55 protein-coding genes (2 of these 55 only partly in view) are annotated in these 57,086 nt (G+C 63.6%); 11 read left to right on the forward strand and 44 right to left on the reverse strand.

Annotated features, from left to right (window positions below):
- Both NIM87_RS11970 and NIM87_RS11975 read right to left on the reverse strand, forming a co-directional pair.
- Nucleotides 1-1,784 carry the 5' portion of an ABC transporter ATP-binding protein gene (locus NIM87_RS11970; RefSeq protein ID WP_254674918.1) on the reverse strand. It extends 70 nt beyond the left edge of the window, so 1,784 of the gene's 1,854 nt are visible here — the first part of the coding sequence; its start codon is at nt 1,782-1,784; its stop codon lies beyond the left edge, outside the window.
- 299 nt (nt 1,785-2,083) lie between these two features.
- Nucleotides 2,084-3,934, reverse strand: coding sequence for an ABC transporter ATP-binding protein (locus NIM87_RS11975; protein WP_254674919.1), 1,851 nt, complete (start codon nt 3,932-3,934; stop codon nt 2,084-2,086).
- Between the two features lie 328 nt (nt 3,935-4,262).
- Here NIM87_RS11975 and pepN point away from each other — a divergent pair, with 328 nt between their 5' ends.
- Nucleotides 4,263-6,899, forward strand: coding sequence for an aminopeptidase N (gene pepN, locus NIM87_RS11980; RefSeq protein WP_254674920.1), 2,637 nt, complete (start codon nt 4,263-4,265; stop codon nt 6,897-6,899).
- Nucleotides 6,900-7,136: 237 nt separating this feature from the next.
- Entirely contained in the window at nt 7,137-8,774 is a 1,638-nt protein-coding gene (locus tag NIM87_RS11985) for a sensor histidine kinase (RefSeq protein ID WP_254674921.1), read from the forward strand.
- 4 nt (nt 8,775-8,778) lie between these two features.
- On the opposite strand, the gene NIM87_RS11990 is transcribed toward NIM87_RS11985, so the two are convergent.
- The 8 genes from NIM87_RS11990 to ccmI form a co-directional block, all read right to left on the reverse strand.
- Entirely contained in the window at nt 8,779-11,658 is a 2,880-nt protein-coding gene (locus NIM87_RS11990; RefSeq protein WP_254674922.1) for a bifunctional [glutamine synthetase] adenylyltransferase/[glutamine synthetase]-adenylyl-L-tyrosine phosphorylase, read from the reverse strand.
- Between the two features lie 44 nt (nt 11,659-11,702).
- Nucleotides 11,703-13,103, reverse strand: coding sequence for a sensor histidine kinase (locus NIM87_RS11995; RefSeq protein WP_254674923.1), 1,401 nt, complete (start codon nt 13,101-13,103; stop codon nt 11,703-11,705).
- A 3-nt stretch (nt 13,104-13,106) separates the two neighbouring features.
- Nucleotides 13,107-13,778, reverse strand: a complete 672-nt coding sequence (locus NIM87_RS12000) for a response regulator transcription factor (protein ID WP_254674924.1) — start codon at nt 13,776-13,778, stop codon at nt 13,107-13,109.
- 57 nt (nt 13,779-13,835) lie between these two features.
- Entirely contained in the window at nt 13,836-15,368 is a 1,533-nt protein-coding gene (locus tag NIM87_RS12005) for a Do family serine endopeptidase (RefSeq protein ID WP_254674925.1), read from the reverse strand.
- A gap of 124 nt (nt 15,369-15,492) precedes the next feature.
- Nucleotides 15,493-15,957, reverse strand: coding sequence for a cytochrome c-type biogenesis protein (locus NIM87_RS12010; RefSeq protein WP_254674926.1), 465 nt, complete (start codon nt 15,955-15,957; stop codon nt 15,493-15,495).
- Entirely contained in the window at nt 15,954-17,927 is a 1,974-nt protein-coding gene (locus NIM87_RS12015; protein WP_254674927.1) for a heme lyase CcmF/NrfE family subunit, read from the reverse strand. The genes NIM87_RS12010 and NIM87_RS12015 overlap by 4 nt, the downstream gene beginning before the upstream one ends.
- Nucleotides 17,924-18,400: a cytochrome c maturation protein CcmE gene (ccmE, locus tag NIM87_RS12020; protein WP_254674928.1), complete on the reverse strand. Its 477-nt coding sequence runs from the start codon at nt 18,398-18,400 to the stop codon at nt 17,924-17,926. The genes NIM87_RS12015 and ccmE overlap by 4 nt, the downstream gene beginning before the upstream one ends.
- Entirely contained in the window at nt 18,397-19,476 is a 1,080-nt protein-coding gene (gene ccmI, locus NIM87_RS12025; RefSeq protein WP_254674929.1) for a c-type cytochrome biogenesis protein CcmI, read from the reverse strand. The genes ccmE and ccmI overlap by 4 nt, the downstream gene beginning before the upstream one ends.
- Before the next feature lie 138 nt (nt 19,477-19,614).
- On the opposite strand from ccmI, the gene NIM87_RS12030 reads away from it, so the two are divergent.
- Nucleotides 19,615-20,691 (forward strand): hypothetical protein, encoded by a 1,077-nt coding sequence (locus tag NIM87_RS12030; protein ID WP_254674930.1) that lies wholly within the window; start codon nt 19,615-19,617, stop codon nt 20,689-20,691.
- Nucleotides 20,688-22,664, forward strand: a complete 1,977-nt coding sequence (locus NIM87_RS12035) for an FAD-dependent oxidoreductase (RefSeq protein WP_254674931.1) — start codon at nt 20,688-20,690, stop codon at nt 22,662-22,664. Before NIM87_RS12030 ends, NIM87_RS12035 begins: the two co-directional genes overlap by 4 nt.
- A gap of 9 nt (nt 22,665-22,673) precedes the next feature.
- Here NIM87_RS12035 and NIM87_RS12040 read toward each other — a convergent pair whose 3' ends face one another.
- From NIM87_RS12040 to NIM87_RS12175, 29 genes are all read right to left on the reverse strand, one after another.
- The gene (locus NIM87_RS12040) at nt 22,674-23,891 is read right to left on the reverse strand and encodes a hypothetical protein (protein ID WP_254674932.1); all 1,218 of its coding nucleotides are present in this window, start codon (nt 23,889-23,891) and stop codon (nt 22,674-22,676) included.
- Between the two features lie 84 nt (nt 23,892-23,975).
- Nucleotides 23,976-24,449, reverse strand: a complete 474-nt coding sequence (locus NIM87_RS12045) for a hypothetical protein (RefSeq protein WP_254674933.1) — start codon at nt 24,447-24,449, stop codon at nt 23,976-23,978.
- 61 nt (nt 24,450-24,510) lie between these two features.
- Nucleotides 24,511-25,890, reverse strand: a complete 1,380-nt coding sequence (locus NIM87_RS12050) for a sensor histidine kinase (RefSeq protein WP_254674934.1) — start codon at nt 25,888-25,890, stop codon at nt 24,511-24,513.
- A 43-nt stretch (nt 25,891-25,933) separates the two neighbouring features.
- Nucleotides 25,934-26,593: a response regulator transcription factor gene (locus NIM87_RS12055; protein ID WP_254674935.1), complete on the reverse strand. Its 660-nt coding sequence runs from the start codon at nt 26,591-26,593 to the stop codon at nt 25,934-25,936.
- A 26-nt stretch (nt 26,594-26,619) separates the two neighbouring features.
- On the reverse strand, nt 26,620-26,919 hold the full coding sequence (locus NIM87_RS12060) for a hypothetical protein (RefSeq protein ID WP_254674936.1): 300 nt from the start codon (nt 26,917-26,919) through the stop codon (nt 26,620-26,622).
- A 76-nt stretch (nt 26,920-26,995) separates the two neighbouring features.
- Nucleotides 26,996-27,739 (reverse strand): glycoside hydrolase family 108 protein, encoded by a 744-nt coding sequence (locus NIM87_RS12065; protein ID WP_254674937.1) that lies wholly within the window; start codon nt 27,737-27,739, stop codon nt 26,996-26,998.
- Nucleotides 27,732-31,475: a baseplate multidomain protein megatron gene (locus NIM87_RS12070; RefSeq protein WP_254674938.1), complete on the reverse strand. Its 3,744-nt coding sequence runs from the start codon at nt 31,473-31,475 to the stop codon at nt 27,732-27,734. Before NIM87_RS12070 ends, NIM87_RS12065 begins: the two co-directional genes overlap by 8 nt.
- Nucleotides 31,476-31,542: 67 nt before the next feature.
- Nucleotides 31,543-31,971, reverse strand: coding sequence for an NlpC/P60 family protein (locus NIM87_RS12075; RefSeq protein WP_254674939.1), 429 nt, complete (start codon nt 31,969-31,971; stop codon nt 31,543-31,545).
- A complete protein-coding gene (locus NIM87_RS12080; RefSeq protein WP_254674940.1) occupies nt 31,968-32,858 on the reverse strand; it encodes a DUF2163 domain-containing protein in 891 nt (296 codons plus the stop codon). Before NIM87_RS12080 ends, NIM87_RS12075 begins: the two co-directional genes overlap by 4 nt.
- Nucleotides 32,855-33,475 (reverse strand): DUF2460 domain-containing protein, encoded by a 621-nt coding sequence (locus NIM87_RS12085; protein WP_254674941.1) that lies wholly within the window; start codon nt 33,473-33,475, stop codon nt 32,855-32,857. Before NIM87_RS12085 ends, NIM87_RS12080 begins: the two co-directional genes overlap by 4 nt.
- A gap of 86 nt (nt 33,476-33,561) precedes the next feature.
- Nucleotides 33,562-34,110: a phage tail tape measure protein gene (locus NIM87_RS12090; RefSeq protein ID WP_254674942.1), complete on the reverse strand. Its 549-nt coding sequence runs from the start codon at nt 34,108-34,110 to the stop codon at nt 33,562-33,564.
- Nucleotides 34,100-34,291: a rcc01693 family protein gene (locus NIM87_RS12095; RefSeq protein WP_254674943.1), complete on the reverse strand. Its 192-nt coding sequence runs from the start codon at nt 34,289-34,291 to the stop codon at nt 34,100-34,102. Before NIM87_RS12095 ends, NIM87_RS12090 begins: the two co-directional genes overlap by 11 nt.
- Nucleotides 34,288-34,602 carry a gene transfer agent family protein gene (locus NIM87_RS12100; RefSeq protein WP_254674944.1) on the reverse strand — a complete coding sequence of 105 codons (315 nt, stop codon included), beginning with the start codon at nt 34,600-34,602 and terminating at the stop codon, nt 34,288-34,290. Before NIM87_RS12100 ends, NIM87_RS12095 begins: the two co-directional genes overlap by 4 nt.
- Before the next feature lie 37 nt (nt 34,603-34,639).
- A complete protein-coding gene (locus tag NIM87_RS12105; protein WP_254674945.1) occupies nt 34,640-35,053 on the reverse strand; it encodes a phage major tail protein, TP901-1 family in 414 nt (137 codons plus the stop codon).
- Nucleotides 35,054-35,221: 168 nt separating this feature from the next.
- Nucleotides 35,222-35,617: a DUF3168 domain-containing protein gene (locus tag NIM87_RS12110; RefSeq protein WP_254674946.1), complete on the reverse strand. Its 396-nt coding sequence runs from the start codon at nt 35,615-35,617 to the stop codon at nt 35,222-35,224.
- Between the two features lie 3 nt (nt 35,618-35,620).
- The gene (locus tag NIM87_RS12115) at nt 35,621-35,965 is read right to left on the reverse strand and encodes a phage head closure protein (protein WP_254674947.1); all 345 of its coding nucleotides are present in this window, start codon (nt 35,963-35,965) and stop codon (nt 35,621-35,623) included.
- Nucleotides 35,962-36,528: a head-tail connector protein gene (locus NIM87_RS12120; protein ID WP_254674948.1), complete on the reverse strand. Its 567-nt coding sequence runs from the start codon at nt 36,526-36,528 to the stop codon at nt 35,962-35,964. Before NIM87_RS12120 ends, NIM87_RS12115 begins: the two co-directional genes overlap by 4 nt.
- A gap of 159 nt (nt 36,529-36,687) precedes the next feature.
- Nucleotides 36,688-37,911 (reverse strand): phage major capsid protein, encoded by a 1,224-nt coding sequence (locus NIM87_RS12125; protein ID WP_254674949.1) that lies wholly within the window; start codon nt 37,909-37,911, stop codon nt 36,688-36,690.
- A gap of 12 nt (nt 37,912-37,923) precedes the next feature.
- Complete coding sequence (locus tag NIM87_RS12130; protein ID WP_254674950.1) at nt 37,924-38,397, reverse strand: HK97 family phage prohead protease; 474 nt, start codon at nt 38,395-38,397, stop codon at nt 37,924-37,926.
- Nucleotides 38,394-38,525 carry a hypothetical protein gene (locus tag NIM87_RS18605; protein ID WP_269468037.1) on the reverse strand — a complete coding sequence of 44 codons (132 nt, stop codon included), beginning with the start codon at nt 38,523-38,525 and terminating at the stop codon, nt 38,394-38,396. The genes NIM87_RS12130 and NIM87_RS18605 overlap by 4 nt, the downstream gene beginning before the upstream one ends.
- Nucleotides 38,526-38,529: 4 nt before the next feature.
- Nucleotides 38,530-38,718 (reverse strand): hypothetical protein, encoded by a 189-nt coding sequence (locus NIM87_RS12135; RefSeq protein WP_254674951.1) that lies wholly within the window; start codon nt 38,716-38,718, stop codon nt 38,530-38,532.
- A 71-nt stretch (nt 38,719-38,789) separates the two neighbouring features.
- Nucleotides 38,790-39,128 (reverse strand): hypothetical protein, encoded by a 339-nt coding sequence (locus NIM87_RS12140; protein WP_254674952.1) that lies wholly within the window; start codon nt 39,126-39,128, stop codon nt 38,790-38,792.
- A 363-nt stretch (nt 39,129-39,491) separates the two neighbouring features.
- Nucleotides 39,492-40,661 carry a phage portal protein gene (locus NIM87_RS12145; protein ID WP_254674953.1) on the reverse strand — a complete coding sequence of 390 codons (1,170 nt, stop codon included), beginning with the start codon at nt 40,659-40,661 and terminating at the stop codon, nt 39,492-39,494.
- 252 nt (nt 40,662-40,913) lie between these two features.
- Nucleotides 40,914-42,164 carry a DNA-packaging protein gene (locus tag NIM87_RS12150; RefSeq protein WP_254674954.1) on the reverse strand — a complete coding sequence of 417 codons (1,251 nt, stop codon included), beginning with the start codon at nt 42,162-42,164 and terminating at the stop codon, nt 40,914-40,916.
- A 4-nt stretch (nt 42,165-42,168) separates the two neighbouring features.
- A complete protein-coding gene (locus NIM87_RS12155) occupies nt 42,169-42,612 on the reverse strand; it encodes a hypothetical protein (RefSeq protein ID WP_254674955.1) in 444 nt (147 codons plus the stop codon).
- Between the two features lie 143 nt (nt 42,613-42,755).
- On the reverse strand, nt 42,756-43,976 hold the full coding sequence (locus tag NIM87_RS12160) for a DUF2254 domain-containing protein (protein WP_254674956.1): 1,221 nt from the start codon (nt 43,974-43,976) through the stop codon (nt 42,756-42,758).
- Between the two features lie 82 nt (nt 43,977-44,058).
- On the reverse strand, nt 44,059-45,318 hold the full coding sequence (locus NIM87_RS12165) for an Hsp70 family protein (protein WP_254674957.1): 1,260 nt from the start codon (nt 45,316-45,318) through the stop codon (nt 44,059-44,061).
- A gap of 88 nt (nt 45,319-45,406) precedes the next feature.
- Nucleotides 45,407-46,045: a diguanylate cyclase domain-containing protein gene (locus NIM87_RS12170; protein ID WP_254674958.1), complete on the reverse strand. Its 639-nt coding sequence runs from the start codon at nt 46,043-46,045 to the stop codon at nt 45,407-45,409.
- A 75-nt stretch (nt 46,046-46,120) separates the two neighbouring features.
- Entirely contained in the window at nt 46,121-46,576 is a 456-nt protein-coding gene (locus NIM87_RS12175; RefSeq protein WP_254674959.1) for a YcgN family cysteine cluster protein, read from the reverse strand.
- Between the two features lie 135 nt (nt 46,577-46,711).
- Here NIM87_RS12175 and NIM87_RS12180 point away from each other — a divergent pair, with 135 nt between their 5' ends.
- From NIM87_RS12180 to NIM87_RS12195, 4 genes are all read left to right on the forward strand, one after another.
- Nucleotides 46,712-48,874 carry a transglycosylase domain-containing protein gene (locus NIM87_RS12180; protein WP_254674960.1) on the forward strand — a complete coding sequence of 721 codons (2,163 nt, stop codon included), beginning with the start codon at nt 46,712-46,714 and terminating at the stop codon, nt 48,872-48,874.
- Nucleotides 48,875-49,126: 252 nt separating this feature from the next.
- Nucleotides 49,127-49,702, forward strand: a complete 576-nt coding sequence (locus NIM87_RS12185; protein WP_254674961.1) for a DUF1214 domain-containing protein — start codon at nt 49,127-49,129, stop codon at nt 49,700-49,702.
- On the forward strand, nt 49,699-50,247 hold the full coding sequence (locus tag NIM87_RS12190) for a DUF1254 domain-containing protein (RefSeq protein WP_254674962.1): 549 nt from the start codon (nt 49,699-49,701) through the stop codon (nt 50,245-50,247). The genes NIM87_RS12185 and NIM87_RS12190 overlap by 4 nt, the downstream gene beginning before the upstream one ends.
- Before the next feature lies 1 nt (nt 50,248).
- The gene (locus NIM87_RS12195; RefSeq protein WP_254674963.1) at nt 50,249-50,821 is read left to right on the forward strand and encodes an NUDIX hydrolase; all 573 of its coding nucleotides are present in this window, start codon (nt 50,249-50,251) and stop codon (nt 50,819-50,821) included.
- On the opposite strand, the gene NIM87_RS12200 is transcribed toward NIM87_RS12195, so the two are convergent.
- Nucleotides 50,818-51,561, reverse strand: coding sequence for a hypothetical protein (locus NIM87_RS12200; RefSeq protein ID WP_254674964.1), 744 nt, complete (start codon nt 51,559-51,561; stop codon nt 50,818-50,820). The two genes, NIM87_RS12195 and NIM87_RS12200, sit on opposite strands and share 4 nt — an antisense overlap.
- Nucleotides 51,562-51,625: 64 nt before the next feature.
- The gene (locus NIM87_RS12205) at nt 51,626-52,318 is read right to left on the reverse strand and encodes a TetR/AcrR family transcriptional regulator (protein WP_254674965.1); all 693 of its coding nucleotides are present in this window, start codon (nt 52,316-52,318) and stop codon (nt 51,626-51,628) included.
- A gap of 72 nt (nt 52,319-52,390) precedes the next feature.
- Here NIM87_RS12205 and NIM87_RS12210 point away from each other — a divergent pair, with 72 nt between their 5' ends.
- From NIM87_RS12210 to NIM87_RS12220, 3 genes are read left to right on the forward strand one after another with little or no spacing between them, the layout of a single operon-like run.
- Nucleotides 52,391-53,287: an ABC transporter ATP-binding protein gene (locus tag NIM87_RS12210; protein ID WP_254674966.1), complete on the forward strand. Its 897-nt coding sequence runs from the start codon at nt 52,391-52,393 to the stop codon at nt 53,285-53,287.
- A complete protein-coding gene (locus tag NIM87_RS12215; RefSeq protein WP_254674967.1) occupies nt 53,284-54,009 on the forward strand; it encodes an ABC transporter permease family protein in 726 nt (241 codons plus the stop codon). The genes NIM87_RS12210 and NIM87_RS12215 overlap by 4 nt, the downstream gene beginning before the upstream one ends.
- A gap of 9 nt (nt 54,010-54,018) precedes the next feature.
- The gene (locus NIM87_RS12220; protein WP_254674968.1) at nt 54,019-54,726 is read left to right on the forward strand and encodes an ABC transporter permease; all 708 of its coding nucleotides are present in this window, start codon (nt 54,019-54,021) and stop codon (nt 54,724-54,726) included.
- Nucleotides 54,727-54,728: 2 nt separating this feature from the next.
- Here the strand turns inward: NIM87_RS12220 and chrA are convergent, their stop codons facing one another.
- From chrA to NIM87_RS12235, 3 genes are all read right to left on the reverse strand, one after another.
- Nucleotides 54,729-56,087: a chromate efflux transporter gene (chrA, locus tag NIM87_RS12225; RefSeq protein ID WP_254674969.1), complete on the reverse strand. Its 1,359-nt coding sequence runs from the start codon at nt 56,085-56,087 to the stop codon at nt 54,729-54,731.
- Nucleotides 56,088-56,110: 23 nt separating this feature from the next.
- Complete coding sequence (locus tag NIM87_RS12230; RefSeq protein ID WP_254674970.1) at nt 56,111-56,803, reverse strand: hypothetical protein; 693 nt, start codon at nt 56,801-56,803, stop codon at nt 56,111-56,113.
- A 124-nt stretch (nt 56,804-56,927) separates the two neighbouring features.
- Nucleotides 56,928-57,086, reverse strand: partial view of a hypothetical protein gene (locus NIM87_RS12235; protein ID WP_254674971.1) — the 3' portion only. Its footprint extends 24 nt past the window's final position; 159 of the gene's 183 nt are visible here — the last part of the coding sequence; the start codon falls outside the window, past its right edge; the stop codon is at nt 56,928-56,930.

The raw sequence follows: 57,086 nt of genomic DNA on the forward strand, positions 1-57,086 counted from the left end.
GCCAGCAGCTGGGCGTGGGTGCCCTCTTCGACGATCCGGCCCTGTTCGAGAACCACCAGCCGGTCCATGGCGGCAATGGTCGAGAGGCGATGGGCGATAGCCACCACCGTCTTGCCGCGCATGAGCTGGGTCAGCTGTTCCTGAATGGCCGCCTCGACTTCGGAATCAAGCGCTGAGGTCGCCTCGTCGAGCACCAGGATCGGGGCGTTCTTGAGCAGCACCCGGGCGATGGCGACGCGCTGGCGCTGTCCACCCGAGAGCTTGACCCCACGTTCACCCACATGGGCATCATAACCGGCACGGCCCTGCGGATCGGACAGACCCATGATGACGTCGTGGACATTGGCCTGTTCGGCAGCGCGGATCATCTCCTCGTCGGTAGCGTCGTGGCGACCGTATTTGAGGTTCTCCCGCACCGAGCGGTGCAAGAGCGATGTGTCCTGGCTGACAAGGCCAATGGCGGCGCGGAGGCTTTCCTGGGTGACCGACCGCACATCCTGCCCATCAATGCGGATGGCGCCGTCCTGCACATCGAACATGCGCAGGGCCAGGTTCACCAGCGTAGACTTGCCCGAGCCCGAACGTCCGACAAGGCCGATCTTCTCGCCCGGCGCGACATTGAGACTGAACCCGTCGATGACCGAGCCCTGCTTGCCGCGCCAGTAGTTGAAGCTGACATTGTCGTAGACCAGTTCGCCCGACGCCACCGCAAGCGGCGGTGCCTCGGGCGCGTCCAGCATGGTCAGGGGCTGGGCGATGGTATCCATCGAATCCCGCGTCGTGCCGACCTGACGAAAAATGTTGGAGCCGATTTCGAGAATCCAGCCGCTCATGTTCATGATCTGTAGGGCAAAGGGGATGGCGGTCGCCACCGCGGCCGCGCTCAGCGTGCCATTGTTCCAGCCCGTCAGCGCCAGCCAAGTGACCGAGACCACCAAGCCGGCGTTGAGCAGGAACAGCACGGACCACATGTAGGTGAAGACCCGCATCAGCCTGCGGAACTCGACCGCGTGATCCATCACGCTATCGGCCACATAGCGGTCCTCGTGCCCGCCGGTGGCGAAGGTCTTGAGGGTCTGGATATTGGTGTAGCTATCCACGATCCGGCCGGTCATCACCGACTTGGCCTCCGAGAGCGTCTCGGAATAGCGGGCAATGAGCGGCATGGCGATGGTGAAGAGCACGGCGTAGAGCAACAGCCAGACGCCGATCGGCACCAGCAGCACCGGATCGAGACCGGCCAGCACCACGATGGCGACGACGACGAAAACCAGCGCATACCAGGCTGCGTCGATGGTGAGGTTCACACCGATCTCGATGGCTTCGCCGGCCTGGATGATCTTGTTGGCGATACGCCCGGCAAAGTCATTCTGGAAGAAGGTCCAGCTCTGCCGGATCACATGCCAATGGCTCTGCCAGCGGATGAGATCGACCAGGTTTGGAACGATGCCGTGGTTGCGGATCAGCGTGTCCATAAGGAAGGTCAGCGGCCGGACAAGGACGATGACAAACACCATCCAGAGCAGGGTCTGGCTGTGCAGGTCAAAGATTTCGCCGGGATTGGTGGTGGCCAGCATGCCCACGACGAGACCGACAAACACCGGCATCAGCGCATCAGCGACAGAGCCGATGGATACGAGAATGATGCGCAGGATGAAAGCGGCGCGGAACTGGCCGATGAAATAGCCAACAAAGGCGGAAAGGCCCATGGGTGGCTGGCGGTTTTCGGCCAGTGCTACGGGCGAATAGAGATTGTCGAAATAGGCGACGACGCGGTTGAACATTGTTCTGCTCTTTTATTGAGCCGCGCCTGAGCGAGATATCCGGGCTCGGTCAGGTTCGGTATCGGTCCGATTGGGTGTGTCTGGCAGCCGTTGCGGCAGCGGGATGCGGGATCAGTCGGATCGTATTGGTGTCACCCATCTGGGTTCTCCTTGGGTTGTAGGTTTGTCTTCACCTCTCCCTTTGGGGGAGAGGTCGGATCGCTCTTGCGAGCCGGGTGAGGGGGCCTTCGGCAAGGCTACAAGGCCCCCTCACCCGACGCTACGCGTCGACCTCTCCCCCAAAGGGAGAGGTGAACAAGTTACTGCGCCGCTTCCTCTGCCTCGTCGAGATCGAGGAAGCCGCCGCTCTGGCGCGCCCAGAGATGGCTGTAGATGCCACCGCTGTTGACGAGTTCGGCATGGGTGCCCTGCTCGACGATCTGGCCCTTATCGAGGACCACCAGGCGATCCATCATGGCGATGGTCGAAAGGCGGTGGGCGATGGCGATCACCGTCTTGCCCTGCATCAGACGCTGCAGCTGGCTCTGGATGGCCGCCTCCACCTCGGAATCGAGGGCGGAGGTGGCTTCGTCCAGCACCAGGATCGGGGCGTTCTTGAGCAGCACCCGGGCAATGGCAATACGCTGGCGCTGCCCCCCGGACAGCTTCACGCCCCGCTCGCCGACATGGGCATCGTAGCCCTTGCGGTTCTTGGGGTCAGTGAGGCCGGGAATGAAATCGGTGGCCTCGGCCTGTTCGGCGGCGGCGATCATCATCTCCTCAGTGGCATCGGGGCGGCCATAGAGAATATTCTCGCGTACCGAGCGATGCAGCAGCGACGTATCCTGGGTGACGACGCCGATATTGGCGCGCAGGCTGTCCTGCGTGACCTCGGCGATGTCCTGCCCGTCGATCAGGATGCGGCCGTCCTGCCGGTCGTAGAAGCGCAGCAGCAGGTTGACGATGGTCGACTTGCCGGCGCCTGAACGCCCGACCAGGCCGATCTTTTCGCCGGGCTGGATATGCAGGTTCAGCCCTTCGATGACGCCCTTGGACTTGCCATAGTGGAACGAGATGTTCTCGAACTTGATGTCGCCATTGACCGTGCCGATCGGCTTGGCCTCGGGCTTGTCGGCCACGACGCGCGGCAGCGAAATGGACGAGATGCCGTCGCGCACGACGCCGATATTCTCGAACAGCGCCGACATTTCCCACATGACCCACTGGCTCATGCCCTGGAAGCGCAGCACCAATGCTGCGGCCACGGCAATGGCACCGGGGGTCATGTTGCCGCCCAGCCACTGCCAGATGCCGACGGCGAAGACCGCGAACAGCAAGGTGCAGTTCATCAGCGTGATCGAGACCTGAAGCAGCGTCACCATGCGCATCTGACGGTGCACTGTGCCCAGGAACCCATCCATGGCCTCGCGGGCATAGCCCTCTTCGCGCTTGGAATGGGAGAACAGCTTGACCGTGGCGATATTGGTATAGCTATCGACAATGCGGCCGGTCATGAGCGAGCGCGCATCGGCCTGCGCCTCGGAAATCTTGCCCAGGCGCGGGATGAAATGGCGCAGCAGGCCGAGGTAAAGCACCAGCCAGACAATGAAGGGCACAGCCAGCCAGGGATCGCTGAGGAAGGCCAGCACCACAGCGCCGGTAAAATAGACGATCACATAGACAGTGACGTCGAGCACCTTCATCACCACTTCGCGCACGGCCAGCGCCGTTTGCATCAACTTGGCACCGATGCGGCCGGCGAACTCGTCCTGGAAGTAGCTCATCGACTGGCGGATGAGATAGCGATGCGCCATCCATCTGATGCGCTGGGGGAAATTGCCCAACAAGCCCTGATGGATGATCATGGAATCGGTGACCTGCAGCAGCGGGATCACCACCATCAGCAGCACGCCCATGCCGGCGAGCTTCCAGCCTTCTTCGGCAAGGAAAGTCTCAGGATTGGCGGAGCCCAGCCAGTCGACGATGGAGCCCATGAAGCCAAAGAGCATGATTTCGAGCGCGGCAATGGCCGCGCCCAGAATGGTCATGGCCGCGAGCCAGCGCTTGGCGCCATCGCTATAGTGCAGGCAGAAGGCAAGCAGGCCCTTGGGCGGCTCGACGGGTTCGGACTGAGGATAGGGATCAACCCGTTTTTCAAACCATTGCAACATTTTGTACGACCATCTCATTGTCATTCACGGCTTCAGGACGATGGCCAATATCCTTGCGTCCTCAAGCGGGACTGAGGACCAGGCATTGATGGCCGACGGCGGGTACCCGTGCGGAAAATTCGGAACCGGCGCTCGTGCATCCCAAACGGATCAGAGGAACGTCGTGCAGGCGGCTGCTTAGCGCCTCCTCCTCAATGGGGTCTCAATTGACGCCATAAGAGTCATGCTATGCAGTCGAGAGCCGCATAGGATACACGAGAACGCAGAGTCGGCTGTCACCGGACGGCCACACCTTATAGCCAGAACACCATGACAATTGGACCGCTGCATGCGCACCGAGAGTGAACAAACCATCTACCTCAAGGACTATGCCCCGACCCCCTACCGGATCGTGTCAGTAGAGCTTGATTTCAAAATTCTCGAGGACAGCACCCGCGTGCGGACGCAGCTGACCATCGAACCGCGCGAGCAGACCGCGCCGGGCACGCCGCTGGTGCTCGACGGCGATGAACTCAAGCTCGATTCCATTGCCGTGGATGGCGCGCCGCTGGTGCTCTCAGCCTATGTCAGCGATGCCAACAGCCTGACCCTGATGGAGCCGCCGCATCGCCGCTTCGTGCTCGAGACCGAGGTCACGCTCAATCCGGCGGCCAACACCAAGCTGATGGGGCTCTACCGCTCGAGCGGCACATGGTGCACGCAGTGCGAGCCGGAAGGCTTCCGCCGCATCACCTATTATCTCGACCGCCCCGACGTTTTGGCGCCGTTCAAGGTGCGCATGAGCGCGCCGCGCGCCGTGGCGCCGGTGCTGCTGGCAAACGGCAATCTGGTGGAAAGCGGCGACGCGGGCGAGGGCATGCACTTTGCCGTCTGGGAAGACCCGTTCCTCAAACCGGCCTACCTCTTCGCACTGGTGGCGGGGGATCTGGGCTCGATCACCGACAGCTTTACGACGATGAGCGGTCGCAAGGTGGACCTCGGCATCTACTGCACCCATGGCAAGGAAGACGAATGCCTCTACGCCATGGACAGCCTCAAGCGCTCCATGGCCTGGGACGAACGCCGCTTCGGGCGCGAATATGACCTCGACGTGTTCAACATCGTTGCCGTCTCCGATTTCAATTTCGGGGCGATGGAGAACAAGGGGCTCAATATTTTCAATGACCGGCTGGTGTTCGCCAAGCCCGAGACCGCGACCGACGCCAACTACCATGGCATCGAACGGGTCATTGCGCATGAGTATTTCCACAATTGGACCGGCAACCGCATTACCTGCCGCGACTGGTTCCAGCTGTGTCTCAAGGAAGGCCTGACGGTCTTCCGGGACCAGGAATTCACCTCGGACGAGCGCAGCCGCCCGGTGCAGCGCATCCACGACGTGCAAAACCTCAGGACCAGCCAGTTCCCCGAGGATGGCGGTCCGCTGGCGCACCCGCCGCGGCCGGACCAGTACCGCGAGATCAACAACTTCTACACCACCACGGTTTACGAAAAGGGCGCGGAGATCGTGCGCATGCTGGCAACGCTTCTGGGCGAAGCCGGCTTCCGCAAGGCGACCGATCTTTATTTCGAGCGCCATGACGGGGATGCGACCACTATCGAAGCCTTCATCAAGGTGTTCGAGGATTCCAGCGGCCGTGACCTCAGCCAGTTTTCCACCTGGTACCTGCAGGCCGGCACGCCGCAGGTCAACGTCTCCGACAATTATGATGCTGCCAGCCAAACCTATACGCTGACCCTGAGCCAGAAGGTGGAGCCGACCCCTGGCGAGGCCACCAAGAAGCCGCTGGTGATCCCGGTGCGGTTCGGGCTGATCGGCCCCAATGGCAGCCCGATGGGCTGGAGCAAGGTTTCCGGCGGCACGGTTGAGGACGATCTGATCCTGCTCGACACCGAGAGCGTCACTTTGACCTTTGCCGGCGTCGCCAACAAGCCGGTGCCCTCGCTGTTCCGCGGTTTCTCGGCACCGGTCAAAGTGACCAGCAACCTTGGCCAGGAAGACTTGCTGTTCCTTGCCCGGCACGACAGCGACCCATTCAATCGCTGGGACGCCTTGCAGACGGCAGCGACGACGCTGATCGCCAATGCGGCGCTCGGAACGGCATGGAGCGCGGGCGAGGTGGATGCGCTGCGCCAAGCTCTGGTCGACACGCTGGAAAACCCTGACCTCGACCCCGCCTACAAGGCGCAGGCCATCGACATTCCGGCCGATACCGTGGTCGGGCGGCATATCGGCAAGGATGTGAACCCCGATGCGGTTGCCGCCGCCCGCAAGGACCTGGTCACGGCCCTCGTCGGCCCGGTGGCGGAAAAGCTGGAGGCGATTTATCACGGCCTTGCGGTCTCGGGACCCTATAGCCCGGACGCCGCACAGGCGGGCAGCCGCTCGCTGCGCAATGGCCTGCTCGGCCTGCTGACGACGGGATCGGACAGGGGCGCCGAACTTGCCGACCGTCAGTACAATGACGCCACCAACATGACCGAGCGCTACGCGGCCATGGCAATATCGGCGCGCAACTGGACCCCTGGCGCGCCTGCCCTGCTTGGCGATTTCCGCACTCGCTTTGCCGGCGATCCATTGGTGTTCGACAAGTGGCTCACAGCTTCCGCTCAGGCCACCGACGACGGGGTTATCGAGCGGATGCGCGCTACCCTTGCAGCACCCGACTTCCCGCGCACCAATCCGAACAGGTTGCGCTCGCTCCTGGGCAGTTTCGCGATGACCAACCCGGTGCAGTTCACTCGCGCCGATGGATTGGGCTTCCGGTTCATCACCGAGGCCATTGTGGACATCGACAAGGTCAACCCGCAGGTAGCTTCGCGCATCCTGACCGGGTTCCGCATTCTGCCCACTCTGGAGCAGTCACGCCGCACCGCCGGCATCGAGGCCCTGCAGGCGCTCAAGGACCAGCACAAACTCAGCCGCAATGTCGGGGAAATCCTCGACCGTATCCTGGCTGGATAGAGGCATTTTGGGGGGTGGCGACTGCCGCTCCCCGGTCCTTCTTTGACTGCCTGAACGAAGCCCGAATTTTTGGAAGAATTTTTCTTTTCCGCTAAGTGATTCAGCGGACTCTGCTTTTTCCATTTCGACCAAAAACGGCCCGCAAGGCGCTCTGGACAACGCAGGGCGACCTGATTCATACCTTGTTAAGGGCAAGTTTGGTTTGGGGCTAAATCCCTTTCAAGGATGGAGAATTTCATGCGGTCGTCGGGGGCATCCGGCGCCGGCGCACTTGGATTCCGCGTCGGCACAGGATTTGAAAACAAGCATCGCCGCCCGACGAGGAGCACCGCATCCTTCAAACGGTTCACCCGCACAACAGCGGCCGTCGCCGCCACCGCTTTTCTCGCCGCCAGCCTGTTTGTCATCTACGACGCCACCCGCACATTCTCCGGTGTCCGCCGCGACCTCTTGGTCATCGGGGAGATGCTGGCGGCCGACCTGGCGCTGCGCTCGCCCGAGGGTGCACGGAAAGTCATCGAGGCCTCGGAAGGCTTGTTTGGCGGGGTGATGCAGGCGAGCCTTGCCGCCCCAGCCAGCGAACCGATGGCCCCCCTGTCGCTGGAGCTGACGGCAGAACCCCATGGCACGCTTACGCTTTCAGCCACGCCGACCAGCGCCCTTGCCGGCATTGCCGGGCGCGGCGCCGCAGCATTTGCGCTGGCTGGCCTGTTTACCCTGGCGGCAACCCGACGCCGCCGAACCGGCATGCCCGATACGGCGCAACGCGACAGTTACCACCAATTGGCCGCAGCGATCCCGATGGGCCTGGCATGCTGGACCGGTACCGGTCAGTTGATTGTCTGCAATGATCAATACCGCCAACGCCTGGACCTCGACGACACCAAGCTCACCTACCATCAGGCCGTGAGCCGATTGATCGCCGGTGGCTACATGAAGCTGGTGCGCGAAGATAGCAGCCTGCGCCTGCTCGAACTGCACTGCGAAGACGGCACCTGCCTCCAGATCGACGAACGGCCCCTGGGCGATGGGGCGTTCATGACGCTGGTGTCCGACATTACCGAGACCAAGCGCACCGACGCCTTGCTGCATGCCATTCGCGACGAGCAACGCCTTCTGGCGCGGCGCTATCATGAGGAAAAGCTCAAGGCCGAGGCGGCCAGCCGCGCCAAGACCAATTTCCTCGCGCATCTCAGCCACGACGTGCGCACGCCGCTCAACCACATCATCGGCTTTGCCGACCTGATGCAGCATCAGACCTATGGCCCGCTGGGTGACCAGCGGTACGCCGATTATGTAAAGACCATCAAGGCCTCGGGAGAGCATCTGCTGGCTTCTTTCGCCGCCATTCTCGACCTGGCCGAACTGGACAATGGCAGCAAGCCGCTGCGGCAGGATCCGGTGCTGCTTGACGAAGTTCTGGGCGCCGTGGTGCAGCGCTTCCAGGGACAGGCACAGCGCGCCGGGATCACGCTTGATATTCGCCCCGGCACCGGCGCCGTGCTGCGCGGCGACCGCCTGGGGTTCATTCGCATGGTCGGCAATATCATGGACAATGCCATGCGCTTCACCAGCGCAGGCGGCAAGGTCACGCTGGCCAGCTTCGCCGCCGACGATGGCGTGGTGATCGAAGTCAGCGACACCGGCATCGGCATGAACGAGGAGCGCCTCGCCAGCCTCAGCCAGCCCTTTGCACTGGGCGATGCCAGCTTTGCGCGCGAGGGCGGCGGGCCGGGCCTCGGCATTTCGATTGCCCGCGCCATTGCCGAATTGAGCGGCGGTCGCATCGCCATCGATTCAAGTCCGACGCTCGGGACAACCGTAGCAATTTCGCTTCCCATCGATCCTGCCGCTGCCGGCCTGATCGCGGCCTGATCGGTCAGAGCGCAGCAGCCTTATCGTACCATTCGGCCACCGCGGCCTGCACCTCCTGCTGCATCTGCGCGACATCGAGCTCGAGCCGCCCGAAATCGGGATAATTGGACAGGTGCGCCAGCAGTTCCTTGAAGGCGGGCGTCCAGGCCTCTTCCTTGAAGGGGCTGACCAGGGCCGAGCTCATCACCTGCAATGCGGTGGAATAGACCCCATGGATTTCGGCCAGGCGCTGACCGGTGGGCACCAGCCCGATTTCCCCCAATCGCGCCAATACCCGCGCCGTAGTGGCCTGTGGCAGGTCGACTTGTGCGCCCGCGACCAATTGTGCTGACTGGGCAATGAATTCGAGGTCGACCAGGCCGCCGGGTGCCAGCTTCAGATCAAACGCGTGGCGCGGCTTGCGCTCCTTGGCCATGAGCGCCCGCATGGAAATAACGTCCTCTATGGTCTTGCGGATATCGCGCGGGCGGGACATGACCTCGGCTATTTCCGCGTCCACCTTGCGACCAAGCTCGCCAGTCGCCGCGATCACACGGGCACGGCTCAGCGCCAGGTGTTCCCAGGTCCAGGCATTGTCCTTGTGATAGGCGCGGAAGCCCGCGAGGCTGGTGGCCAGCGGCCCCGAATTGCCCGAGGGACGCAGGCGCATGTCTGCCTCGTAAAGCACGCCCTCCGCGGTCGGAGCGGATACGGCGGCGACAAGGCGCTGGGTCAGGCGGGCAAAATAGTGCGGGGTGGAAAGCTGGCGCTCCCCATCGGATTCGGTGTCGGGCGCATCGTAGAGCAGGATGAAATCGAGATCAGAGGTGAAGGTCATCTCACCACTGGCCATCTTGCCGAAGGCCAGCACGGCGATCTCGGCGCCGGGTATGCGGCCATGGCGAACGGCGAACTCGTCCTGCACGCGATCAAACAGCCGGTGCAACAGGGTTTCGGCCAGGGCGGTGAATTGCTCCCCTGCCCCATGGGCAGTCACGGTGCCCGACAGAAGGCCTGCCGCAACAAGGAATTTCTGTTCCTGGCCGATGATGCGGGCACGATCAATCAGGTCCTCGTAGGAGCGGGCCTCAGCAAGGAAAGCGTCCACCTTGGCGACGAGCACATGCCGGTGGGTGACATCATTGGCAAAGGCCGGGTCGATCAACCCGTCCATGACATGGGCGCGGTGGATCACCGCTTCGGCCATGCGCGGCGCCGAGGCCATGAACTGCACCAGGAGCGTGCGCAGCTGCGCGTGATTGCGAAGCAGCGCAAAAAGCTGCACGCCGCCGGGCAGTCGCGACAGGAAATCGTCGAAATGGGCCAGCGCCATGTCGGCATTGCCGGCGCGCCCCAAGGTCAGCAGAAGCGCCGGCAGCAACTCGGTCAGATGCGCGCGAGCCGCAGAGGTGCGGGTGGCGGCATAGCTGCCATAATGCCATTTGCGCACTGTCTCGATGGCCTTGTGCGCTTCGGCAAAGCCCATGGCCGTGAGGGTTTCGAGAGTGCCCGGATCGTCGTCGCTGCCGGTAAAGACCAGATTGCCGTGGTCGGACCCCAGCGTCTCGCCCTGGGTGAAGAGTTCGGCATAATAGCGCGCCACCCGCTCCAATGCGGCCCGGTAGCGCTTTTCGAAGACCCCCAAATCGGCCTCGCCCATCAACCGGCCAATCACCGCCACGTCATCGGCGCTGTCTGGCATGATATGGGTCTGTTCGTCGCGCAGCATCTGCAGGCGATTTTCAACGGCGCGCAGGAACCAGTAGGTTTCGGTCAGCTCTTCGGCGGTCGTCGGACTGATCCAATTGGCCGCGGCCAGCGCGGCCAGCGCCTCTGCCGTAGGGCGCACCCGCAGCGCCTTGTCCCGCCCGCCGGCGATCAATTGCTGGGTCTGGGCGAAGAACTCGATCTCGCGGATGCCGCCGCGCCCGAGCTTGACATTATGCCCCTCGACCCGGATGTCGCCAACCTTCTTGGAGACGTTGATCTGACGCTTCATCGCCTGGATATCAGCGATGGTGGCGAAGTCGAGATGCTTGCGCCAGACATAGGGCGCCAGCTCCTTGAGGAAGGCTTCGCCCACCGCCTTGTCACCGGCGCAGGGCCGCGACTTGATCCAGGCGGCGCGCTCCCAGTTCTGGCCGCGCACCTCATAATAGGCCAGCGCCGCATCGACCGAAATGGCCACGGGGGTTGAGCCGGGGTCGGGACGCAGGCGCAGATCAGTGCGGAACACATACCCGCCGACCAGCCGGTCCTCCATCAGGCCGACCAGCTTCTGCACCATGCGCGAATAGATTTTCGTCGCCTCGGAGGGATCGGCCAGAACCGGCTTCTGCGGATCAAAAAAGGCGACGATGTCGATGTCGGACGAATAGTTGAGCTCGCGCCCGCCATGCTTGCCGAGGGCAAAGATGGCAAGACCGCAGTTGGCGGCCGTGGCAGCTTCCGCGGGGATCGCGAGCTGACCTTTTTCAAAGGCCTGACGCATCAACAGGTCGAGAGCGGCTTCGAGCGCCGCGTCAGCCAGATCCGAGAGGGATTCAGTGGCCCGGGCGGTGGACCAGGCGCCGCCGGTCTCGGCAACGGCAGCCAATAGAGCAGTGCGGCCCTTGGCAGCACGCAGCAGGGCACCGACACCGGCCTCGTCGTCACGGCGCCCAGACTTGGCCACGTCCGCCAGCAGAGCGGCGACGGCGACGTCAGGCCCGGCGTTCAGCGCCTCGGCCAGCCAGCCGGAATGCTCGCGAGTCAGCTCGAGCAGATAGGGAGCCGCCTCCAGAAGCGGCCCCAAAAGTGGGGCGGCGATCCGCAGCGACGCGACATCAGCCTCCGGCAGCTCGGCCAGAAGTGCATCGAAATTGGGGTGGTCGACGGGCGGCAGCGGCGAAAGGATTGTGCTCATTTTTGAGGCATACCCTGCCCCCTCACACCCCGCAAGGCGTGGCGTCAGCCAGCCGGCAATTCGATCACAGCCCGTACACCGGGAGCATTGTCCTCGATGCGAAGGCTGCCGCCATGCAGCCGCGCAACAGCATTGACCAGCGACAGACCAAGGCCGGACCCAGGCTCGGAACGGCTCTTTTCGAGGCGCACAAAGCGTTCCAGGACGCGCTGGCGATCCGCTTCGGGAATGCCTGCGCCATTGTCGGCCACGATGATGCGGACGCGCCCAGCCTCGCGGCGCAGTTCGACGCTGATCCGCCCGGAGCTGCCATCTTCAGGGCGGGCGTATTTCACCGCGTTTTCGAGCAGGTTGACCATGGCTTGACCAACCAGTTCGCGATTGGCCTTGAGGGTCACGCCAGGCTCGACATTGGTGTCCACCACAATGCCCGCATCTTCGGCGACCGGACCATAGAGCTCGGCCACGTCGGCAACAATGTCGCTGACATTGATTTCGGTGAGCGCCCCCGACGGCGCACCGGCCTCGGCGCGGGCAATCATCAGCAAGGCATTGAAAGTCTGGATCAGGCGGTCGCTCTCGGCAATGACGGTTTCGAGGGCCATTTCCCGCGTTTCGGCGGTTGCCGTATCGCGCAGGGCCGCCTCGGCCTGGTTGCGCAACCGGGTCAGCGGGGTCTTGAGGTCGTGAGCGACATTGTCAGTAACTTCCTTCAAGCCCTGCAGAAGTTGCTCGATGCGGTCGAGCATGGCGTTAAGATTGGTCGCCAGGGCATCGAACTCGTCATTGCGATCGGTGACTGGCACGCGCTCAGAGAGGTTGCCCGACATGATTTTGGTCGAGGTGTGCTGGATGGTGTCGATACGACGCAGAACGCGCCGCGCGGTGATGCCACCCGCGATCAGGGAGAAGAGAATGATGCCGACGACGCCAACGAGGAAGCTCTGGAGGATGATGGCGGAGTAACCGCGGCGTTCGACCACGTCCCGGCCGACCACCAGGCGCATGCCATTGCCCAGCTCAATCGAGCGAACGACCGCCACCCCTTCGCGCTGCCGGCCGGTGGCTTCCTCGCCCAGGGGGTTGGGCCGCTCGTACTCGAAGCTATAGACACCCGGCTCGATCACCACTTCGGCAGGAACGTCGGTGATGTTACCCAACAAATAGAGGCCCGACGCATCGCCTAGAAAATAGATGCCCGGGCCGGGCTGGGTGGCCAGTCGATTGACGGCGAAGGCCAGCGCGCGAATGCCCTGATTGGCCTCAATGCGCTGGAACAGGCGGATTTCGCGGTCGATGTCGTCGGTCTGCTGACGCTGGATTTGAACACTCGACTGCCAGCCGATAAAGCCCATCAGCAGGATGGCAAAGACGATGAATATGGCGATGAAGGTGGCTGTGAGGCGAACCGTGGAGGTCCGCCAGACCTGGGCGAAACGGCTCAATGCCTACTCCCGGATCATATAGCCGGCGCCGCGCACCGTGTGCAGTAGCGGGGAGGCATGGCCCTTGTCGATCTTGGAGCGCAGGCGCGACATGTGCACATCGATGACATTGGTCTGCGGATCGAAGTGATAGTCCCAGACATTTTCGAGCAGCATGGTGCGGGTGACCACCTTGCCGGCGTTTTTCATCAGGTATTCGAGCAGCCGGAATTCGCGCGGCTGGAGCAGGATATTTTCGCCATCGCGCTCGACCTTGCGGCTCAGGCGGTCAAGCGACAGGCCGCCGACGCTGTAGCTGGTGGCCGCTTCTGCGGGGCTGGAGCGCCGAGCCAGTACTTCGACACGCGCCAGGAGTTCAGTGAAGGCATAGGGCTTGGTGAGATAGTCATCGCCGCCAGCGCGAAGACCGGTCACCCGATCATCGACCTCGCCAAGAGCCGACAGGATCAGGACTGGCGTCTTGTCATCCTCGGCGCGCAGGCTTTCGACGATGGAAAGACCATCGCGGCGGGGCAGCATGCGGTCAACGATCAGCACGTCATAGTCCATGCCCGAGGCCATGGCATAACCAGTTTCGCCATCGGCGGCGTGGTGGGTGACGTGGCCAGCCTCGTCGAGGGCCTGGACGAGATAGCTCGCGGCTTCGCGGTCATCTTCGATAAGCAGGATCTTCACGGCTGACGCTCCGTCTTTCAAAAATGGCCCCGGAGCAGTGCCCGGGGCCGTTAAGCTTTACTCGATGGGCAGGCCAACGAAGCGGGACTCGCCGTCGCGTGCCACCTTGACCAGTACGGTATTGAGACCACGGTCCCGAACAGCCTGCACGGCCTGATCAAAGTCACCGGCTGCGGCGACCGGCTTGTTGTCGACCTCGAGGATCACATCGCCGGTGGCAAAGCCACGCTGAGCCGCAGGGCTGTCACCATCAACATTCTGGATCAACAGACCACCAGAGCCATCGCCATTGGGCACAAGGGTCATGCCCAGGCTGGTCGCAGCCTCTGGCAGGGCCTGTGGCGGAGTGGGCTGTTCCGGGGTTTGCGCAACGGCGCTTTCATCCAGCTGCTGCAGGGTCACCGAGACGGTGATTTCGGCGCCATCGCGCCAGATGGTCAGCTCGACGGTGGAGTCGGGCGCCTTGCTGGCAATGGTACGGCTGAGATCGAGGGCATCGTCGATCTGTTCACCATCGACCTTGGTGATGATGTCGCCAGACTGCACACCGGCCGACCCGGCAGGGCCGTCTTCGGTCGGCTCGCGCACGATGGCGCCACGGGCATTGGGCAGGCCGACGCTGTCGGCAATGTCCTTGCTCACGTCCTGGATGGAGACGCCGAGATAACCGCGGGTCACCGTGCCGTCGTCGATCAGCTGATTGACAATCTGCTGGACGGTGCGGGCCGGAATGGCAAAGGCGATGCCGACATTGCCGCCATTGGGCGAATAGATGGCGGTGTTGACGCCAACCACTTCACCTTCGGTGTTGAAGGCCGGGCCACCGGAATTGCCGGTGTTCACCGCCGCGTCGATCTGCAGGAAGTCGCCATAGTTGGATCCGCCGATATCGCGGCCGGCGCCGGAAATGACGCCAACGGTCACGGTACCGCCAAGGCCGAACGGATTGCCGACGGCAACCACCCAGTCACCAACGCGGCTTGGCGCCTCGCTGCTCTCAAAAGTCACGAACGGCAGGTCTTCGCCTTCGATCTTGAGCACGGCAAGGTCGGTGCGCTCATCGGTGCCGACGACTTCGGCAACCTGCTCGGAGCCGTCTTCGAAGACCACTGTCACCTTGGTGGCATCGGACACCACATGGTTATTGGTGACCACATAGCCATCAGCCGAGATGATGAAGCCCGAGCCTGCGGCCATGAACTGGCGTGGGCGCGCATCATCACCTGGCACGCGCTGGCCGGGGGCACCACCGAACTGGTCGAAGAAATCACGGAAGGGGTGATCCTCGGGCAGGTCGGGGAAATTGAACTCGAAATCGAAATCGCGGCCGCCGCGCTGCACCGTGCGGCCCGGAGCCTCGGCTTCGACAAGGATGGATACCACGGCGGGCTTCACCGCCTCGACCAGGTCGGCAAAACCTTGCTGGACCGTGGCCTGCGGCACCACGATCTGGGCGGCGTTCTGGACCTGGGCATTGGCTGCCTGGCCGGTAAGCACATAGGCGGTGGAAACACCGCCTGCACCGACCAGAATAGCAAGGGCGGAAGCGCCCAACCAGCGACGGGTGCGCGAAAGAACAGTCGAACGCATGGGAACGTATCTCCTTCGTTAAGCTCTCAACAGCTTGTAGCGATACGTATGGAACGACGCGCCTTTCTATCAAGTTGCGCGCAGATTAAGGTTTGGCAATGTTGCAGGCCAGATTGTGGCGAGCCTAGCGCGCGTCAGGGCCGCGTTCGAGCGCATCGAGCGCTGCCTGTTCCTCTGCTGTCAGTCCCTCCACGGGGCCCGGCGGGGTACGCCGGCGGGCCAGAAGCAATAGTCCGAGACCGACAAAAAGCAGCAGCGGCGCTGCTGCCCAGAGTAGCAGCGTGTGACCGCCAAGCCGCGGATTAAGCAGCACATATTCGCCATAGCGGTCGACGATATACTGCTCGACCTCATTATTGCTGTCGCCGGCCACCAGCCGCTCGCGCACCAGGACGCGCAGGTCACGCGCGAGGTCGGCATCGCTGTCGTCGATGGACTGGTTCTGGCAGACGAGGCACCTCAGGCCGGCGGAAATATCGCGAGCCCGCTGCTCCAACGCCGCGTCGGGCAGGATTTCATTGGGGCTCACGGCAAGAACCGCTGGGGAGACCAGAAGCAGAACCATCATAAATAGCGCGCGCAGGGTCATTGGGCGGCCTCGGCGGTGGCCTTGCGGGCACGCTGGGGAATGCCGACGCGCAGGCGGCGATCGGTCAGGGAGAGCGCCCCTGCCCCGGCCATGACCAAGGCGCCGATCCAGATCAGCAGGATATAGGGCTTGTGCCAGACGCGAATCACATGGGTGTTCTCCAGCGGCTCGCCAAGCTGCAGGTAGAGTTGGGACAGCCCATAGGTCTGGATGGCCGCTTCGGTGGTCGGCATGCCGCTGGCGACATAAGTGCGCCGCTCGGCCAGAAGAGTGGCAGTTTCACCACCCGGGTCCGTGACAGTAAAGACGCCGGTATCGGCCACGTAATTGGCGCCCGGCTGCTGCTCGAAACTATCAAAGGCAACGAGATAGCCCGAGAGTTCGGCGGTCTCGCCGGGGTTGAGCGTTGTCACCAGCTCGGTTTCCCAGGCGGAGACGGTGACAATGCCGAGCACGGTCAGGCCCATGCCGAAATGACCCAAGGCCGTCGACCAGATGCTGCGCGGCAAGCCCCGCAGCCGGCGCAGGCTCTCGCCCAAAGGTATCCGGCCCAGGCGCGACCGCTCGATCACCTCGGCAATGGCACCGAAGCTGACCCAGAAGCCGAGAAGCAAGCCAATGGGCACCATGGAAATCGACGTGCCGCCCAGCGCCGAAATCAGGATGGCAAGAAAGACCGAGAGGGCAGCAAAGCCCATCAGCCTTTGCCCTGCGGCCACCAGATCCGCCCGTTTCCAAGCCAGCAGCGGACCAAACGGCAGCACCAGCAGCAGGGGCGCCATCAACGCGCCAAAGGTGAAATTGAAAAAGGGCGCGCCCACTGAAATCGTCGTGCCCGTCAACGCATCGAGCAGCAGCGGATAGAGCGTGCCGACCAGTACCGCGCCCACGGCAGTGGCGAGGAACAGGTTGTTGAGGATCAGTGCACCCTCACGGCTGATGGGCGCGAACAATCCACCCTGGCGCAACGATGGCGAGCGGATGGCAAAGAGCAGGAAAGCACCTCCGATCAGCACGGCAAGAATGGTCAGGATGACGAGGCCACGTGTCGGATCGCTGGCGAAGGTGTGCACCGACGTCAGAATGCCCGAGCGCACGAGGAACGTGCCCAGCAGCGAGAGTGAAAAAGTGATGATGGAGAGGAAGATCGTCCAGATCTTGAGCGCATTGCGCTTTTCCATCACCAGCGCCGAATGCAACAGCGCCGTGCCGGCCAGCCAGGGCATGAAGCTGGAATTTTCCACCGGGTCCCAAAACCACCAGCCACCCCAGCCCAGCTCGTAATAGGCCCAGTAGGACCCCATCGCGATGCCCAGGGTCAGGAAGGTCCAGCTGAGCATGGTCCAGGGCCGCACCCAGCGCGCCCAGGCCTGGTCAATGCGCCCGGACACCAGGGCGGCGATGGCAAAGGAGAAGCATATCGAAAAGCCGACATAGCCGGCATAGAGCAGCGGCGGATGGATGGCGAGACCGATGTCCTGCAAAACCGGGTTGAGGTCGGCACCCTCCAACGGAGCGGGCGACAGCCGCTCGAACGGGTTCGAGGTCAGGAGGGTAAAGCCCGCGAAGGCCGCGACAAGAAGGCTCTGCGTGCCGAGCACCAGATTGGTCAGGTCGGACGGCAGACGGCGCCCAAAGGTTGCGACCAGTGCACCGAACAGCACCAGGATGAGCACCCAGAGCAGCATTGAGCCTTCATGATTGCCCCAGACGCCGGATATCTTGAAGATCAACGGCTTGAGCGAATGGGAGTGGTTGGCCGCCAGCGCCAGACTGAAATCGGACGCTACAAAGGCCTGCACGACAGCCAGGAATGCTACCGCGACCAGCACGAATTGCAGGATCGATGCGTGACCAAGCACCAGCGCCAGGCGTTCACCTCGCCGCCACAGCAATAGTCCGCCAATGGCCGAAACCAGGGCGATGGCGAAGGCCAGGATCAGAGCAAAATGACCGAGTTCGATGCTCACTGGCCAGTTGCCTCCGGGCGCCATTCTCCCTGGGCTTTCAGCGCTTCGACAACTTCCTTGGGCACGTAGTTTTCGTCGTGCTTGGCGAGCACATTGTTCGCCTCGAACCGGCCTTCTGGGCCAAGGCTGCCTTCGGCGACAACGCCCTGCCCTTCACGGAAAAGGTCAGGCAGGATGCCTACATAGTGAGCCACGATCTCATGCCCGCCATCGGTGATGATAAAGGTGTTTTCCTGCCCGTCGCGGCTCCAGCTGCCGTCCTTGACCAGACCGCCTAGGCGGATGGGTTGCCCCGGAGTGACGTTGCGGGCGACGACGTCGCTGGGGGCGTAGAAGAACACGATCTGGTCGCGCAGTGCCGTCAACACGAGTGCAGTCGCCAAGACCAGCACCAAAGCCAGGCCGGCAATGACGGCCAGACGCTTCTGCTTGCGGGTCATGCCTTTGCGACGGGTGTTGGCCGGCATGGTCATGGCGTATCTCCGTTCAGCGTCAGGCCAGCGCCCAGCGCGAGTGTATCAAGGTCACCGCGATCAAACGCGGCAGGATAGGCGGCAACGGCGGCGTCAAAGGCTCGCTGCGCGGCGTCGCGATCATCCAGCACCAGGTAGGAGCGCACAAGCTGCGCCCACTCTTCGATGGTGCCGCCTTCCGCGTAGAGCCGCTCGGAGAGGCCACCAACCATGCCCTGGATCATCTCGCTCTGCTGCTGGGCCGCAGCGTCGACGCCGTCATTGAGGGCCACGGCAAGGCCCTGGGTTGCGGCCGGCAGCCAGGGCTCGTCGCCCTGCGCCAGATCAATAGCCTGCTGCCAGAAGGCGGATGCCTCGGGGTAATTGCCGGCCCGCATCAGTTCTGCCGCAAGGTAAAGCCGGGAGCGCACATGGCTGGCATCGGCAGTTGCGGCGGCCCTCAGGAGGGCCATCGCCTCATCGGACCCAGCGCCATTGGCCTCAAACAACAGCGCCTCAGCCAGATCCGATTGCAGATCCGGGGTCGGCTCGGAAAGGCCGATAATCCGCCGATAGGCATTGGCGGCGTCGGCGAAACGTCCGAGTTCAACATAGGCAGGGGCGATGACCTGCCAGCCGCGCAGATCGTCGGGTGCCTCGGCCAGCCGCGCCTCGATGCGGGAGATTGCTTCGCCCAGGTCCATGCTCTGGGCCACCATTTCGGGGCGGTTGGCAAGCGGCTGCGCCGGCAGGTCTGGCTGCCCCAGGACGGCATAGAGCCCGAACGCCAGTGCTACAATTCCGACAAGGCCAACCAGCAAAGGCACACGCCCAAATTCCTTATCGGCCCGGGCACGTCCCTCGCTTTGGCTGCGGAGCATTTCGCGCGCCAATTCGCCCCTGGCCGCCAGCGCCTGTTCGGCATCGAGCTTGCCGGAGCGCTCATCGGCTTCAATGCCGGCCAACGCCAGGCGAAAATGATCGTTGGGATCGGCCATTTCCGGCCCGGTCGCGTTGACCGTTCGACCCGCAGCCGCATAAAACAATGCGGCGCAGGCAATGGCGGTAACGGCTATGGCAATAGACCAAAAAATCATGGGCCCCAAACGCTTGTCTGCCCGACGCGGCAAGGCATGGTCCTCTATAAGCCGAATACGGCGAAAAACCATCAAAACAGCAGCTCCAGGCAGGGACGCATTGCCACAGGGGTTCGTCGTCGCGGGCGCAATTGCCGCATGAGCGAGGCCGAGTTCGACTTTGCCGTCTTCGGCGCCACGCCGCTGGCGCATCTGCTGGCGGGCCTGCTGGCGACTGCCCATGGACGCAAGGTTATGCTGGTTGGGGAAGGTCAGGCTGGCTATCGGCTGATCCGGGGTATTGACCTCTCGGTCGCGCCGATGACCCGGCCGGAAAGCTGGGCGATGCTGGGCCACAGCGTGCCCGAAGCCGCCCGGCTCATTTCCCGCATTGCCGGTCGAAGCGGGCTCAGTCGAGTCGATCCGATCTTTTTCGCCGAAGGACAGCAGGACAGCGAAGCGCTGTCGCACATGCGCCATATGGCGCTCGGGTTTGGCATTGCGGCAGAACCGGCGGCGCCCTCCTTGCTGGGCGAGGGGCGGGCCGGATTGGTGCTGCGCGACGCAATGCGCATCAATCGTCCCGCGCTCGAACATGGTCTCGACCGGTGGCTCGAACAGGGATCGGTGCTGCGACTTGTGCCGCAGAGCGTTTCCATAGGCCTCGACGGCCCCGCCAGGGTGGTCGCGGATGGGGTGACCTATTTGGCGCGCCAGGCCATACTGGCCGATGACGAGGCGCTGATGACCTGGTTGCCGCTCAAGCAATGGCCGACTTTGCTGCGGCGCACTGGCTTCGCCAGCATTCTGACAACGCCCACCCGGCCCCTGGCCGCCAGCGTCATGCTGGAGCTCAATTCCGGCGTCTTTCTCACCCAGCAAGCCGAGGGCGGTATTGCGGGCTTCGGTCCGGGGGACTTGGCGCATTTTTCGGCTCATTTGCAGGCGCTGCTTGGGCGAGACCGGCAGGTTGAGCAGGCCGGGCAAACCAGTTTTCACGGCCTTATGACGCTTGATGGCGCGCCAACCTTTGGCCGGGTCGCGGGCGTCGGCGCCGATGTGGTTGCGGGGCTAGGATGCGCGGGGGCGTTCGTCGCCCCGGCCCTGGCGCGCTGGCTCGCCAGCGCGGCTTCGCCCAGCGAAGCTGCATGGTTCGGTGGGCGGCTCATCAACCGCTCGGGCAAGGCGGCGCCGGTTGGGGACTACGCGCCGGGTCTCGCGAGGCTGTCCGCATGAGACCGCAGCACAATCGTCTCCCCGCGGGCGTCGCCAGAGGGTTTTCGGGCTCTGCTATTGATCGCGGCCGTCCGCTGCGGTTCCGGCTTGATGGGCGCATCATATCGGGCTTTGCGGGCGACACGGTGTTGAGCGCAGCACTCGCCTCGGGCATCGACACACTGGGCCTATGTCGCGGCCACCCGATTGGCCTCGTACCGCGCGCGGCCCCCGCGATCAGCCATGCCAGCCTTGCCAATGATCCGCAGCGCGCCTTGCCCATGGCACGCACCGCAGCACAGGATGGCGCCGAATATGTCACGCTCGGCGTCAGGCGGCCCGGCACCCTGGCCCGGCTGTTCCAGCCCGGCCGCACGCTTGGCCTGTTGCTCGATGACGCGCATGCCCTTGATCGGCCATGGCGCTCTGTCGCGGGCTCGCCTGGCCCCTCGGCGGACCTGCTGGTTATTGGCGGGGGCGTCGCCGGTCTCTCGGCCGCCCTGGCCGGCGCCCGGTCCGGTCTTTCGGTTGTCCTTGCGGAAGCCAGTCCTTATCTCGGTGGGAATTCGGGCCTGTTCGGCACACAGGATGGCGAAGACAGCCCCGACGAAAGCATGGCCCGCCTCAGCGCCGAGGTTGCAGCCAATGCAGCCGTTACCACGCTGACTGCGACGCGGGTCTTCGCCATCCGCTCCGGGCAGGTCCGAGTGCACCAGGTGGAGATGCTGAACGGCACCGCGCAGGGGCGCGTGCTGGACATCGCCGCACCTCGCATTGTCATTGCCACGGGCGCCTTGGAGCGCCTTCCCATATTTGCCGGCAATCGCTTGCCCGGCGTCACCGGCACGCTTGATGCCCATGAACTGGCCGTGCGCTACGGCGTTTGGTCGGGGCAATCTGCATTGTTCGCCACGTCCAGCAGTCCGGCTTACCGGTTGGCCATGCTGGCCAGCGACGCGGGTATTGCGGTCAACCGCGTCCTTGATGCCCGGCCCCATCCGGCGTCGCGATTCATTCAATTTTCCCGCGCTTACGGCATGGTGCAATCACCCGGTGCCATGCCCGGCGCCGTGGATATCGCCAGGGCAGGAGGCACGCTGTCGGTAGAGATCGATGGCCGCGAGGGACCGAGCCTGAGCGCCGAGCGCCTGTTGGTTTGCGGCGGCTGGCAGCCCGACCTGACCCTGTGGCATGTCGCGGGCGGCGCCAGCCAGTGGCACCATGATCACGGGCGCCTTGAAGCCGTCGGCACATGCGAGGGCATCGTATTGGCAGGCAGCGCCGCGGGCTACTTTACCCGGCGCGGCTGTATCCAGAGTGGTGCTGATGCGATCGACCAATTGCTCGGCCGCCCCCGACAGGCAGTCGATGATCCGATCATCGATCCGCTTCACGAATCTGCAGATGGCCCGGCCGGGATTGCAGAACCGCGCCCGGATGGACGCCCGGCCTATCTTGATGGCGGCGTTGGTTTCTTGGAGCGCCCTGCCCCGCCTCGGCGTCGATGGCACATGCCGTTTCATGCGCAGCCAAAGGCGGGATTGCTGGTGCTCTCAGAAGCGCCGCAGCCGCTCGCCGTTTGTGATGTCGCCGCAGGCGTCGGACTTGGTCTCATCCCCCCAGCCGCCGCAGGGGTCGTGGCGCAGGAGCGCGTCGCCCTCGTGCCACTGGCACAAGTTGGAGACAGCGCAACCCTTCCTGAACGTGCGCAACCGGGGGTCGACGACTTGCCGCACTACCTGCAGGGCCGGTTTGGACCGGATGCCAGGATCGTTCGCCTCGTGCCGAGTGTTCAGCGGATATTTGAGCCTGGCGCCCTGATCTATCGCAGCTCCGATGACATTCATCCGCTGGAGGCTATCGGGGTGGTGCTGCGCCAATCGGTCAACGGCACTATGGGCCTGGTTGCCGCACAGGCCGCATCGGCGGGCCGGCCCGTGACGATCAGGGACAAGGGTGCTGCGCTGGCTCACATAAGGCCCAGCGAAGATTAGATGATCTCGTCAGGCGCGCCGTTCGGCCGTCGCCCGGGCGCGCTTCAAGGTATCAGCATATTCGGGGTTGAACCTGATCTCGGCCATCTTGATCGCAGCGTCGAGGCGCGCGCCGGTCATGGGGTCTGTCGGGTTCTGACGCAGCAGGTCCAGATTGCGCTGGATATGCAGCTCGAGCGCCTGACCGGTTTGGCTCCAGGCCTGGTCGAAGACTGCGTTCAACGCCAGCGAATCTCTTGAATCGCGCACGGCAGAAAGCAGATAAACGCCATTGATCGCGCCCAGCAGCCTGTCATTGTCGATCCGGTCCACACCTTCGCGGGGGCGACGCATTGCCTGATTGAGGTCGGTCACGACCTCCTTGAGCCGCGGTTCGACCCGGTCAGACACCATCTTGGTGATCGTGGACAGGACCTGTGTCGTCCGGCTGCCCCGGGCAAATTCTATGTATCCCGAGAGCGAACGCACCAGGCGATGGAATCTGTCGAGGCTGCGGCAGACCAAATCGATGTCAGCGAACGGCCCGGTCAATTGCAGATGACAGAGCTGATTCTGCGCCTGCCCCAGAACGCCATCAACCATTGGGGAAAAGCCATTACGGGCGATGGCCGCTTCGGTGGCGCTGCCGGAGAGCTTGATCACGGCCGCAATCAGCCGTGTCGGATTGGCGACCTGCCCCACGGCGGCGTGAAACAGGAGGGCGGCCAATTGCGGGTCCTGCAGTGGCATGGACTGCAAGGCGGTGCCCAGTGAGGCTTCCTCGCTCATGGTATTGACGGCCTTGCCAAAGCCCTGTGCCTTGGGCAGCAGCGCCCGGGCGCGCAGGGCCGCCATCACGACACCCAGCTCTTCGCGGGCGTTTTCGCGGCCAAACTGGGCACGCAGGCGTCGCAGTGATTCGGTGTCGCGATCGACCTTTTCCAGCGCGGCCTTCATGCGGGCCAGCACATCTGGCATCAACGGTTCGAGATCGTCGGCGCGGAAATTGCCATTGGCGACGCCATCGACGGAAATCAGCGTGGGGCAGAGATCGCGCACAACCCACACCCAAGCGGCGTTGGCCGCCTCGACGCTCACCGATCCGGGAAGAGCAAACAGCACGGGTTCATTGACGAGAACCGGGTCAATCAGGCCGCAAAAAGGCCGGCGAACGGCGGCACTTGGACGTGCCGATGGGCGCGCAGTCTGTGGCGCGGCAGCGTCAATGCTTGGGGCGGGCTGGTTCATATACTCTTCGGGCCAGGAGCAACGTCGTCCCTGACCCTATAGACGCTTGGTAAACAATCCTTTTCCCGCGAACAAACGTGATGGTTACGCGGTGCCCTGCACGACGTTCCAAACGCCGTTCTGCTCGCGGCAGGCCGTACCCTTTTTCACATAGTCCGTGCCACCAATCTTGATGGTGTGGGTGAAGTCGCGGCAATCGAGGTTATTGACCCGAACATAGGGGCCAACGGCCACCGAACCCGTCGTGCCCTTGTCGCCGGCCCACTGACGCGGCGCGCCCGGGCGACCGAACTGCAGGGCATAGAACTGGGCGCTATTGGCTTCGTTGGAATCCTTGGCGGTCATCAGCGCCAACGCTGACGGATCGACGAAGCCATTGGCGATGCTGGTGGTCAGCTTGGCCGTCTGCACATTCTGGGCGGAGGTCGGCACCAGCGGCTGAACAATGGCGGGCTGCGTCACCACCGGCGCCTGTGCCACACGCGTCGTTCCGGTGCTCGAGCAGCCGGCAAGTACCAGCGCGGCAATCGGAAGGGCGATGATCGAAAAGCGATTCATGAGTTTTGTGGCCTCTAGATGCGATGTGTTCGTTCTTGTGTCGTAATGCGGCGAAAGTGCGTCAGCTCCCTGAACCCCGCACCATCCCGCCTAGTCGCGCGGTGGGGAGCCGCAGTTCCACCAGCAGCCCGCCCAGTTGCGAACGCTTGAGTTCCAGGCTGCCGCCATAGACATCGACCAGTTCCTTGACAATATCCAGTCCCAGCCCCGTGCCTGGTGTCTTCTCGTCCAGCCTGACACCCCGGCGCAACACTTTTTGGGCGTCCGCCTCGCTGAGGCCCGGACCATTGTCGTCGATGCGCACGAGCAATTGGGTGCCCTTGTCGCCGCGCTCGCTGGAGAGCCGCACGCCGACCTGGCCCTTTGACCACTTGCAGGCATTGTCGAGGAGGTTTCCCGCCATTTCCTCCAGGTCAGCTTCGTCACCCCGGAACCAATGCAGCGAGGCATCGGGGCGTTGGAAGGCAATGGTCACGTCGGGGTGAATTTTGCGCATTACCCGCGTGAGGCGCAGCATGATCATGGTCGCGTCCGCCTTCTTGCCCACGACCGACGTCCGAGCCGCCAGGCGCGCCCGTTCGAGGTAGGTCGAGACCATATTGCTCATCTTCTCGGTCTCGCTGGATACCACATCGGCCAAGGCGCCTTTGCGGGCGTGCGCCTCGTTGCGCAGCACGGCGATTGGTGTCTTCAACCCATGGGCGAGATTGCCCACCTGGTTGCGGGCTCGTTCGATGATCTGGCTATTGGAGCGCAGCAGTTCGTTGACCTCCTCGGCCAGGGGCGCAATCTCGGTCGGATAGGTCCCGGACACCTCCGCGCTATCACCTTCGCGGACCGCCTCCACGGCGCGGCTCAGCAGGGCAATTGGCCGCAAGGCAATGCGTGCAACGAAAGCGCTCATGGCTGCCAGCATGACGCCCACTGCCCCCAGCACGATAAAGGTCTGCCCGCGAAAATCCGACACCAGCTCCAGGATTTCCGTCAGGTTGCCGGCGACTGTGATGCGGTAGCTCTGCGCGTCCAGCGTCACGCTGCGCTCCACCATGCGCAATTGGGTACCAAACGGATCATTGGTGATTTCGGTGCTGCGCCCCTGGGCATCGGCGACCGCACCGACGCCGGGCAGTTCGATACCCACCACGGATGTGGAAAGATTGACGAGATCGCCGTTCTGCTCGCGGATGATCCAATACCAGCCCGAACGCGGACGTTCGAAGCGCGGATCGGCCAGGGCGATATCAGGATCCTGAGGATCGCCGGTTTCCAACAGCGCCCCGGTCAGGCTTTCGACGTGAAAGTCCAGCGTCTCGGTCAGGGTCGTATCGAGAGCACGAGAATAGAGATCGGTAAGCAGGATGCCGGTCGTCACCAGCGCCAGCACCAGCCAGGCGGCGGACAGCCAGAACAGCGAAGCAGCGATGGAGCCCTTGCGCAGCATGTCAGGGCCTCGTCATGTCAGCCATGGACGGCCCTGTTGCGGTTCACTCGCCGATGATCTGATAGCCCAGTCCGCGGACGGTCTGGATGCAGTCATCCGGCAATTTCTTGCGCAGGCGGCCCACGAACACTTCGATGGTGTTGCTATCGCGGTCGAAATCCTGGTCGTAGAGGTGCTCGGTCAGCTCGGTGCGCGAGATGACCTTGCCCTTGTGGTGCATGAGATAGCTAAGAAGCCGCAACTCATGACTGGTCAGCTTCACCGACTGTCCATCGACCGTCACCTTGCCGGAGCGTGCGTCGAGTCGTACCGCGCCGCAGACGATTTCATTGCTCGCATGCCCGGCGGCGCGGCGCACCAGGGCGCGCACCCGCGCCAGCACTTCTTCCATGTGGAAGGGCTTGGCGACATAGTCGTCAGCACCGGCATCGATGCCCTGAACCTTGTCGCTCCAGCGGTCCCGCGCCGTCAGCAGCAGTACCGGTGTGGTCTTTCCGGCGCGGCGCCATTCCTCGAGCACGGAAAGCCCATCCATCTGCGGCAGGCCGATATCGAGAATGATCGTATCGTAAGGCTCGGTGTCGCCGAGGAAGTGGCCCTCTTCGCCATCGAACGCTACATCGACGGCATAACCAGCTTCGGTCAGCGCATCCTTGAGCTGCCGATTGAGATTGGTATCGTCTTCAACAACCAGAACACGCATGTCAGGCCCCCCGCCAGGACTTGTCGCTACTGAGCGCTCAGAGTCAGGGTTTGCGCCTGACCATCCGGGCTGAGTACACCGATAACATATACCAGTGAACCGCCTTCGTCACAGACCTGAACATTGAGTATTTCAGTGTCCGGGTCGACGCCGCCCCCGGCCAATACTGCATCGAGCGACAGGATCTGACCAGAAGACACTGCCTCCTGGATTTCGCGTTTGTCGAGACACGCCTGTGCCTGGGACTGGCCGGTCCCCGCCAATGCGAGTGCGAGGGCCAGCGCCAGGGCAATTGAGGCCGAAGGTTTGGGAGTGGTGTTTTTCATGCTCCCATCAATAGCGGCTGCAAACTGAATGGGACATGAATGCGGCAGGCCATGCCCGGTTTCCACAGAATTGCCCTCAGGCTTTCCCGATATCGCCCTTGAGCCCACGCCGCAGAAAGAGGATCGCCAGCGCTTCGAGCATCAGATTGCCGGCCGAGCTGGTTTCGAGTGACGGCAGGTCCACGCCCAGCATTTGCGCCAGGCCGGCAAGCAGCATGAATGTGGCGACGATGTAAGTCTTATAGCCCGAAAGGACGTCCATGATCGTGTCTCCTTTAGAGGGTGAAAATGTGGCGGGGGTAGCGGCCAGCGCCGCATGCCGCACTGAGGCGACGCGCCTGCTCCAGCCGCGCCCGAAAGTGGAAAAGGTGGACAGGGCCTTGAGAAAGCCCAGCCTGCGGTCGCAGATGGCGTTGATGACCGACGCCGCGTTCGCCCGTTTGGCGGCGCCGACGGTCAGCGGCCCGACCCGCCCATCGACAACGACGCCCAGTGCCGCCTGCAGGGTTCGCACAGCCCGGTCCGGCCCGGAATTGACCGCATAGTCGAAGACCGCGAGATCCATGCCAGTGGGCAGGTCCTCGGCCCGGCAGAGGCTCCAGTAGAGCGCCCGATAGATCTGGCCGGCCTCGCCATGCGTCATCTCACGCACGGCCGATTTGGGCAGGTCCCACCAGGGCGTAACATTGCGCCAGCGGGCCAGCGTCTTGCGGGTAATGCCCATGTTCGTCGCCCCACCGGGGTCCGCAGGATGGTCGACATAGCCGCCCTCATGCCGCAGCACATGGGCAAGGCAGACTTCAAACCGAGACTCATTCATCCAAAGCCCCCATTGCGGCATGTCCGGCCCCAAGCACCAGGCTGATCTGGCGCACCGTGAAGTCAAATACTGGCGCCGGACCGCCAAAATCTGCCGTCTGGTCGGCGAGGCCATAGCTGGCCACGGGCACCGCGGTTTCGATGGTGCGCCGCACGATCCCGGCGTCGAAAATTTCGACCCGCCAGGATTCGGGGACATGCTCCAGCATGGGTTCAGCAACGCCCCAGCCATCGGCGTCGGTCCGACTACGGCGGGTCCAGTGCAGCGCGATTGCGCCATCAGCCTGCCTCATGGCTTGCAGATGAACCGGCGCCAGCGGCAATGCCGGGCCGAGGCCGAGCGACACCGTCTCCATCAGCCCCGACGCCTGTCCGGCCGAAAACCGCAAGGATCGGCTTTCCCCGATCCAGTGCGTATCAATCGGTAGAATTGCGACGCGCGCATCGAGCACGACAACGCGTCGGCCTGCTGACACCGACCCCATGGCTGCGTCCGACCCCTCCAGCCCACGCAACAACTGCGTCAGCCGGTATTGACCGGGCCCGATGAGTTCGGCTTGGGCAAAGCCGATCACTTCCCAGTCACCGGCATCGGTTTGGACGGCAATGCGATTGCTGCCCGCCAGCGCTGAAAGGGTATCGACATCAGCCAGATGCCCGGCACCAAGGTTGATCTCAAGCCCCGCCCCCCGATCCCACCGCGACAGGGGACCGGGCGCAAAGGCGGTCAGCACGTCTCCGAAAACCGCCGGACGCACCAGGCTGGCCAGGATCGATCCGCTGGCCTCGTCGCTGACCCGCACCAGTCCCGGCCACGGATCGGCATAAGCGCCGACCACCAGTCGGCTTCGGCCAGGGTCCGTTGGCAACGGCGGCAGGTGCGCGATGATCGACAGCGGAACCACCGGCGGCACTGGCACGCCAGCGCTACCCCGTGGCCGATCCACGCCGGTCGCAACAGCATCGCCACGCACCACGGCACCGGCAGTCACCCTGCGCACCGAACCATCGCGAATTTCCGAAATCTCGAACGGGCCTTCCGCTACATCTGGCAAAGCAATCCGGTCTCCCGGCTCCAGCGCAATCGCATTAGGCGGCAGGGCAAATTCAACCCGGTCGCCACTGGCCGCGCGCAGGTCCAGCAGGCGTTCCGCAGCCAGCCGGGCCGAGGGTCCATCCAGCACCAGCGGCAGGTTCTCGGACACCAGCGGGCCGTTGCCGGGTCGTAATGCCATCGACGTCGCTGCCAGATAATCACGCTCGCGATCAAAATGCCCAAGGCTGAGCCGGCCCGGCTTTTCCGCTGCATCGCCGCGCCGCCGCGACAGTACCGGCGCATCCACTTCGGCCAAGAAGTCCGGCTCCAGCGTCAGCGCCACACCGGGGCCTTGTACCACCCCGACCAGTGCGCCATTTCTGGCGGCCAGCCGCTGCCCGGTCATTTCGAGGATTGGCTCGATGACGTCGCGCGCGGATCCCGGCCCGGACACTGTCAGCCCCCCGATCAGCGGGGCGGCGGACGCTGCAAAAACCGAACAGCCATGTTCCCCGGCAAGCGCCGATGCCAGTTCGTCGCTGGCCATGGCCCCCAACCGGCCGGTCAGCCAGTGACCGGTGCGATGGTTGGCGCCATCGGCCCAGACCGCTGTCAGCGCGGGAAAGGCCGGGAATGGCCGGGCATCCCAGGTCCAGCAGTAAAGTCGCTCGGGGTCCACCATGCCCGACGGATTTTTCGCCGGATTAGTCCAGTGCTTGACGTGTGCGCGCAGCACTTGCCGCTGGATAAGCCCATCCGGCGTGCCGCTGGAAAAATACGGACGGCCATCCTCGGCGCTCTTTTCATCCCCAAATATGTTGGGCTGGTTGGCGCCCTTGTTGACCGCGCCACAGCCGACTTCCGTTAGCCACACTGGTTTCGAGCCCGGCACCCAGGCCGTGGGCGTGCTGCTGCGCACCCCGTCAGGCCGGTCGAAATGCTGTTCACTCCAGAACGAGGCGATATCCTTGACCCGCCAGACCCAGGGCTCCCCATGGGCGCCATCGGTGATCGGCGTACGGATTTGCGCTCGGCGGTCGGCGTCACTGGCATAATACCAGTCAAACCCCTCCCCCGCCTCGATATTGTCCGCCAGATAGTCGAGGTCATATCCATTGCGCGACAGTGCTAGATCGGCATGCGCCTCGCCATCGCGCCAATCGGCCAAGGGCATGTAATTGTCGATGCCCACGGCATCGATGTCGTCCGAGGCCCAGAGCGGATCAAGGTGAAAGTACTTCCCTCCGCCGACCCGACAGCCCGAATATTCGCTCCAGTCCGCCGCATAGGTGAGCTTGGTCGTCGGCCCCACCACCGCCCGCATATCCGCCGCCAGTTCCACCAGCGCCGCGACAAAGGGGAAGCTATTGCTCGCCCCACGCACCTTGGTCAGCCCCACCATTTCCGAACCGATCAGCAGCGCATCAACGCCACCTGCCGTCACCGCCAGATTGGCGTAATGCAGCATCATCGTCCGGTATCCGGGCACGAAATCAGCAACTTGCGCGGCCGCCGCCACAGTCCCATCGGGCGACCCCGGTTGGCCCGGCGCGGGGTGGCATGTCAGCCGACCGCGCCATGGATAGACCGCCTGTTCAGCGCCGCCATAGGGGTCGGACAGGTCATTGTCCTGCGGCACATCCATGAGCACGAACGGATAGAGCGTCACCTTGAGGCCGCGCGCCTTGAGATCGGCAATGGCCGCCAGCACCGCTGAGTCGGATGGTGTGCCACCATAGGCCGGGCCGCCACTATGGCTCGACACAACCGTAGCAGTGCCGCGCCCGATCCCGGCCACGCTCCAGATGGTCCCTTCGACCGTCCTTGTGGTGCCTTCGACGCGCGGGCCAAGACTGCATTGGCCGCATCGCAAGTCATCGCCGAACCAGCTGACCACCAGGGCCACATGTTCGAGGTTGGGGCACAGCGCCTGCAGCTCATCCATGGAGCAGGACCAGTCGCTTTGCCCGGCCCCCTGGTGCGCGTTTTCACTGACCCCATATCCCGGCCCCAACACTCGCACGCGCGGCACCGGGTCGTAGCCGAACTCGGTCGCGCCGGGAATAATTGTGACCGCCCGGATGGACGGCTCCAAGTCGCCCACCACGCGGCACAATTCCGCTGACAATTGCGGAATGCGATTGCCGAAGCGGCTGAGCGGCAGGTTTTCGACGACCAGGTAGCAAAGTCCCCGATAGGCCGGCGCATTGCCCACGCCCTGGATCGCCTCGATCAGGCTATCGGGCAGTTGGTCTTCGTCCCCGTGGTAAAAGCGCAGATTAAGGCCACGGGTATCCAGCAATTGTCCGTCGGCCCAGATGCGTCCCAGCCGCGCCACGCGCCCTTCGCAAAAACCGACGGCGAAGCTGGCGAGCACTTCCTCGGGCTGCTCCGGCTCCGGGCCGCCGAAGCCTTTCGAGCCCGCTGTATCGCTGACATGCCGCACCAATTCGCGCGCCCAGATGATATTTCCGGCCAGCCTCCCCCAGCCATAAAGCCGCGGCACCCCCAGTCCCTCGGCGGATGATCCGAGGCGCACATCAAACAGCGGCGCCTCGGCTTTTTTGCCGCCGCCAAACAGCCAGCCATCGACAGCGCTACCCGCCAAGGCTCCCAGCGCCCGCCCGACAGTTGCGCCAATGGGACCGCCCACCACGCCACCAACAAACTGCCCCGCCACCGAAAGCGCCAGTGTCGCCATGCTTTTTGATCCTTGGAGTTCGTGTGTCAGGCGCGCCGCGCCGGATGAGGCGGAAGTTCAGGCAGCCTCAAGAGCTCGCTGCAGGAAACCGATACCGGCCACTGACCCGCTTGGCCCAGCCGGGCGTCATATTCGCCTCCACCACGCCCAGATGCTCCTGGGCATGGATGAACCGCGATTCCGAAACCATGATCCCGCAATGGCGGGGTTCGTCGAGCCCGCCCAGCCGGAACAGCACGACCTGCCCCGCCGCAAGGGTCCCCGTCTCTGCACTCAGAAAACGCTCCGCCGCCAAGCGCAGCGCCTCGGGATTGTCGTCGGCGCGCATATCCGCCCGATAGGCAGGCACGGCCGCAGGTTCCGCGCCGTACAATGTCCGCCACACGCCCCGCAGCAAGCCCAGGCAGTCGCATCCGGCGCCTGGCCTCGAAGCCCGGTGCCGATAGGGCGTGCCCAACCATGCCCGCGCTGCCAAGACCACACGGTCCGGGCTCATGGCACCACCGCCCGTCCGTCCATGGCGTCGCCACTGCGCGGATGGCGCAGCACATAGTCGCTGCCCGGAATATGCGGAAAGCCGCGAAAACTGGCGGTATTGCCGAACCTGGATTTGCAGGTGGCAAAGCGGCGATCGCACCCAACAGTGATCTCCAGGCTGTCGCCCACCTCGACCCATTCGCCGATCCGGTTGGCGAAGCCCAGCAGATCGCCCTCGGGCTCGCGCCGATGCGTCAGCACCGCATCGTGCAATCCGTCCCGCCTGCCGCTCGACCAAAGTCCGACGCCAAAACTGAACCAGTCCTCCTCAAAGCCCGTCAGCCCGCTCACCCGCAGGTGGAAGGCATCGATGATCGCAGTGACCAGAGCAGTGCCCCGGTGTGCCGGCAGATCGAGGTCCACCCTACACCGCGCATCGCCCACCTGGGCATCGCACAGGCCCTGATAGACCCGACCGCGCGTCACATTGAGCGCCTGCTGCGGCGAGCGCAGTTCGGCCCGGAACACCCCGTCCTCGCGTACGATTTCGCCAATCGTATCGACGCGCAGCAGCACCCGCTGCTCCGGCGCCGCCCAGTTCACCAGCCAGCTTTCCACCTGCGCGCCGTCATAGCGGCCGAGCAGAATGTCATCCTCGCTGATTGCTGCGCTATCAAGCACGCCGAGCACCTCGCCGGTCTCCACCTGCTGGCCCAGCCGCACAGGAACCTCGCCACCATCGAGGCCAAAGGTCGGCACGCACTCCGTGCCCTCAATCGGTACGGCCCGGTCATGATCGGTGAACCCCAGCGTCACGCCATCGCTGCGCAGCACGCGCCAGCAGTGCGCCGTGGTGGTTTCACCCTGCTCAAGATGTGCGGCAAGGGACGGTGGAAGCGTCCTCATGGAATAATCTCCATCAGTGGAATGCTGGGCGCCTCCGCCCCGTCGAAGCCGGTGAGTTCGATATCGAGCCGGTCGGTGTCGAAGCGCACCGGCACGTCGAACAGGAACCCCGCCGTTACCGCTTCCCCGTCAACGGGCGCGCTGTCGAAGCCGATCACTCCCGTGGTGACGTCCACAGTCCACCCGCCGACCAGTTCCACTCCGCCCAACGCCACCCGCACACTGCCGGCGACCGGCTTGGCAATGGTGCGAACATAGGGGTCGAACGCCGCGCCATAGGTCTTTACCAGTTGGAACTGTGTACGTGTCCCATCGCCCGTCCCGAGCACCTGGTCGGTTGGCAATGGCACCGCGTCACCGGAGGAATTGTCCAGCCCGTCCCGCCACAGAAACCCGTGCAAACGCCCGCGCCGCTCCTCGAAAAACGCCAATACCGCCTGCATGTCGGCCCGCGATTTTACGCCATAGCCTGCATTGTAGCGCCGCCGCGAATGCGCCCAGCGCCCATTGCGCTTCTCGCCACCGCCCGCCAGCGTCGTCACTTCGGTCCGTCGCTCCGGCCCACCCCGCGCCCCCAGCGCGATATCGAGCGGAAACCGGGTGTGATGAAATGTCATTTTTGGGATCTCTCGTTTTGGCCCTTGGGTACGTGAGCACCGGAAGCGCAGAACCCCGCCGCTTGCAGGCCGGCATCACCTGAATATCAAGCGCTGCGGGAGCCCCGCCGCACCGCTCGCAGAAGCATCGCGCTGACCTCTGCCTCGCTCGCCGCAAAGCTGCGCGCATCGCTGGCCGTCACGTTGAATGTCACATTCACAGCGCCGCCGCCCCCGGCGACGCCCAGCCGTCCGTCGGCGCCGCGCTGCAGCGGCATGATCGCTTCCGGTCCGGCCTCACCGGCCAGCCCCATCCCCCGACCCAGCGGGAAATAGCTGGGCGAAGCGATTACCCCGCCCTTGGCGAAGGGCGTTACACCGCCCAAGGCCGGATTGGTGGCCGTGAACAGGTTCTCCACCAGCCCGCCCACCAGCGTCCCCAGCGGCTTGAACGCGGCTTTAAGCGCAATATCGGCGAAGGCCCCGGCAATATCGCTCAGCACCGAACGGAACGACTTTCCGTCCATCACCGCGCCACGAAAGGCCCGGCTCACCGAGTTCGCCACGCCGTCAGCCAAGTCCTCAATGCGCCCCAGCTCCACCGACACATCGCTCAGTTGATCGCGAAGATCCTCGCCAAAAAGATCACCGGCCATCAGGAAACCGCTCCATCAAATCTTGCAAATCGCGCCGCTCCAGAGGCCCGATCCGATCCCCAACAAGCGCTCCCCAGGCAGAAGCCAGTTCGCGCGGCGTCATCGCCCAGAAGTCCCGCGGCGGCAGCCGCAGCACCCCGAGCCCAAAGCCCATTGCGTCTTTCCAGGGAAAGGGCCTCATGCCGGCTCCCCGAAGGTTGCCCTGAGCAGCCGCACGGCGATTTCCGCTGCCCCGCGCAAACCACCCTCGACGCTCATCCGCGCCAACTCGTCATCGCTCAGGGCATTGCCGCCTCCGCGCAGCCCGGCTCCCAGAATGGCCGTCAGGTCCCGGGCCGAAATCCTGCCCTCGCCAAAGCGTTCGGTCAGACCTGCAAGATCTCCACCTCCCAGCCGCGCCTCCAGCTCCGCCAGCGCCCCCAGCGTCAGGCAAAGCGTCCGCACCTCGCCACCGATCTCGGCCGCGATCTCACCACGATGAATGTTGGTCATGTTTCTCTCTTTCAGAAAGGCCCCCAATGCTGCCGCGCTAAATCGCCACGAATGTCACTTCCCCCGCGCTTTCCAGCGCCAGGTCGAACGTCACTTCCCCTGCGTGGTCCGCCGAAAACTCCAGCGCCACGATCTGGAACGGCCCTTCCACTGTGCCGAAACTAGGCAGGATCAGCTGCCAGCTGCGGATGGTGCCTGCAAAGAACAGCGAGCGGATCGTCGCGTCCGAGCTCTGATCCTTGAACACACCGGAACCGGAAACCGAGGCGCGTTTCACCCCGCCCCCGGCCAGCAGTTCGCGCCAGCGCCCGGCACTTTCCTGGTCGGTCGTGTCGACGCTAGCCGCATTGAAGTTGAGGCTGCGCGTTCTCAAACCTGCCACTGTGATGAAACTCCCCGACCCGGTCTGGTCGAGTTTGAGAAGCATGTCCTTGCCGCTCTGGGCTGCCATTTTCTGTGTTCTCCTCTGAAGTCAAGAATACCCCCACCCAGCCTCCCCCTGAGGAGGGGGAGGAGCACCTTCGCAGTCGGGCACAATCCCGTTCCAAGCACAGGTGGGACTCCTCCCCCTTCTTCAGGGGGAGGCCGGGTGGGGGTCCCTGCCCTGCACCACCTGCCGCTACTCGCTGAAAAACCGCAGCGTCACCGCTGCACGCGCCTGGCCGGTTGCAGTATCGATCGCCGTTTCGGTCCGCATGTGTTCGCCATGGGTTACCGTCAGGCCCACCGGCGACAGCCCTGCCAGCGCCACCGCAGTAACCCGTTCGGCGATATCGAGCGCCGCCCGCCTGCTGGGCTGGTCGCTCCAGCAATGGAGCAACAGCCGGTGCTCCTGCCCCGGCGTCGCGTCACCATCGCGTTGCCGGATGTCGTGCCGGTCGATCACCACATAGGGCGCGGGCCTGTCGCGCGGCGGCGCGTCGAACACGCCACCAGCCCCGATCAGCGCCACCAGCGTCACGTCGGCCTCCAGGGCGACTACCAACGCCGCCTGCAAGGCTCCAATCGGATGCATGGCCTACCCCGTAAAACTGGTTTCGCTACAGGCACAGCTGAGATAGGCCCGGCGCCCATTGAGATCGGCAGTGCTCACCACATCGAGATTGCGCCCGCGATAGACGATCCGGTCCCCCGGCGAGACATCATTGCGGAACCGCAGCACCACGCTGTGGGAAATTGCCACGGCGCGCCCATCGGCGTTGGTGCCCTGGCGACCCGACAGGCTTCGCACCCGCGCCCAGAGGTTGTTCACCGGCACATAGATTCGTTCATGCCCACCTCCGCCGTCGCCGAGGCTTTCGCGCCGCTTCAATTGCACCCGGTCGGTCAGCGTGCCGATTGCGGGAATCTTGTCCCCGCTCACAATCGCACCCGCTTGTAGCCGGCCACGACCCGGTCAAAGCCCGAGGGCACGATGGCCCCCGACCCGGCTACAATCACAGCATCGCGATGCTCATACCAATGTGCCACCAGCCCCAGCAGCGCCTGGCGCAAGTCAACCGGCACATCCTCCGGCTCGCTGCCATACCCGGCGACATAGTCGATTTCGAGCCCCTGGCGCGCCTGTAGCATCGGCATGCCGGTGACGACGCGCGGCACGATCAGCCGGTCCGGTTCGCTCGCAAATTGCGCCAGTGCAATCTCGTGGCTGGCGCCACTATCGTCTATCGCGGCAATGCCGGTCACGGACATCAGCGGGGATACCGGCAGTTTCACCACGCCCCCCTCGGGCCAGTCGTCGAGCACGATCCGCCAGCTCTGTGCCAGCAGCGCCCGGCCCGTGACGCCTTCCACATGCAGCCGCGCCGCCCCGATCAGCGTCGTGATCAGCGTGTCCTCAGCTGTGTCATCGACCTTGAGAAAAGCCTTGGCCTCGGCAAGCGAAACCGGCTCCTCGGCGGGTCCCGCCAGGAGATATGCAGTCATCTCTTATTTTCCCGATGTTGTGTTGGGCACGGCACCGAAGTGAGCGCCGTCAGCCTGAGTCAGATGGAGGGGAGGACCGAGCACCGGAGCGGAGCGTACTATGAGTACGTGAGCACCGGAGCGCAGGCCCTCCCCTTCAGATGGCCAGGATCACGGCGATCACGAGGTGCCGAACTTCAGCAGCTTGATCGCGTCATAGTCCGCGATCCCGCCGCCGACCCTTTTCGTCGTGTAGAACAGCACATAGGGCTTGGAGCTGAACGGGTCGCGCAGCACCGAGACGCCCTGGCGATCCACGATCAGATAGCCGCGGCGGAAATCGCCGAAGGCCACCGAGAAGCTGTCGGCGCTCATATTGGGCATGTCCTCGGCCTCGACCAGGGGAAAGCCCATGAAGCTGGCGCGCCCGTCGGCCGCCGCTGCCGGCTGCCAGAGATAATTGCCGTCGGCATCCTTGAGCTTGCGCAGCGCGCCCTGCACCTTGCGGTTCATCACCCAGCTGGCGTTCTGGCGGTAGCCGGCCTTGAGGGCATAGACCAGGTCGATCAGGATATCGCTGGCGCTGCTGGCCGGCAGCGCGCCCGAAACACCCGTAGCGAGATAGCCCAGATTGCCCCAGCTCCAGCTCGCTTCCGCCGCCTTGGGGGCATTCAGGAAACCGGTCGGCTTGTTGCTGCCGTCGCCGGTCACGAAGGCCGTGGTTTCCTGCGCCGCAAAGGCCGCGTTGACCTCGTCGGCAATCCATTGGCCCACGTCCACCGCCGCGTCGTCGAGAAAGGCGCTGGTTGCCGCCGGCATGGCGTAGAGCTCGGTCGTGGGATAGCTCAGCTCTGCCAGCGTCTGGCTGTTGGTGGTTGGGCGGCTCGCCGTCTCACCCACCCAGCCAGTCTGCGGCCCGGTCACCGTGATCGGCCGCTTATAGATCGAGCCCGATACCTGCCGCACACCGGCAATGGCGCGGATGGGCGAGATATGGGTCATCAGCCGCGTGATTTCGGTTTCGACCTCGCCCGGCACCACATAGCCGCCATCGGCATTGACGCCGATCGAGAGCGCCTTTTCCTCGCCACGCTTCACATAGGCCGCGAAGGCCTCCTTGTATTCGCCATCCGGCACGCTGCCGCCCTTGCCCTCAATGGCCGGGCGGCTGCGCTCGGCGCTCAGCCGATCCATGGCCGCCTTGTGGCCGTCGATAACGCGGTTGAGCTTTTCGAGCTTGTCCTCAAGCAGGCCATCGGCCGAGCCGCGCTTTTCGATGTCCTTCAGGCGCTGGTCGTTGGTGGCCTTGAATTCCTCGAACGCAGAGGAAAATTCGGCGAAGAGCGCGGCAATATCGCCCCCTGCGCCGGCCTTGGTTTCAAGGCCGTCGTCAATCCGATCCATGTCGGTGTCCTTCTATCGGTTGCGGATAGTTCTGGTGGCGGCGGCAATGGCCGCGCCGGCCGAGAGGGGGGAGGCGATGCGCGCATCCTCCATCATCGGAAAGGTGACGATCGAGACCTCGAAGAGGTCGATCTCATGCAAGAGGCGATTGCCATCGCGGCGGCTGGCCTTGACCGTTCGGAACCCGATGGACAAACCATCGAGCGCCCCATTCTCGATCAACCGCCGCAGTGCATCCGAGCGCGGCACGCCCGGTACCAGCCGCCCCGTCACGAAGAGGCCATGGCTGTCCTCGGCCATGCTCTCCCAGGTGCCCACCGGCTCCTTGGGGTCATGCTGGAACAGCAGGCGAATGCGACCGCGCCGCTTGGCGAGGCTCTTGGCAAACGCCCCCGGCAGAACGATATCACCGCCCGAGTCGAGCTTGTTGAACACGCTGGCATAGCCGGCAAAGCGCCCATCTGCGCCGATTGGAATACCGCTCATCCGCGCTTGGTTCCTCCCGAGCGCGGCTTGGGTGCACCGCGCTGCTTGTCCGCCAGCGTCCCCGCCAGGTTCCAGGCAAATTGCCGGAACGTCTGTTGCGCCGCCTCGCGATTGTGCTTGTCCGCCATGGGTTTAGTCCTCCTTTCGGAAAAGCCGATTCAACTGCGCGATCTCCTGCACGAAGTCGTTGAAGTGTTGATTCACCCGCGCCATTTCGCGCAAGGCCCACACAAGCAGCGCGCTCGAACCACTTGCCCAAAGGAAGAGCGCCAGATGCGCCAGATCCCCGCGCTCGATGACGGTTTTGGTCAGATCGTCCATGGGATCCTCCTGGCAACAAAAAGCCCGCCGGAGGCGGGCTGGGCTGAGGCAAGTGTGGCAGCAAGCAAAATTCATGATCGTGGTGTGACGGATGCTATTGAAAACAACGATCCTGGCTTATCGATGAGATAATGCTTGCCAGCGCTCCATTGAAAACGCGGCATGAAATAGAAATGGGCTCCGTCCGGCAGCCGAGCTAAAGCCCAAGGCGCGGCGAGCCCCTCCAAGTAGACCGGGCCACACATATATCCAGCGGTGAAGGTCGCCACTGTCTCCCCGGTTGGCTCGCGATAGTCTGACACCCAAACGAGGGCGAACGCCTCTCCAAGGCCCGCCCTGAAGGTCGATCGGGCCCGCCCGAAGTCGACCGCCGCTCGCTCCGAAAGCGAGATATTCTCAATCAACTGCATCTTGGCACTCCTAGAGTGGCGCAGCGGGATAAGTCGGTCGACAGGGTACTATGGCGTTCAATTCAATTGTGCGCTGTCGGCCAAGCATGTCCAGATATATGCAGTGCCTTACAAGCCCAGCATCACCTAGACCTACTCGTTCGGCGATTAGGTTTGCCGCTAGGGCTGTTCTGATCCGTTCTGCAACTGGTGCCCCCACTGTATCAATCCATTGCCCGCCCTGCGGTGTCTCTTTGGGAGCCCGTGGCTGGTCCTGGCGATACCGTCGCTCCAGAGCAGCAATCAGAATGTCTAACTTGAGTGACAGAGTCGCATGTCGAACTTCCCGTTCCAGAGCCCCGAGCACTAGATGAGCAGGTTGCCTCATCGCTCCACCCCACCTACCCCCACCAGCTCCCGCTTCTCGGCATCCGTAAGAAACCCCGCCCCACCCACCCGGGCCCAGAGCGCCGCGCGGTCTTCGGCCAGCGCCTCGACGCCCTCGAAATCGGGCACCACTTCCGCACCCTCGAATGCCGGCCCCAGCCATCCGCTCAGTTCCTGGCTCACCCGCAGCACCAGCGGCACCAGCGTCTGCCGCCACAGCGCCTTGTTGGCTTCAGCCAGGTTCGCATAGGTATTGTCGCCCGGTATTCCGAGCAGCATGGGCGGAACGCCGAAGGCCAGGGCAATGTCGCGCGCTGCCGCGTGCCTTGCCTCGATGAAATCCATTTCGCGCGGGCTCATGGCGATGGTTTTCCAGTCCAGCCCGCCATCGAGCACCATGGGCCGCCCGGCATTGGCCGCCCCGGCAAAATGCGTTTCCATTTCTTCCTTGAGCCGGTTGAACTGCTCTTCGGTCAGGCTCCCCGCCCCCGCCGAATAGACCAACGCCCCGGATGGACGCGCGGCATTGTCGAGCAGCGCCTTGTTCCACTGGGCCGAGGCATTGTGAATGTCGAGACTGGTCTGCGCCGCTTCGAGCGGCCCCATGCCATAGTGGTCGTCGAGCGGATGAAACAGCGCCATATGCAGCACGCCCGGAATGGGCAGCGCCTCCTGCGAAATCCGCGTGGCCCGGCCCCCGGCCTTGTAGTCATAGGCCACCGGCCAGCCATCGCCCCCGGCGACAACGCTCATCCGGTCGGGCCGCAGCACGAACAGCGTCCGCACCGCGCCATCAACAATTCCCGCCTGCAAATAGGCATTCCCTGCCGTCTGCAGATAGGCATAGACAGCCTCGAGCACCTCCGCGCCCGACTGCCGTCCATTGGGCCTGGCCAACAGCGAAACCAGCGGATGCTCGCTCACTGCCTGGCCCTCAACCCTGACCGTCAGCGGCACGCGGTTCGCCGCCTCGGCAATCAGTCGCACGCAGCGATAAACCACCGGATTGCGCATGAAGCCCTGGTTGACCAGGCTCGCATAGCCCCGTCCGCTCCATTGTGCCGGCCCCAGCTGGCTCAGCGTCAGCATGGTGTGCCCGGCAAAGGTCTTGGTTTCGTTGGGCGCGTTCGTCCGCCCACCAAACAGGCGGTTCAGGAAGTTGGGCATATTCTTGTTCCTCGATAGTTCGACCCCCACCCAACCTCCCCCTTGCCAGGGCGAGGAGTAGTGGTGGTCTTCCGGCAATCCGGCAAACTCGATAGGTCCCTCCCCCTTCTTCACGGGGAGGTTAGGTGGGGGTGCTCTTCCGCCCGTCGAGCGCAGCTGTCACGGCTTTCTCGCCAAAATATCGCTCCACCGGAGATTGGGCCGCGACCCCGCTCTCCTTCCCCTTGTGGGAGAAGGAGAAACTGCCCCCGCCTACAGGCCCCGCACTCGCGGCCTCACATCATTGAGCACGAGTTCTGTCAGCGCCCATACCAGTGCGTCCACCCGGTCGGGCGAATGCCCGTCCGCCTTGCCATCCGGCCCGAATGCACACAATTCGTCTTCCAGGGCATGCAGCCCCGCGACATGGCACACCAGCCCACGGGCATAGAGCGCCGCGACCGGCTCAGCCCGCACCCATTTTCCGCGGTTCGCCCGCACCATGCGCACTGGAACCGAGGCATCGACCTGCTTGAGCATTTGCTCCACCAGGTCCCCACCCTGGTTGACCTCAACCACAATGCAGTCGGCCTCATGCGCCCGGAAGGCGGCCACCGCCCGCGCCGCCCAGATATCTGGCCGCACGCCCTGGACCGTGGCATCTTCCAGCACAACGGCCCCCTCGCCTGCCCGCCCAGCTACCACGATGCCGCAGGCGTCCGAGCGCTCGGTTCCCGTCACCGGCGGGTCGACTGCTACGACAATTCTGCCATCCACGGCGCCGTCGGGCGGGCGAAACATGCTGCGCTGCCAGAGCGCATCGGGCCGGTCTTCGATCAGTTCGCCATCGAGCTCCTGCCGGCCCAGTACCGTGTCGCGATAGCGTTCCACCACCGCCGCCAGAAAGGCTTCGGCCAGATGGTTATTCACCTTGGTCGCCGCTCGGGTGATCACGGTCCGCTCATCGGCAATCAGCCGCTTCATCAGCTTGGTGGCCCGCGGCGTCGTCGTCACCAATTGCCGGGGTCGTGGACCCAGTCGCAGCCCAAACTGCAACATGTCAAAAGCCGCCTCGGCCTTTTTCCATTTCCCGGTCTCGTCGCACCAGGCCGCCGCAAACTGCGGCCCGCGAAAACGTTCCGGGTCCGAGGCCGGCAAGATATGGGCCTCGACCCCATTGGGCCAATGCAACACGCTGCCGGTCAGTTTCGGCACCATCCAGGGCGGACAGATGCGCAACACGCCGCTTTCGCCCTTCACCATCACCGCCTCGGCCTCGGTCATTGTCTCGCCTACCAGAGCAATCGGACTGATGCCGAGTTCGGCCAGCATAAGCACCCATTGGGCGCCTGCTCTGGTCTTGCCCGCCCCGCGACCGCCCAACAGCAGCCATGTGGTCCAATCGCCGTCGGGCGGCAGCTGGTGCGGCATCGCCCAGATCGGCCAGTTGAAGGCAATGTCCACCAGCTCGCTTTCAGGTATCCTACTCGCCAGACGCTTTACGGCGGAGTTCAGGGTCGACATTGTCTCAAATGCGTCCCTTGGTAATCGCGTCGATGCGCGCTTCCAGCTTTTTACGCAGGTCCGAAATCTCGCCACGATTTCGGGTTGGGCCGTCGTGCGGAGCATCTGCTCGTTCGATGGTGATCAGCTTGTCGAGATCGCGCACCAGGTCGCTCAGCACCTTGCTTTCCGCGCGTGTCCCTTTGTCCATTTCTGCCTCCAATAGATCTATCTGCCGCTCCAGCAGGTTCTGAACCCGCGCAATCAGGATGCGCCGGTCGATGTCTTCGGGGCTGCCGGCACGAAGCCATTTGTTGGTGCGGGCGCGCGTTTCCAGCTGCCCGCGACGCAGCCGATAGCGATGGGCAATTCCGTTGCGGGTCATGTGCCCGGACTGATAGTCCAGCCGCACAGCCTCCCACGGCACGTATCCGCCATCGCGGTTCCGCTCGGGGTCGTCTTTATCCATGTGAGAATGTTCCGCTTCAGGCGCTCAGCGCGCCCGCCATCGACCCAATTTGTCGACTATGCCTGAACACTACCAGACCAGCGTCACGCGGGGATAACTTCTTAAATATCTTTTGAAATCAAGCGTTTGAAAATGAAGCGCACCTATTCCAGCACCCCTGCCGCCTTCAGCGCCGCCTTGTCGCTCTTGGCGCTCATTGCCGCCGTGCCGCGCTCCACCGCGTCCTTGATCATGCCGCGCGCCGCTTCGCTCAAATCGTCCCGACTGCGGACAAGCGTCTTGAGCCCCGCCACAAGGCGCAGCATCACCTCGATGCTTCCGGCCCCATCCCGCGCAATCGGGCGGAAGGCGTCGGCCATCAGGTCGTTGGGGTCGAGGGGGGAGACCAGCACTCGATCGTATTTCAGCTCGCCCTCGTCCTCGGGCCGCTCGACCAGCACGCGTACCAGCGTACCCACCACCGCAATGGCCGTCCCCGGATCATTGATGCCGGGCGACAGCGCCTTCCCGGCGATCTCGGCCAGCACGATCAGGCCAAAGCGTGGGTCGCTGTCAAAGGTCCGGGCTTTGCCCACCACGAAGGCACCAGCCAGCTTTTCGACCAGCGGCTCGTCGGTAGAGCCTTCCACAAGTGCCACCGGTCGATCAGGCGCAGCATAGGCGCCTGGTCGCGCCGTGATTGTCACCACCAGGTCGTTGTCCTCGGCCAGCTCCTGCAATCGAGCGATGTCGATATGCTGGACAAAGCCGATCTTGCGCGAGAATACAGGGTCACCCACCGCGCGTTCCTCCAGCGGCCGGCATTCCATAAGGCCTTGCCCCGGCACCGCTCGAAACGAGCGTTCAGCGGCCTCCCCCGCCCGCTCCACCGTCTCCCCGACGCGGCCAATGGCCGACATCTGGCCGATCCAGCGGATCAGCGCCGCAACCACCAGCATCACGACGCCCAGCGTCACAACGAACAGCAACAGTCGTCCGGCCTCGCTATAGATGCCGGCCGACAACCCAATGATGCCAACAATGGAAAACAGAAACGCCCCGATAAACACCGAGATTGACGTCTGGGCGCTCCGGTCTCCCACGATCAGCGGAACTGCCCTTGGAGTGGTCTGCGATGAAGCGCTGGCCAACGCGCTGACAATGGTCGAAAGCGCAAACACCGCCACCGTAAGCAGGCTGGTCGCCAACACGGTCAGAATGGACTCAACCGCTTCGGAGGACAGTGTGAAGGGTAGGCTGTCCGGGATCAGCCGCGCCATCCCAAAGGCGACGACCAGCGTCAGGACGGCCATCAGCGAAAACGCCGCCGGCAGGAACCACATACGCTGGGCAATCTGCCGAAACTTGAACGCGATTTGACTCATCGAACGCCTCCCCCGCACCGAACAAGCATTCTGGGCCGAAATAGTTGCCTAGGGCCAGCCCGCCAGGGGCCCGACGACGCGCTCAGGAGCCGAAAATCCGCCGTGCTTCCAACGCCAGCCCCAGGCCGACGCTGCCGAGTACATCGGTGCGAATGACCTCGGCATCCGGGAACAACGCCCTCAGCCGGTTTGCCACGGCGGGCACCAGCGTGGAGCCGCCGGTCAGGATCAGGCTGTCGACATCACCTGTCCCCACCCCTGCCAGCTGCACTGTTTCTGCAATGGTCCGCTCGAGCTTTGCGATGGACCCATCCAAGGCCGCGCCAAGATGGGTGATGCTCATCGCCGTCTCGATGGTCCGCTCGCGCACCGGGAACGAAAATGCCACGGTCTCCTCATCGGACAGCGCGATCTTGGCCGCCTCAACTGCGCCGATCAGCCGGTGCCCCAGCCGGTCCTCGACCAGCATGGCAAATGTCTCGACTTTCTCGGACTCGATTGCCTCGCGCATCGTGGACCGCAGGTCGCGAAGTGCCTTGGCGTCGTAAAGCCGGTTGATCCGGTGCCAGGTGGACAGGTCATTGTAAGGCGCCACCGGCAGGTGCCGCTTGCCGTCCAGCGTGCGGGACCCCAGGCCCAATTCGGGCATGACCCGGCTCATCGCCAGCAGCCGGTCGAAATCGGTGCCGCCGATGTGGACACCCGCGGTAGCCAGAATATCGTCGCTGCGATCTCCGCGCCCGGCACGCTCCGGCGATACCCGCACAAGCGAAAAGTCCGAGGTGCCGCCGCCCAGGTCAACGATCAGCGCCAGCTTTTCGCCCGACACCTGCCGCTCATAGTCCAGCGCCGCCGCAATTGGCTCGAACTGGAAGGCGATCTCGTCGAAACCCTGGGCGCGCACCGCCGCTTCCAATTGTCCCTGGGCGGCTTTGTCCGCCTCCATGTCGTCATCCACGAAATGCACCGGACGTCCCATGACCACCCGTGTCAGCCTCTGGCCCAGTTCGGCCTCGGCCCGTCGCTTGAGTTCGCCCACATAAGTGCCAATAATTTCGCCAAAGCCGAGGCGCCTGGCTTTGACGCGGGTCGTGTCCGCAAAGAGCGCCGTGCCCAGAACGCTCTTGAGTGAGCGCATCAGCCTCCCGTCGGCGCCGGTGACATATTCGGCCACGGCGGCCCGGCCATAGTGGATGCGGTCGTCCTCGAACCCGAAGAACAGCACGCTGGGCATGGTCTGCTGTCCGGCTTCGAGCGTCAGCAGCTGCGGCGCGCCATTGTCGCCCACCCGGCCAAGCGTGGAATTGGACGTGCCGAAGTCGAGGCCGCAGGAGAGGGTCATGGAGGCCGTCCATTGTCGGGGACAAGCGCGTCGATACGCGCGGGGACGGCTCTCTTAGTTTGTGTGGACGATCAAGGCAACCGCCCGATCAGGCGGCCTTACGCTGCCGCTCATTGCGTCCACGCAGGTCGATCACTTCGAGCCTGGCAAGACCACGCCGCTGCGCCTTCTTGACGGCTTGGCTGGCGGCGTCCAGCACGGCCCGGTCGAGGTTGCCCTGCGGGTTGGCCACGGCAATGCCGGTGCTCAGCGTCACCTGGCCCGCGTGGCTCTCCCGATTGGCGAGCCCCTCGCGCCGCACCGCCACTGCGATACGGCTGGCAAGGTCCCGGGCCATCAGCGCCGGCATATCGGGCAAGACGAGCAGGAAGCCCGACTGGCCATTGCGCAGGCACCGGTCCGTCTCACGCGGCAGAAGCGCCGTGATCGTGCCTTCGAGGGTTTCAAGACTGTCCTCGACAGCGTCACGGCCATAGGCGGCGAAATATTCGGCATAGCCGTCCATTTCGAGCGACACCACGCAGAGCGACACATTGCGCTCGGCCGCGTGGGTCCAGCTGCGCCGCATTTCCTCGTCGATCCGCTGCGCGAGGCGCGATTTCTTGTTGGGATTGCGGGCAATGGCGGCCTGACCATAAGCGGGCACATGCGCATCGGCGCCACGTCCCAGCGCGCCTCGAATGCGCGCCCAAAGGCCATCATTGCCGCTCGCAGTCACTTTGTTCATCAAGCCTGTCCTGGGCCACGTCCCGGTGCAGGCATCAAGCCACATTCATGGTTAACAGGAGGTAAGCAATTCAATTCATAGGACTTCCGGCGGCTCATACTCGGGCCAGTCCACCGCGTGTTCTTCCCAGGTCTCAGGATCAACCTCGGTTTCAAGGAAGGTCCGGCCCTTTACCGAGACGCCCACGTCGACCACCGTGTTGGGGTCCCCCGAAACCAACGGATGCCACCAGGCCAGGCCCTTGCCCTCGGCCATGCGCCGGTAGGCGCAGGTCACCGGGATCCATGGAATTTCGCGCACATTGTCTATCGTGAGCTTGATGCAGTCGGGCACCTTGGTCTGCCGGTTGGGATAATCGGTGCAGGCGCAGGTATCACCGTCCAGCAGCTGGCAACGCACATCCGAGGTGATCAGCGTGCCGGTATCCTCGTCCTCGAGCTTGATCAGGCAACAGCGCCCACAGCCGTCACAGAGCGCTTCCCACTCTGCGGTCGACATTTGTTCGAGCGTTTTTTCTTCCCAGAATGCCATCTTTACCGAATGCTGTTCATGTTGTTGCCGGTTTGCGCTTGCGGGCCGATCATTGCAATCATATTCCAGCGATTGTGTTGCCTTGTCCGGGTTTTGCGGACAACTCTCCCCCGAGTGGGGACGTCGGGGTTCACTGTGCAGGATCCGTTTTACACCAAGGAAAAGAAGCGCCGGCCCAAGGGCAGTATGCTGGCGGCTGACGCATGGCTTGATTCGTCCCTCTATGAGTTCTGGCACGCGCTTGGCCGGGGCTACACGCGCTACCAGGACTTTATGTCACGATTCCACGTGACGGGGATAAAGCGCTTCCTTGTCGAAATTCTCAGCGACGCCTTTACCTTCGGTGCCATCGGCTGCGTCCTGATGACGGCGCTGGCCTTGCCCGCTTTCGACATCATCGATCGCGGCGCCTTCAACAAGGCCGAGGATTATTCGGTGGTGTTCCTCGACCGCTTCGGCACGGAGATCGGGCGCCGCGGCATCCGCTCGGATGACAGCGTGGCCCTCGACCAGATGCCGGACTATCTGATCAAGGCGACCCTCGCCACCGAGGACCGGCGGTTCTATGAGCATTTCGGCATAGATGTGGTTGGCACGCTGCGCGCCCTCGCCAGCAATGCGCAGGGCGAGCGCGGCACCCAGGGCGGCTCGTCCATCACCCAGCAGCTGGCGAAAAACCTCTTCCTCTCGTCCGAGCGCACCATCGAGCGCAAGATCGTCGAGGCCTTCCTCTCGGTCTGGCTGGAGTGGAACTACTCCAAGGACCAGATCCTCAAGCTCTATTTCGACCGCGCCTATATGGGCGGCGGCAATTACGGCGTTACCGCGGCCTCCGAATTCTATTTCGGCAAGCGCGTGCAGGACATCAACCTCGCCGAAGCCGCCATGCTGGCCGGCATGTTCAAGGCGCCGGGCAATTATGCCCCCCATGTCGACCTGGCAGCCGCCCGTGGCCGTGCCAATCTGGTGCTGACCAATCTGGTCGCCTCGGGCTTCCTCACCGAAGGTCAGGTTACCGCTGCCCGGCGCCATCCGGCCGCTTCCATCGACCGTACCAACGATATCAATTCCCCCAATTATTTCCTCGACTGGGCCTTCGAGGAGGCCAAGACCCTGATCGAGGCCAACAATGCACCGGGGAACAATTTCGTCGTACGCACCACCATCGACACCACCCTGCAGGCCTATGCCGAGGAGGCGATCACCTCGGTTATCCGCGAACAGGGCGAACAATATCGCGTCGAACAGGGCGCCATGGTCGTCACCGACACCCAGGGGGCCATCCGCGCCATGGTGGGGGGCACCGACTACGCCAAGAGCCAGTTCAACCGCGCCATTGTGTCCAATCGCCAGCCGGGCTCATCCTACAAGCCCTTCGTTTATGCAGAGGCTTTCGAGCAGCTTGGCCTGACGCCCAATGACACGATCTCGGACCGGCCCGTGTGCATCGGCAATTGGTGCCCGCAGAATTATGGCCGCTCCTATCGCGGGCAGACCACGCTGCTCGCCGCCTTTGCGGCCTCGATCAACACCGTTCCGGTGACCCTTTCCATCAAGACCGGGCGCGAGCCGATTGCCCAGCTCAGCTACCGCATGGGCCTGCGGCAGGAATACGATGTGACGCGCTCGCTGGCCCTTGGCGTTGCCCCGGTGTCGGTGATCGACATGACCAGCTCCTATGCGGTCTTCGCCAATCACGGCTACAAGACACCGGCCTATGGTCTCACCCGCATGACCACGCTCAATGACCAGCTGGTCTGGGAGATCGACCCGGACGCCCCGCGCGAAAGGGTTCTCAGCGAACAGACCGTCGCCAATATGAACCTCATGATGCGCACCGTGGTTACTGGAGGCACCGGTCGCCGGGCAGACATCGAAGGTGTGCCCACGCTGGGCAAGACTGGCACCACCACGTCCTATCGCGACGCCTGGTTCTGCGGCTTCACCGGCAATTATGTCGCCGCCGTCTGGTTCGGTAACGATGACTACCGCACCACCAACAACCTGACCGGCGGCACGCTCCCGACCATCGCCTGGCAGAAATTCATGGCCTATGCCCACACCAATGTGGAAGTGCTGCCGGTGTTCGGGGTCGATTTCGTGCCGTCACAGGCCATTATCGCCGATGCAGACCTCGAAAATGTCGAAGAGGTCATCGAACGTCCGCCCAGCCTCAAGCCGGCCGCCGCGCGCAAACTGCTCGATCTGGTGGACCGGCTCGAAGCCACGCTCGATAACGCGACGCCGCCCGGGGACACGGCGAGCGCTACTGCTTCGGGCGGTGCCGGACAACTTTAGGACCAATTCAGCTCAGGTTCAGCCGAAAATGTCGGTTTCGAGAACCGGAGCGCAGCGTACATTTGGGCACCTGCGCACCGAAGTGCAGAAAACTGCCCTTTGCAGGGCAGCATCAGTTGATTGTGGATGGGGCATGGTCGTATCCACCCCCGGAAACACCTTCCGCCCTGCTCTCACCATTGCTACAAGCCTAACCTACTCGTAACGCTGGCGGACCGGCCATCCCATGCCCCAATTGCAGAGAAGCTGAGCGTGCGTTTTGTCCTGCGACTGTTGATGAGCATCGCCGTGGCCCTCTCGGTCGGGTTTGGTCTCAGCTACTATGCCCTCACCGACGGGCGCCTGTTTGGGGCCGTGTCCCTGGGGCCCTGGACGACCTGGCCCGACATCGGCTCGCCCGCCCCCAACCCCTATAGTAACGGTCACATCACCCGCGCTGCGGCCCTGCACCTGGGACGCAGCGAGGGCCTGCAATTTGTTGCGACGACCGACAGCGACGGTGACGCGCTCGACCTCGGATGCACCTATCGCCTGGACGGCCATGTCCCCGTATCGACCTTCTGGACCCTGGCCGCCGTCGATGCCAATTGGGTCAACCTGGCGGCGCCCGGCACAGACGCCGCCCTGCGCTCAAGCGAAATCATCCGTCAATCCGACGGCGCACTGGCTATTCATGTCGGCACGCAATTGCGGCCGGACACCTGGCTGGAACTCAATGGCAGCGGCCCGTTCAGCCTGGTGCTGACGCTATATGACACCACCGCCTTATCAAGCTTTGCCTCCTCGGATGTCACCATGCCCTCCATCACTCTGGAGGACTGCGCATGACCCGCACTCTGCTGTGGTTGATCGGTGGCCTGCTGCTCGGCGGCATCATCCATTTGGCCACCATTCTGACGCTGCCGCTGCTTGCCGAGGAAACCACCTGGACACGCGTCGCGTCGCTGGATGCCGAGAACCGCATCGTGGTCCTTCCCCCCATCGCGCCGGGTGAACCGAACCCCCTCAGGCTCGACCCTGAACTGAGCTATGGCATCTGCCAACTCGATCTTTCCCAGGGCCCAGCCTACCTCAGCGGTGTCCTGCCCGACGCCTTCTGGTCGGTCGCCCTCTTCAACCAGGCAGGCGTCGTCACCTATTCGACCACCAATCGTGACGGTATCGGCCAAACGGTCGAACTGGGCATTTTCAATGCCGCCCAGACGCGCCTTCTGGCCCAGCAACAAATCGACATTGCCGAAGGTCTGCTGGTCGTTGAATCGCGCACCGACCAGCTCTTCGTTCTGGTGCGTCTCGCGGCACCACACCAGGCCATGCGCGCCCGCTTCGAGGCCGAACTGTCCGAGATCAGCTGCGGCCCGAGGGAGGGCTAACATGAGCCCGGACACTTTCGACGCCGCCCTCGCTGAAACCGTCCGTCGCTACCTCGCCGAGGTTGCAGAGCCGCGCGAGCATCTGTCCCTCCTGCGCTGGCAAATCGAACAAGGCCACCGCCTCGACCAGCGCACCACTTTTCCGGGGCATCTCACCACGAGCGCTGTGGTGCTTTCACCCGACCATTGCCAGACGCTGCTGATCGATCATGTCACCATTGGCCGCTGGCTGCAGCCCGGCGGACACTACGAGCCCGTCAGCCACTTCCACCTCTCCGCCAAGCGTGAAGCCGTGGAGGAAACGGCGGTGACCGGCCTCGCACTCCACCCCTGGCACCAGGGTGGCGACCTGCCCTTCGTTATCGATAGCCATGACGTGCCTGGCAAACCGTCCCGCAACGAGCCACCGCATGTCCATCACGATCTGCAATATCTGTTTATCGCTGATCCGGCCCGGCCGCTTGTTCCGCAGCTCGATGAAGTCCACGCCGCGCAATGGCGCGATGTGGCCATGCTGGCCGAGTTCGCACCCAAAGTTCTGGCGAGGCTCCAGTCGGTGGCGCCGCCGGGCTAACTGGCCTTGAGGTCGAGGAACGGCCGCATTGCTGCAGCATGCATTCCGGCAAATTCCAGCCGCCTGATCCATTGCAGCGCCTCCTGGTCGCCACCGTCTGTTTCGGCGCCGAACTCGTCGATGGTCCGGTAGAACAGCGCTTCGGACTGCGCATAGCCGAGCCGCAACCCGGCCCGACGCGCCAGCAGCGGCCATTCGACGTCGCTGGCCAGCGTATCCACACGGCTTTGTGCGACAATCAGCCGGACTGCTGCCGGAGACAGGCGGCGGATGGCGAACATCAGGTCCCAATGATCCCCGGTCAGCAGCGCATGGGTGTGATTGACCCAATGTTCGGTTTCGCGCAGGCGCCGCGGTTCAGTGGAAAAGGCACGGTCCGAGCGCCCCACGACCAGCATATCCGCCCCTGGCTCCGCGCCGATCACGCGCCTGAGGTCATCGAGGCCAAACTCCACCCAGCGCAGCAAATGATCAAAATCGGCGTAGAGTACGGGCCGGCTATCGCCGGCCAGCGCCACGGCATCGCGGCGAAACCTGCCGATATTGGCTTCGTTGGCTTCGTGCATCATGGTTTTGGCGCCAAGCGCCGCAGCCGCCTCGACCACGTCGGGCAGTGTTGCATCGGAAATATTGAGGGCTATTGCGGAAAACGCGTCGCGCAGATGTGGCGCCAACCGCTCTATCGCCTCCGCCAGGCGCCCCACCGGATCATGCAGCGTCGCCCCAAGCACCACGTCCATCGTCTCGCTTCCCCCTCAGGCACCCCTCATTCTGGCAAGAAATAGGGGTCGGCGGGCAAAAGTCCTAGCCCTCGGGCGGCAGCAGCGCATCGACGAAGCCGGGCTCGACAAACTGGATGCTGCCATCCGGCAGACCAAGAATGCGGTCGATGATCACGCCCTGGAAGACCAGCGCGCGCTCAAGCGCCGCATTGGCTGCAGCACGGTCCGCCTGGTCCCTCGCCGCAACGGCCTTGGCCACAGTGTCGTGTGACATGCTTCCGAGTGACAGGATGGCCTGGGCCGCGATCCGCGCGTCGGGCACATCAAAGCTGCCGTCTTGCCGACCGGCCTCGATGATGGCCTCGAACAGGGGCAGAACGGTCGTGATATTGGCCCGGTTGATCCGGTCATAGAGCGAGATGTTTTCTGGCCTCAGCAGGGTCTCGAAGGCGGCGATGATGCCGCTGGCCTGTTCTCGCTTGAACCGGCGCATGGACCGAAGACTCTGATCGAGCTGCTCGAATGCTGTAAGTCCGGGGCGAGCCAACACTTCTTCGATGACCTTGACCGATACGGCTGCGAGCCGAACGTTGATCGCCTCAAGCACATCCTCCTTGGCCGAGAAATGGTGGTAAAATCCACCCTTGGATACACCCGCCGCGGCCATCAGATCCTGTACCGTCGTACGGTCATACCCCTTCTCGAAAAACAACGCCTGCGCGTGATCGAGAATTTGTTCTCGCCGCTCTTCCGCGCTGAGATAAGCCCGCGCCAATTCAATTCCCCTTGCAAACCGACCGTCGGTCTGTTTATGCTGCGCAGCGCTGGACAAGTCAAGGAGCCGTTCATGGCACTGGCAGAAGAAACAGTCGACGTCATCACGGTGCGCGACCTGACCTATACCTACAAGGGCCAAGCCAAGCCGGCTGTTGATGGCATCAGCTTTTCCGTGCAACGGGGGGAGATCTTTGGCCTGCTCGGGCCTTCGGGCGCCGGCAAGAGCACCACGCAAAAGGTTCTCACCCGGCAGCAGCGCAGCTATTCGGGCAGCGTGACTATCCTGGGCAAGGACCTCTCCCAATGGGGGCAGGACTATTTCGAGCGCATCGGCGTCGGCTTTGAACTGCCCAATCACTATCTGAAGTTCACCGCGCGGGAGAACCTGGCCTTCTTTGCCTCGCTGTATGCCAGGCCGAGCCGCGACCCGCGCGACATGATGGCTCTGGTGGGGCTTGAGGACTATGCCGACAAGAAGGTCGAGACGTTCTCCAAGGGTATGCGCATGCGCCTCAACTTCGTGCGCGCCATCCAGCATGACCCCGAGCTGATCTTTCTCGACGAACCCACCGCGGGGCTCGACCCGGTCAATGCCGGCATCGTCAAGCAGCTGATCGCCGGCCTTGCCCGCGACGGCAAGACTGTGGTCCTCACCACCCACAACATGAACGATGTCGACCAGCTCTGCGACCGCATATCCTTCATGGTCGACGGACGCTTTGCCGCCCTCGACCGGCCACAGGCGCTCAAGGCGGCCCACGGCCGCCGGATGGTTGCCGTTACGCCTGAAACCGGCCCCGTCGAAGAGTTCGCCATGGACGGATTGGGCGAAAACGCGCGCTTTCTCGACATGCTTCGGGCTGGACGCATCGAGCGCATCCACTCCCAGGAAGCCAGTCTCGACAAGGTCTTTACCGACGTCACCGGCCACCGGCTGGACCAGGCCGAACCCGAGGCCGTGTCATGAACGCGATCCTCTGGCGCCTTGTTGGCTGGGACGTGCAATTGCAGGCGCGGGAAAACATCTATGCCTTCACGGCAATGACCACCCTGGCCTTTGCCATTTTCCTCTCCCTGCTCCCGCCGGACGCGCCACCCACTGTCTTTACCCTCGTACTGTTCTTCGATCCCGCCATTGTCGGCGCCAGTTTTGTGGGCTCCATCGTCTTGATGGAGCGCAGCCAGAACACGCTGTCGGCCCTGTCCGTCTCGCCGGCGTCCGCGCGTCACTACATCATCGCCAAGATCATCACCCTGACCCTTCTGGCCATCGTGGGGAGCCTGTTTCTGGTTGCCGTGGCCTATTGGGTGCCGCCCATCGACATGATCCTGCGCTTCACCATCGCCCTGGTCTTTACCGGCGCTGTCGGCGTGCTGGGTGGATTGCTGATCGTGGCCGGCGCCAATTCGATGAACCATTTCATCGCCCGCGCCATGCCCATCACCATCATCCTGTTCCTGCCGCTGCTCTCCCATTTCGGCGCCGTCACCGGCGTCTGGCAATGGCTGCTCTTCGCCATCAATCCGGGCCACGCCATGCTGCGGATGATGCTTTGGGCCGCCGATCCGACAGCCGTCACCCTCGCCGATATCGTCTACGCGTTCGCCTATCTCGCTGTAGCGGGGGTACTGCTCTTTCGCTGGGCAGTCGGCGTCTACAGCTCCGAACTCAGTCGCGTCGAGGAATAGGAGCCAGCCATGAACCAGATCCTCACCGTCGTCCGCCAGGACATCATCTCGATCACCCGGGACAGTGTCATGGTCAATATCGTGGTCATGCTGTTCGTGCTGGCCGCCGCCGCCGCCATTCTTCGCCACATGGGTGTTTACCCCGAGTGGTGGCACAATACCCAGCTGCTGCTGTTGCTCTGCTACATGCCCGGCATGGGCTATCTGTTCGCAATGCTCATCGTCGATGAAATGGATAGCGGCGTGAACCAGGCGCTGCTGGTCAGCCCGGCCTCGGTCATGGGTGTCCTCTGGGCGCGCGTTGCCCTGCCGACGCTATTCGTCATCGGCTACGCATTTCTGTTCATCTACGCAGCCCAGGCCATAGCCCTGCCCTTCGAGCAATGGCTGCTGCCGGTGCTGACCATGTCGCTGGCTGTCTCCTGGGTCACGCTACTGGTCCCTGCCCTCTCCCGCGACAAGGTCCAGGCGCTGGGCCTTTTCAAGATCCTAAACCTCTATGTCGCCATCGCGACAGTTGGCCTCTTCATCCCCGCCGATGCCTGGTATCGCCCCGTTTTGTGGCTGACCCCGGCCAGCTGGGCTCTCAACGGCATCGAGGCTTTCGTCGCCGGAAATGTGGGCGCTGGCTATGGCTGGTCGGTCGGCGGCCTCATCTTTTTCGGTCTCTTGGTCGCCCACGCAGCCTGGCTTTACCTGCGCCGGCAGTCGCGCTGAGGTCAGACAAGGGTTTGCAGCAAGAGCCCCGCGGCCGCGCACAACCCCAACGTCCGCAGCACCCCCCACTTCATGAAGAACAGCGAAAATGCTGCGAGCAGCGTCAGCAAAACCGCCAGCAAATCCAGCGTCGACCACGCCGGCAACGGCAGGTTGAGCGGCCCCCGGCCCAATCGCCCGACTTCGCCGAACAGCACGTGGAGCGCAAACCAGAGTGCCAGGTTGAAGATCACCCCGACAACGGCTGCGGTGATGGCGCCCAAGGCGCCCGCCAGCGCCCGATTGGATCGGAGGCGTTCGATATAGGGCGCGCCGAGGAATATCCAGAGAAAGCAAGGCACGAAGGTCACCCAGGTTGCCAGCGCTGCACCCAGCACCCCGCCCCACAGCGGCGGCACTCCCGAGGGATCGCGAAACCCGGCAAGATAACCGACAAAGCTCAGCACCAGGACCAGCGGGCCCGGTGTGGTTTCGGCGAGCGCCAGGCCATCGAGCATTTCCCCGGGCTGCAACCATCCAAAATTGCCCACCGCCTCACTGGCGACATAGGCGAGCACCGCATAGGCGCCGCCAAAGGTCACGACAGCCATCTGCGAGAAGAAGCCCATGATGTCGAGATAGGAACTATCCCAACCCCAGAGCACCACCACCGGCACCAGGGGCGCAACCCAGAGACCACCCCATATTGCGGTCACAGCGGCAGCACGCCGCCAGCTCGGGTCCACCTGCGATACGTCCTGGTCGATCACCGCGCTCATTTGCGGAACGGCGCCGGCAGATTTGTGCCCGCCTCCCGCCAGCAGGTCAGGGCGTTGCCGTGCGACAAGGTAGCCGATCAACCCCGCACCAAGCACCACCACGGGAAATGGCACCGAAAAAGCGAACAATGCGAGAAAGGCTCCCAGCGCCAACCCATAGGAGACCCAATTCTTGAGTGCCCGCCGCGCCACTCGGATAAGCGCTTCGATGACAATGGCCAGCACAGCCGCCTTGAGGCCAAAAAAGATGCTGGCCACCCAATCGAGCTGCTGAAACAGGGCATATCCCGTCGCCAGCGCCAGAATGACCGCGAAGCCGGGCAGCACAAAGAGCACTCCCGCAGCCACGCCTCCACGCCAGCCGTGCAGCAACCAGCCGACATAGGTCGCCAGTTGTTGGGCCTCGGGTCCGGGCAGCAGCATGCAATAGTTGAGAGCATGGAGGAACCGGGCCTCAGAAATCCAGCGCCGCTCCTCCACCAGCTCCTTGTGCATCAATGCTATCTGCCCCGCAGGCCCGCCAAACGAGAGAAATCCGATCTTGGCCCAGACTTTCAGTGCCTGTGAAAAAGTCGGATGGGGTGGTGCTAAGTCGTCGCTCATGGAACCCTGCTGGACCAGACGTGCTATTTGGGTACCACGACCTCACGGTCCATCACCATGGTCTGGAAGCGCGACGGTATGGTGACATGGCTGCCCGAGCCCGCACCCGCTCCGCTTAGGCAAAAATCGCCGCGATTGGCCCGATCAACCCAGGGCCTCATGCGCCGCAAATTCTCATCGACGCCCATCGACTGCTCATGCGGCGTTTCCACCAGCAGGTGGTCGAGCGCATAGGAATAGCTGTCGTAGCGATAGTTGAGAGCGCGAACGAACCACTCGATATGCCACTGATTTTCGGTGCGACGTGCAGCGACATTGTCGGCAACGCTTTGCTCGATGCCGCCCAACTCCGCCAGCGCGACCCGACGCTGCCGGTCAACCTCCTGAACCGCGCAGATCGACTGGAACGTGGTTGGCAGCGTATCGAAATCGGCCTGGATATGGCGGCCGACCGTGCTGTAGCGCGTTGGAGACGATTGATAGGTCGTGGTGCGCAACCATGTGTAATAGCGCTCCGTCGTGTATCGAAAATCGCGGGCCGGACCGATGCGGGTGCGCTGTAATTCAACCGAGGTGTCGAACATCCAGTCGCGGCCATGCGCGGCAATCAGGAACCGCCAGGTGCGGTCGTGCATCTCCCGTTCCTGATCGGTCTGGTTGAGGTTGGAAACCGGTTCCTTGCGGTTTGTCGCAATCAGGTCGCCAGCATAAGGCATGACCGTATCGTGCAGAACACCAGGTTGCGCTCGGCCGAAATCGCCCACAGGTCGGGCCACGCACCCGACTGCCAATGCAGCCATGACGGTCAATGCAATTGTGCGGACCAAGGGTCCGGCCAGGCTAGACACGCTTGCGCTTGCGCCTTGTGTCGCTGTGATTGGTTGGTGGCGACGGCGTCCCGCGTTCATAACGCACCCCGGTAAACATCAGGATCTGAGCGTCGCCGGAGCTTTGTATTCCAGCATTGGCAGATTTCTTCCGCCCCTCGAACTTCAACAG

This window comes from Devosia ureilytica (assembly GCF_024273195.1).
GTDB classification, from domain to species: domain Bacteria; phylum Pseudomonadota; class Alphaproteobacteria; order Rhizobiales; family Devosiaceae; genus Devosia; species Devosia ureilytica.

Bases quoted from the DNA above. Each gene is read 5' to 3' on its own strand.
- NIM87_RS12160 (WP_254674956.1), bottom strand. From the start codon at position 43,976: ATGAGTCAAATCGCGTTCAAGTTTCGGCAGATTGCCCAGCGTATGTGG.
- NIM87_RS12005 (WP_254674925.1), bottom strand. From the start codon at position 15,368: ATGCGTTCGACTGTTCTTTCGCGCACCCGTCGCTGGTTGGGCGCTTCC.
- pepN (WP_254674920.1), top strand. From the start codon at position 4,263: ATGCGCACCGAGAGTGAACAAACCATCTACCTCAAGGACTATGCCCCG.
- NIM87_RS12210 (WP_254674966.1), top strand. From the start codon at position 52,391: ATGGCACTGGCAGAAGAAACAGTCGACGTCATCACGGTGCGCGACCTG.
- NIM87_RS12195 (WP_254674963.1), top strand. From the start codon at position 50,249: ATGAGCCCGGACACTTTCGACGCCGCCCTCGCTGAAACCGTCCGTCGC.
- NIM87_RS12080 (WP_254674940.1), bottom strand. From the start codon at position 32,858: ATGAGGACGCTTCCACCGTCCCTTGCCGCACATCTTGAGCAGGGTGAA.
- NIM87_RS12100 (WP_254674944.1), bottom strand. From the start codon at position 34,602: ATGACCAACATTCATCGTGGTGAGATCGCGGCCGAGATCGGTGGCGAG.
- NIM87_RS12055 (WP_254674935.1), bottom strand. From the start codon at position 26,593: ATGCGTGTTCTGGTTGTTGAAGACGATACCAATCTCAATCGGCAGCTC.
- NIM87_RS12010 (WP_254674926.1), bottom strand. From the start codon at position 15,957: ATGACCCTGCGCGCGCTATTTATGATGGTTCTGCTTCTGGTCTCCCCA.
- NIM87_RS12090 (WP_254674942.1), bottom strand. From the start codon at position 34,110: ATGGCCGGTGATCTTTTTGGCGAGGATCTTCGCGATCAACTGAGCGAT.
- NIM87_RS12085 (WP_254674941.1), bottom strand. From the start codon at position 33,475: ATGACATTTCATCACACCCGGTTTCCGCTCGATATCGCGCTGGGGGCG.
- NIM87_RS12030 (WP_254674930.1), top strand. From the start codon at position 19,615: ATGAGCGAGGCCGAGTTCGACTTTGCCGTCTTCGGCGCCACGCCGCTG.
- NIM87_RS12035 (WP_254674931.1), top strand. From the start codon at position 20,688: ATGAGACCGCAGCACAATCGTCTCCCCGCGGGCGTCGCCAGAGGGTTT.
- NIM87_RS12120 (WP_254674948.1), bottom strand. From the start codon at position 36,528: ATGACTGCATATCTCCTGGCGGGACCCGCCGAGGAGCCGGTTTCGCTT.
- ccmI (WP_254674929.1), bottom strand. From the start codon at position 19,476: ATGATTTTTTGGTCTATTGCCATAGCCGTTACCGCCATTGCCTGCGCC.
- NIM87_RS11990 (WP_254674922.1), bottom strand. From the start codon at position 11,658: ATGAGCACAATCCTTTCGCCGCTGCCGCCCGTCGACCACCCCAATTTC.
- NIM87_RS12220 (WP_254674968.1), top strand. From the start codon at position 54,019: ATGAACCAGATCCTCACCGTCGTCCGCCAGGACATCATCTCGATCACC.
- NIM87_RS12075 (WP_254674939.1), bottom strand. From the start codon at position 31,971: ATGAGCCCGGACCGTGTGGTCTTGGCAGCGCGGGCATGGTTGGGCACG.
- NIM87_RS12145 (WP_254674953.1), bottom strand. From the start codon at position 40,661: ATGCCCAACTTCCTGAACCGCCTGTTTGGTGGGCGGACGAACGCGCCC.
- NIM87_RS12170 (WP_254674958.1), bottom strand. From the start codon at position 46,045: ATGAACAAAGTGACTGCGAGCGGCAATGATGGCCTTTGGGCGCGCATT.
- NIM87_RS12200 (WP_254674964.1), bottom strand. From the start codon at position 51,561: ATGGACGTGGTGCTTGGGGCGACGCTGCATGATCCGGTGGGGCGCCTG.
- NIM87_RS12230 (WP_254674970.1), bottom strand. From the start codon at position 56,803: ATGCCTTATGCTGGCGACCTGATTGCGACAAACCGCAAGGAACCGGTT.
- NIM87_RS12045 (WP_254674933.1), bottom strand. From the start codon at position 24,449: ATGAATCGCTTTTCGATCATCGCCCTTCCGATTGCCGCGCTGGTACTT.
- NIM87_RS12095 (WP_254674943.1), bottom strand. From the start codon at position 34,291: ATGAGGCCCTTTCCCTGGAAAGACGCAATGGGCTTTGGGCTCGGGGTG.
- NIM87_RS12070 (WP_254674938.1), bottom strand. From the start codon at position 31,475: ATGGCGACACTGGCGCTTTCGGTGGCGGGGCAGTTTGTTGGTGGCGTG.
- NIM87_RS12125 (WP_254674949.1), bottom strand. From the start codon at position 37,911: ATGGATCGGATTGACGACGGCCTTGAAACCAAGGCCGGCGCAGGGGGC.
- NIM87_RS12190 (WP_254674962.1), top strand. From the start codon at position 49,699: ATGACCCGCACTCTGCTGTGGTTGATCGGTGGCCTGCTGCTCGGCGGC.
- NIM87_RS12105 (WP_254674945.1), bottom strand. From the start codon at position 35,053: ATGGCAGCCCAGAGCGGCAAGGACATGCTTCTCAAACTCGACCAGACC.
- NIM87_RS12165 (WP_254674957.1), bottom strand. From the start codon at position 45,318: ATGACCCTCTCCTGCGGCCTCGACTTCGGCACGTCCAATTCCACGCTT.
- NIM87_RS12150 (WP_254674954.1), bottom strand. From the start codon at position 42,164: ATGTCGACCCTGAACTCCGCCGTAAAGCGTCTGGCGAGTAGGATACCT.
- NIM87_RS12215 (WP_254674967.1), top strand. From the start codon at position 53,284: ATGAACGCGATCCTCTGGCGCCTTGTTGGCTGGGACGTGCAATTGCAG.
- chrA (WP_254674969.1), bottom strand. From the start codon at position 56,087: ATGAGCGACGACTTAGCACCACCCCATCCGACTTTTTCACAGGCACTG.
- NIM87_RS12050 (WP_254674934.1), bottom strand. From the start codon at position 25,890: ATGCTGCGCAAGGGCTCCATCGCTGCTTCGCTGTTCTGGCTGTCCGCC.
- NIM87_RS12040 (WP_254674932.1), bottom strand. From the start codon at position 23,891: ATGAACCAGCCCGCCCCAAGCATTGACGCTGCCGCGCCACAGACTGCG.
- NIM87_RS12155 (WP_254674955.1), bottom strand. From the start codon at position 42,612: ATGGATAAAGACGACCCCGAGCGGAACCGCGATGGCGGATACGTGCCG.
- NIM87_RS18605 (WP_269468037.1), bottom strand. From the start codon at position 38,525: ATGGCGGACAAGCACAATCGCGAGGCGGCGCAACAGACGTTCCGGCAA.
- ccmE (WP_254674928.1), bottom strand. From the start codon at position 18,400: ATGACCATGCCGGCCAACACCCGTCGCAAAGGCATGACCCGCAAGCAG.
- NIM87_RS12130 (WP_254674950.1), bottom strand. From the start codon at position 38,397: ATGAGCGGTATTCCAATCGGCGCAGATGGGCGCTTTGCCGGCTATGCC.
- NIM87_RS12175 (WP_254674959.1), bottom strand. From the start codon at position 46,576: ATGGCATTCTGGGAAGAAAAAACGCTCGAACAAATGTCGACCGCAGAG.
- NIM87_RS12065 (WP_254674937.1), bottom strand. From the start codon at position 27,739: ATGAATGAGTCTCGGTTTGAAGTCTGCCTTGCCCATGTGCTGCGGCAT.
- NIM87_RS12060 (WP_254674936.1), bottom strand. From the start codon at position 26,919: ATGAAAAACACCACTCCCAAACCTTCGGCCTCAATTGCCCTGGCGCTG.
- NIM87_RS12140 (WP_254674952.1), bottom strand. From the start codon at position 39,128: ATGCAGTTGATTGAGAATATCTCGCTTTCGGAGCGAGCGGCGGTCGAC.
- NIM87_RS11985 (WP_254674921.1), top strand. From the start codon at position 7,137: ATGCGGTCGTCGGGGGCATCCGGCGCCGGCGCACTTGGATTCCGCGTC.
- NIM87_RS12110 (WP_254674946.1), bottom strand. From the start codon at position 35,617: ATGCATCCGATTGGAGCCTTGCAGGCGGCGTTGGTAGTCGCCCTGGAG.
- NIM87_RS11975 (WP_254674919.1), bottom strand. From the start codon at position 3,934: ATGTTGCAATGGTTTGAAAAACGGGTTGATCCCTATCCTCAGTCCGAA.
- NIM87_RS12135 (WP_254674951.1), bottom strand. From the start codon at position 38,718: ATGGACGATCTGACCAAAACCGTCATCGAGCGCGGGGATCTGGCGCAT.